Genomic DNA, 57,671 nt, shown 5'->3' on the forward strand with positions numbered 1-57,671 from the left:
TCCCGTGCGGTGCGCGGCGCGCGACGGCGAGCAGCACGAGGCCGGCCGGCAGCGCGCGCAGCACGGAGCCCCACAGCGGGTGCGAGGCGGGCAGGGTCTGCGCCGTGACGAAGTAGGCGGCGCCCCAGGTGACGGGAGCGACGGCGGCGAGCAGGGACCAGCGCCAGGTAGTTTCCACGGAAGACAAAATACCTGACGAGGAAGATATATTCCTCCGCGTGCCACGACCTCAGCCCCGGCCCGACAGGATCGACCTCGTCGTCCAGGCGTGGCGGCGTGAACGCCCCGACCTCGACGTCTCGCCGCAGCAGGTCATCGGCCGGCTGCACCGGGTGGCGAACCACCTCACCGACGAGCTCGTCCCCGTCTTCGCGCGGCACGGCCTGACGGAGGGGGAGTTCGACGTGCTCGCCACGCTGCGACGCACCGGCCCCCCGTACGCCCGCTCGCCCGGCGACCTCGCCGCCCACACCCTCGTCACCAGCGGCGGCATGACCAAGCGCATCGACCGGCTCGAACGTGGGGGCCTGGTGACGCGACGCGTGAGCGACACCGACGCCCGGGCGCGCGTCGTCGCGCTGACCGACCGCGGGCGGCAGGTCGTCGACGCCGCGTTCACCGACCACATGGCCAACGAGCGTCGGCTGCTCGACGCGCTCGACCCGGCGGACCAGGCGGCGCTCGAGCGGGTGCTGCGCGCCTGGCTCCCCGCGCTGGAGGAGCCGCCGACGACCGACTGACCGCCCCGCGCGACCAGGGACCGAAAGACCGCACGGTCCGGGCGGTCACGGTTGCTAGGCTGTGCTGGTCGCGACTGGCGCAGCAGGGTGGGTCACCACCGGGGAGCGACGCAGCAGCTGGACCAACGGGTCGGACGCCTGGGCCCTCGGTCGCCCCACACCCGACGTGTGCGGTGCGCCGGACGCCGCCCGCACAGTTGACTGCGACAGGAGTCCCCGCATGACCGAGAACGTGCTCGACCAGAACATCTCCGACCTCGATCCCGAGATCGCCGCCGTGCTCGACGGCGAGCTGGCCCGCCAGCAGAACACCCTCGAGATGATCGCCTCCGAGAACTTCGTGCCGCGCGCGGTCCTGCAAGCGCAGGGCTCCGTGCTCACCAACAAGTACGCCGAGGGCTACCCGGGCCGCCGCTACTACGGCGGCTGCGAGCAGGTCGACATCGCCGAGACCATCGCGATCGACCGCGCCAAGGCCCTGTTCGGCGCCGAGCACGCCAACGTCCAGCCGCACTCCGGTGCCACGGCCAACGCCGCGGTGCTGCACGCGCTGATCAACGCGGGCGACAAGATCCTCGGCCTCGACCTCGCGCACGGCGGCCACCTCACGCACGGCATGAAGATCAACTTCTCGGGCAAGCTCTACGACGTCGCCGCGTACGGCGTGGACCCGCACACGTTCCGCGTCGACTACGACGCCGTCCGCAAGGCCGCGCTCGAGCACCGTCCCGACGTCATCATCGGCGGCTGGTCGGCGTACCCGCGCCACCTCGACTTCGCGGCGTTCCGCGAGATCGCCGACGAGGTGGGCGCGAAGCTGTGGGTCGACATGGCGCACTTCGCGGGCCTCGTCGCCGCGGGCCTGCACCCGAACCCGGTGCCCGACTCCGACGTCGTGTCGTCCACCGTGCACAAGACGATCGGCGGCCCGCGCTCGGGCTTCATCCTGAGCAAGGAGCAGTACGCCAAGAAGATCGACTCGGCGGTGTTCCCGGGCCAGCAGGGCGGCCCGCTCATGCACGTCATCGCCGCCAAGGCCGTCGCGTTCAAGGTCGCCGCGAGCGAGGAGTTCGTCGCCCGTCAGCAGCGCACGATCGACGGCGCACGCATCATCGCCGACCGCCTCACCGCGCCCGACGTGGCCGCGGCCGGCGTCTCCGTGCTGACGGGCGGCACCGACGTGCACCTCGTGCTGGTCGACCTGCGGCACTCGACGCTCGACGGCCAGCAGGCCGAGGACCTCCTGCACTCCGCCGGCGTCACGGTGAACCGCAACGCCGTGCCGTTCGACCCGCGCCCCCCGCGCGTCACGTCCGGCCTGCGCATCGGCACGCCCGCCCTGGCGACGCGAGGCTTCGGCGACGCGGAGTTCACCGAGGTGGCCGACATCATCGCCACCGCGCTGGTCGAGGGCACGTCGGCGGACGTCGAGGCGCTGGGTGCGCGCGTGCGCAAGCTCACCGAGGCGTTCCCGCTGTACCCCGGCCTGCAGCAGTACTGAGCGGAGAGGAACCGATGACCGCCCAGAAGCTGGACGGCACCGCCACGGCGGCTGCCATCAAGGCCGAGCTCACGACCCGCGTCGCCGCGCTCGCCGCGCGCGGCGTCGTGCCGGGGCTCGGCACGCTGCTCGTCGGCGACAGCCCTGCCTCACGCTCGTACGTCAACGGCAAGCACAAGGACTGCGCCGAGGTCGGCATCGCCTCGATCCGTGAGGAGCTGCCCGCCGACGCCTCGCAGGCCGACATCGAGGCTGCGGTGCAGCGGCTGAACGACGACCCGGCGTGCACCGGGTACATCGTCCAGCTGCCGCTGCCGAAGGGCATCGACCCGCACCGCATCCTCGAGCTGATCGACCCGGACAAGGACGCGGACGGTCTGCACCCGACCAACCTCGGGCGCCTCGTGCTGCGGGTCAACGACCCCGTCACGTCGCCGCTGCCGTGCACCCCGGCGGGCATCATCGAGCTGCTCGAGCGGCACGGTGTCCCGCTCCAGGGCGCCGACGTGGTCGTCGTCGGGCGCGGTGTCACCGTGGGCCGCTCGATCGGCCTGCTGCTCACGCGGCGCGAGGTCAACGCCACGGTCACGCTCACGCACACGGGCACGGTCGACCTGGCGGAGCACACCCGCAACGCCGACGTCATCATCGCCGCAGCCGGTGTGCCCGGTGTCGTGACGGCCGAGATCGTCAAGCCCGGTGCTGTCGTCGTCGACGTCGGCGTCTCCCGGGAGCTGGACGCCGTGACGGGCAAGAGCCGCGTCGTCGGCGACGTCCACCCCAACGTCTGGGACGTCGCGTCCTGGGTGTCACCCAACCCCGGTGGCGTGGGACCGATGACGCGCGCGATGCTGCTGAGCAACGTGGTCCGCACGGCGGAGCTCCAGGCCGGCTGACGCCGGGCACCACGAGGGCCCCGGGTCGCGCGACCCGGGGCCCTCGCGCGTCCGCCCGGTGAGTTCGCGGTGGGTCGGCGGTCCGTACGGGGGACCACCGAGGAGAGGAGCCCACCATGGGCATGGTCCGTACGCACCTGTGGTTCGCCAGGGACGGCCACGAGGCCGCGCAGTTCTACGTGTCCGTCGTGCCGAACTCGCGCATCACGAAGGTCGTGGACGCGGGTCCCGGGGTGCCCGACGTCCCCGAGGGGACGCCGTTCATCATCGAGCTCGAGCTCGACGGGCACGCCGTGACGATCCTCACGGCCGGCCCGGCGTTCACGCTGGACGAGGCGTTCTCGTTCTACCTGAGCGTCGACGGCCAGGAGGAGGTCGACCACTACTGGCAGACGCTGATCGCCGACGGCGGCGAGCCCAGCCAGTGCGGCTGGCTGAAGGACCGGTACGGCGTGTCGTGGCAGGTCGTGCCGAAGGCGCTCGACGACATCATGTCGCGCCCGGACGCCGCCGGGGTCGCCCGCGCGACCCAGGCGATGCTGCAGATGCGCAAGCTCGAGATCGCCCCGCTCGAGGCCGCGTACGCGGGGGAGTGAGGCGGGCGCCGCCCGGCCGGCGGTGCGGACCGTGGCGCGGTGGTGTCGGCGGTGTGCGGCAAGATGGCTCGGTGCTTCGAGTCGCCACCGTCAACGTCAACGGGATCCGCGCCGCCTTCCGCCGCGGCATGGGGGAGTGGCTGGACGTCCGCAAGCCGGACGTCCTGCTGCTGCAGGAGGTGCGGGCGTCGGACGAGATCCTCGCCGACCACCTGCCGCCGGGCGGCTGGCACCTGGCGCACGAGGCCGGGCACGCGAAGGGCCGGGCGGGCGTGGCGATCGCGTCCCGCCTGCCGATGAGCGCGGTGCGGATCGGGCTCGGCACGGGCGTCACGGGGGATGCCGGGCGCTGGGTCGAGGGCGATCTGGAGGTGCCCTCGGACGGTGACGGCCCCGCGCGGACGCTGACGGTCGTGTCGGCGTACCTGCACTCCGGCACGGTGGGCACACCCTCGATGGACGAGAAGTACGCCTTCCTCGCCCACGTCACCGACCGGCTGGCCGCGCTCGTCGCGTCCGGCGGCCTGGTCGTCGTCGCCGGGGACCTGAACATCGCCCACCGCGAGGCCGACATCAAGAACTGGAAGGGCAACCTCACGAAGGCCGGCTTCCTGCCGCAGGAGCGCGCGTACCTGGACCGGTGGTTCGACGAGCTCGGGTGGCGCGACCTCGGGCGTGAGCTGGGCGGTCCCGGGCCGGGGCCGTTCACGTGGTGGTCGTGGCGCGGCAAGGCGTTCGACAACGACGCCGGCTGGCGCATCGACTACCAGCTCGCCAGCCCGCCCCTGGCGGAGCTGGCGGGCTCGGCGACCGTCGACCGCGCCGCCACCTACGACGCGCGGTTCAGCGACCACGCGCCGCTGGTCGTCGAGTACGACCTCTGACCGAGCGGTCGCCCGGCACGACCGGGCCGCGTGCCCGCACGGGCGTGCGCGGTCCGTCGACCGTGCTCAGACGCCGCCGCGCAGGGCAGAGATGGGCTCGATCGACGCCGCCTTCAGCGACGGGTAGAGGCCCGCGAGCAGTCCGATGAGTCCTCCCGACATGGCCGCGACGGCGACCATCCGCAGGTCGAGGATCGGCGTCCAGTCCGACGCCGCCGAGACGATCGTCACGACCGCGACGCCGAGAGCCGCACCGACGAGGCCGCCGAGCATGCCGACGACCACCGACTCGACCATGAACTGGGCGGCGATCTGCCGTCGTGTCGCGCCGAGGGCCCGCCGCAGGCCGATCTCCCCGACCCGCTCGAGCACCGACAGCAGCGTGACGTTGGCGATGCCGACGCCGCCGATGAGGAGCGCGACACCCCCGAGGGCCAGGAAGATCGCGTTGATGTCCGCCTGGACGTTCTCCCGCACCGACGAGCGTCCCGCCGGCACCTGGACGTCCACCGTCTCCGGGCTGTTCGGCGACAGCGCGGTGGGCAGCTGTGAGCCCACCACCGGCCCGGCGTTGACCTGGAGGTGCAGGTGGAGCTCCTGCGGCGTCGTCAGGCCGTGGTCGGCGCGCGCGGTCCCGTTCGGCATGAGCACCGAGGAGAGCAGGTCCGTGCGCCGCACCACGTCGTCGATCACACCGATGACCTGGTAGGCGCGGTCGCCGATGAAGATCGACGGCTGCCGGTCGACGCGGGTGACGCCGAGGCGACGGGCCGCGTCCGCGCCGAGGACCACGACGCGGTCGCCCCGCTCGTCGTGTCCCGCGTCGAAGTACCGACCCTGGGTGACGCGCCCGTCCAGCGCCTCCAGGGCGTGAGGGCTGGTCGCGACGACGTCAGGCCGGGCGAGGCGGGGCGCCGACGGGTCGTGGACGGGCACCGCCGTCACGTCGAGGTCGCCCACGTCGACCTCGGAGACCAGCGCGGCGGCCGCGACCCCGCTGAGTCGCTCGGCGCGCGCGGGGGCGTCCCACGGCAGCGTGCCCAGGACCCGGTCCGTGCCGCCGAAGCTGTTGCTCTTCGCGGGCTTCGCGACGCCCTGCGTCGCGGCGACCGCGTCGAACTGCTTGTTGATCTGCCCGGCAGCGGTCTGTGCGAGGCCGATGGTCACGACGACGGACGCGATGCCGAGGACGGTCCCGAGGATCGTGAGCACGAGCCTGCCAGGGCGAGCCCCGATGCCCGCCGCCGCCTCGGCGAGCAGGTCGGCCGGGCCGAACCTGTCAGCGCGCGGCACGTGCTGCGCGACGGCGGTCACGCGATCTCCCGCAGGTGGCCGTCGATGATCCGCACGCGCCGCTGGGCGCGTGCCGAGACGTCGTCCTCGTGCGTGATCACCAGGAGCGTGAGCCCGCCGGCATGCAGCTCGTCGAAGAGCTCCAGGACCGCGGCCGAGCTCTCCGAGTCGAGGTTGCCCGTCGGCTCGTCGGCCAGGAGCACGCGTGGCTGGGAGACGACGGCACGCGCGATGGCCGTGCGCTGGCGCTCGCCGCCGGACAGCACGGTGGGCCGGAAGTCGAGCCGGTGCGTCAGGCCCACGCGGTCGAGCGCCTCCACCGCGCGGTCGCGTCGCTCGGTGCGTGGCACGCCGCTGTAGATGGTCGCGAGCAGCACGTTCTCCAGCACGGTACGGTGCGGCAGCAGGTGGAACGCCTGGAACACGAACCCGATGTGACGGGCCCGCAGCGCGGCACGCTCCCGTTCGCCCGCACGCGCGGTGGGGATCCCGTCGAGGAGGTACTCGCCGTCCGACGGCCGGTCGAGCAGGCCGAGCAGGTTCAGCAGCGTCGACTTGCCGGAGCCGGAGGGCCCGACGACGGACAGGTACTCGCCGGCACGCACCTGCAGGTCCGCCGGGTACAGGGCGTGCACGGGCGGCTCACCGGGGAACTGTCGTTCGGCAGCCCGGAGCTCGACGACCGGAGGGACCTGCTCGGGGTCCGTCGGTGCGCCCCCCTGCGGCGCATCGAGCAGGTCGAGCACGGTCACTCGCCTGCCTCCGTCGACTCGTCCGTCGCGGGTTCCTCCGCGTCGTCGGTCGCCGCGTCCTCGGCGCCCTCCTCCTCCGTCGACGCGATGCCGACGACGACCAGGTCGCCTGCCTTCAGCGGCTGCTTGGAGCCGGTGATCTCGACGAAGCCCGACGCGGCCAGGCCCGTCGTGACCTCCACGAGGTGGCTCTGCCCGTCGGCCACCAGCTCGACCCGGCTCTCACCACCCGGCCCCGCGGTCAACGCTGCCAGCGGCACGGCGAGCACCTCGCCGTCGGTGGAGCTGACCGGGACGCGCACCCGCACGTTGCTGCCCTGGAGCGCCGCGATCTGCTCGGGCGTGAGCTCCCCGACGGTGAAGACGACCTTGCGTCGCTCGCCCGTGGGCTTCTTCGCGTCCTCGGAGTCACCGGCCGCGTCGGCTGCCGCGGCGTCCGGCTCGGTGACCTCCGCCACCGTGACCGGCACGTCCGTGCCGTCCACGCTGATCTGGCCGACCGTGCCGGGCGCCATGAGCTCCGCGTCGGCGCGTGACGCCGACGCCGTGATCTGGACCGTCGCACCGGAGACGCTCATGAACTTGCTCTGCACGGTCCCGCCGCGCTCGACCGACACGGCGTCGACGCGCCGCGGCAAGGACGGCAGGTACACGATCTCGGTGGCGGGCAGGGGAGTCATCGCCGCGGCCTGGGCCTCGCTGAGCGCCTGCCGGGCGGCGGTCAGCCGGTCCTTGGCCGCCCGGATGCTCGCGCGCTCCGCGCTCGTGTCAGGTGCGACGTCCGCCGCGGCCCGTGCGGCACGGGCGGTGGCGAGCTGCGTCTCGGCCTGCACCCGTGCGGGCGGCGTGCAGTCGACCGTCGGCCCCGCGTCCGGGTCGACGGGCTTCGCGCACTGCTCCGCGAGGAAGGCGAGCTGGGCCTCGGCGACCCGGACCTGGCCGTCCAGCTCCGTCACTGACGCTCCGCCGGACGCCCGTCCGGCGCTGCCGAGCGCAGCCTCGGCCGTGCCGACCTCCGTCTGGGCTGCGGCCACGGACTCCTGGGCGATCTTCACCGCCTCCTTGACCTCCTCGCCACCGGTGGGCGGCTCGTACCCGACCTTCTGGTACAGGGCGCGGACACCGGCGGCCGTCGCGGCGTCGTACGTCGCGCCGGCGGGGTCGCCGCCGTCCAGGCCGACGGCACGCAGCGCGGCCTTCAGCTGCTGCACGTCGGGTCCGGACACGCCGGCGCGCAGGGTCCGGTAGGTCGGCAGGTCGCCCGGCAGCGCGATGACCGGCCGCCCCACGACCTCGAGGACCACCGACGCCGCGTCGACCGTCGCACCGACCTCCTTGACCTGGCCGGTGACGACCGCAGGGCCGCCGAGGTCGCCGGTCTCGATCGAGAGCGCGACGGCGTCGTCGTAGCCGACGTCACCGCGCAGCACGACCTCGTTGCCGATGACCCGGCTCTCGACGGGCACCGTGATCGGGCCTGCGGTCGGCGGAGCCGCGTTCGCCGCCGCCTGCCCGGGGGAGACGATGAGCCGCGACAGCAGCAGTCCCACCGCCAGGCAGACGACCGCGACGACGGCCATGACGCCGATGGTGCGGCGCCCGCCGCTGACGTGGGTGGAGATCCTGCTCACGGTGTCGTCCTCGTCCCCGGCCCCTGCGTCACTTGGCCGGCGTCTGCTTCGCGGCAGCCGCCTCGAGCTGGTCGCCGTACTTCTCCCACAGGCGCTCCTCGACGGCGAGGTAGGCAGCCTTCTCCGCCTTCACGTAGCCCGACGACTCCTTGCACGTGTAGTCCGCGGCCGCCACGGCGAGCTCCTCCTTCTTCAGCTCGGCCATCGCCGTCTCGTCGAGCTCGAACGCCTCGGGGTCCACCTCCGCCTCCGGGTCCTCCGGGACCGAGGCCTCCCAGATGACGTTCATCTGGTCGTAGATGCTGTCCTGCGCCTCCTGCGGGCTCGCGAAGTCGAAGCCGGCCTCGGTCATGCAGGCGGACCACTTGGCCTGCGCCTCCTGCAGGACCGGCTCGTCCGCCAAGGAGTCCCACGAGTTCGTCATCTCGTCGCGGAAGTCCTGGAGGGCGGGGTCGTCCCAGATCTGGCCCTGCTCGTACACCTCGTGCGAGGCCTTGCCCTCGCAGCCGCCCTCTTCCCAGTTGTACTCGTACTCCTCGGGGTCGGCCTCGGGGTCGACCTCGGGCTGGACGCCGTAGAGGGCCTCGTAGAACGCCGTCTGCTCGCCCTCGGACATGGTGGCGAGGTAGTCGGCGTTGGGGTCGACCCACTCCTCGCCGCCGTTCATGTCCTGACTCGTGGTGGCGCCGTAGCCGAACTGCTCGGCGTACTCCTTCGAGTTCCACTCGGGCATGTCCTCGGACTCCGTCATGCCCATCGGCTCGGGCGCGGTGTACTCGAAGCCCTGCTCGGCCATGCAGGCGGCGACGAGCTCACCGTGCTCGCGCTGCTGCTTCTCGGCGTCCCCCTCGTCGAACGAGCCGCCGACCTTCTCGAAGAACGCGGACATCGGGCCGGTCTCCTCGTCCGAGGTCGACGACGTGCCGTCACCGGAGCACCCCGCCAGGACGAGCGCCACGACGGTGGCGGCGAGCAAGGGCAGCGCGGGGGAACGGCGCATCAGCGTGCCTTTCTGGGATGTCGATGACAGAAGTCAGCACGCCTTCGACCGGCGCAGACGTGACGATAGCGAAAGGCGGTCACGCCCCGGGTCCGACTTCAGGATGACCCCACGGCGATGGTTGGGGTACCCAGGGAGGGAATCGCGCGAGATCCGCGGACCGCCTGGGGCACCCCTCAGTAGCGGATGGCGTCGATGACCTTCACCCGGACGGCGACGGTCGCGGGGATGGCCCCGGCGAGTGCTCCGACGGCGGTCGCGCACGCCATCCCCACCACTGCGGCGGACACCGGGAACGGTGGCCGGTCCTGCAGGCCGCTGCCGAACAGGAGGTCGATCGGGATGTTCTTGATGACCGCCACCGCGAGCACCACCCCGACGAGGCCGGCGACCGCGGTCGCGACCACGGACTCCATGAGCACGCCGAAGAAGATCCGGCTCGACGTGGCGCCGAAGGACCGTCGGATGCCGATCTCCCGGATGCGGTGGCGCACGGTCACGAGCGCGATGTTCACGAGCCCCAGGCCGCCCAGCAGCAGCGCGAAGCCGCCCACGCCGAACGCCACCCAGCGCGCGGCGCCGTCCATCGCGCCGAGACCGTTGTTGCGGTTGTCGTAGGAGTGGACCTCCCATCCCGGGAGCGCGGCTGCCACGTCGCGCTCGAGGCGGACCGCCAGGTCGGACGCGGCGTCGGGGGGGACCCACACCTTGAGGGTCGGCACGGGCGCCCCCCAGCCGACCCCCTCGGGCGTGTACCAGCGGGCGAGCTGGTCGTAGAGCACCATCGCCGTGGGCCCCTCGTCGGGCCAGGTCTTCTGGGTGACCCCGACGATCGTGGCCCGCACCGGGGCCTGGTCCCCCAGCAGGACGGTGGGGTGCGAGTCCAGCCCGGTGGACCCCAGCTGCTCCAGGAACACCTCGTTCACGATGACGAGCGGCGCGAACGCGTCGGTGTCGGCGTCCGTGAACCACCGGCCCTCGACGACGTCCACGCGTTGCATGGTCCCCAGGTCGGGGTCGACAGCGCGGACCTCGGTGAGACGGGTGCCGTCGGTGAAGCGGAACGGCACCTGCGTGTACCAGTCGCGGGTGGCCCAGGTGATGCCGTACCGCTGGAGGGCCCGTTCGAAGGTGGCGTCGAGCTCGGTGGTGGCTGGACCGGCCTGCTCGCTCATCGGGTACGCGTCGATGGCCAACGTGATCTGTCGGCCCATCTGGCGCTCGGTCATCTCGGTGTACGCCTGTGTCAGCATCTGCACGGCCGCCGTGACGGCGGTGATGGCCATCACCGCCGCGGCGACGCCGATCAGCGCGAGCAGGACGCGCATCTTGTGCAGCCGCAGCTCGTCCCACGCCTCGACGAGGGCGCCGACCACGCCGGTCACGGCTCGGCCCGCGCGGGGACGGGCCGGCTGAGCTCCGGCACCCCGGCGACCCCGCCCGCGACGGCGGGGAGCTGTCGGGCACCGGGCAGGGTCGGCACGTCGCCCACCCACTCGTGCCCGGCACCGCCGAGGTCGACGGGGACGAGCACACCGTCGGCGAGCCGGTAGTGCCGTTGCGCGCGCGCGGCCACGGCCAGGTCGTGGGTGATGGTCACGAGAGCGGCCCCGGTGATCGACGCGATCTCGTCGAGCAGCCCCATGACCTCCTGCCCCGTCTCGACGTCCAGGGCGCCCGTCGGCTCGTCCGCGAGGATCACCCGCGGCCCGCGGACGAGCGCACGTGCGATCGCGACCCGCTGCTGCTCGCCGCCCGACAGCTTCTCGGGCATCGTGTCGAGCCGGTCGCCGAGCCCGACCCGGGCGAGCATGTCCGTCGCGAGCGCGCGGCGGCGCCAGAACTGCCGGCCCGACGCGTACATCAGGGGAGCCGCCACGTTCTCGAGCGCGGTCCGGCCGGGCAGCAGGTTGAACTGCTGGAACACGAACCCGAAGTCGCGACCACGGCGCCGGGTCCGCTCACGCGCCGACAGGCGCCCGATCGGCACGCCCTCCAGCAGGTACTCGCCGTCGGTGGGGGCGTCCAGCAGGCCGAGGATGTTCAGCAGGGTGGACTTTCCGGTGCCGGAACGACCCACCACCGCGACGTGCTCCCCGGTGTCGACGCTCAGCGTCACCCCCCGCAGGATCTCCAGCAGCCGGTCGTCCGGGAGGCGTACCGACCGCGTGACGCCGGTCAGCTCGAGCAGGTTCATCCGCCGCACACCGCCGGGTCGTACGTCGCCGGGTCCTCGCAGTCGACCTTGCCGTCGTCGTCGGGCACGGGGATGAACTCGAGCACCTGGTCCCCGAGCGCGAGCCCCTCCGTGATCTGCACGACCTCGCCGTCCGTCAGGCCGAGCCCGACCTCGCGCTGCTCGGGCTCGGCGCCCTCGGACGCCACGACCCAGACGTTGCCGCGCTGCACCGTCCCCTGGACCGCCGTCACGGGGACGACGACCGCGTCGGCGGCCGTGCCGTTGACGATCTCGAGGTCCGCGCCCAGCCCGGGGAACGCCGTGACGTCGCCGGGCAGGGCGCACACGACGGTGCCGGACGGGGCGGTGGCGCCCTCCTGCTCCGGCTCGGCCGGCGCGGCCGGCTGTGCCGCGGCACCGATCCGCAGCCCGGTGCAGGTGAACGGTGCCGGCCCGCCCTTGAGCGTCACCTGCGCCTCGGTGGGCGCGCCGACGAGCCGGTACTGCTGGTCGGGCGTCAGGTTCCCCGAGACCGACAGCGTGCCGGGGGAGACCTGTCCGACCGTGTCACCCACGGAGAGGATCTGGTCCTTGAGGGTCGGCAGGCTCAGCGTCCCGCCGACGGGGGCCTTCACGGTCTCGACCACGACCTTTGGCTTGCGTTCGGTCACCGTGACCTCACCGGTCTCCGGGTCGGTCTTCGTCAGCGGGTCCTGCGGCGTCTCCTGGCGGATCTCCAGGACGGGCGTGCCCACCTCGACACGGGCCCCGTTCTCCACCAGCAGCTTCGACACGGTGCCGGCCAGCGTCGCGCGCACCGGGACCGCGGGGTCCGCGACGACCGATGCGCGGACCGTGACGGCGTTCGTGATCGTCGTCGCCGTGGCCTCGACGGTCGGCTCGACGACCTCGCCGGTCGGGACTGCGCCGGTCGCCTCGGCGCTCACGTCCGCACCCGCGAACGCGATGCGGACGAGCGCGACCGCGATGACGGCCCAGATGAGGATGCGCAGTGCCGGAAAGACGTAACGACGTACCACTGCGCCTGCTCCTCGTGTCGATGGGACGACAGCGGCCGCGGGTCGCGGATCGGCTGACGAGGGGGACGTTAGCGCTGCCCGTCACCGAACCGCGTCAGACCGCAGTCGTACCCGGTGTCTCCGGCCCGGTACCGGGGTACCGGTCACGCGTCGTCCCTCGGCGTCAGCCTGCGGGTGGTCCCGCGACGGCCACGGCGAACGCGGGTGCGGCGAGACCCTGGGCGGCGAAGGCGCCGGCGACGGCGGTGGCGACGTGCTGGACGGCGGGTGCCTCGACCAGGGCGATCGCCGACCCGCCGAACCCGCCGCCGGTCATGCGTGCACCCAGCGCGCCGGCGGCGCGCGCCGCCTCCACGGCCAGGTCCAGCTCCGGGCAGGAGACCTCGTAGTCGTCGCGCAACGACGTGTGGGACGCGTCCATGAGCGGGCCCACGGCTGCCACGTCGCCGGTGCCGAGCACGTCGACGAACGCCCGCACGCGTGCGATCTCGGAGGTCACGTGCCGCACGCGTCGGACGAGCACCTCACCGTCCGGGTCGCCGGCGAGCGACGCGAGCGCAGGGCGGTCACCGCGCGGGTCGTCGGCGACGTCCCGCAGCGACGCGACCCCCAGACGTCGTGCCGCCTGCTCGCACGCCGCCCGACGCTGTGCGTACTCGCCGTCGACGTGCGAGTGCGCGGCACGCGTGTCGACGACCAGCAGCGCGAGGCCGTGCGTCGCGAGGTCGAAGGGGACGTGGCGCACGGACCCGTCGCGGCAGTCCAGCAGCAGCGCGTGACCTGCCCGGGCACGCAGCGACGCCGCCTGGTCCATGCCGCCCGTCGGTGCGCCCGCGATCGCGTTCTCGGCCCGCACGCACACGCCGGCCAGGACCGCACGGTTCGCGTCGTCGCTCGGTGCGCCGGCCGGGTCCACGTCACCGGCCAGCCCCAGGCCGTGCGTCGCGTCGAGGGCGACGGCGACGGACGCCTCGAGCGCCGCCGACGACGACAGGCCCGCGCCGGACGGCACGCACGAGTCGATCGCGACGTCGAAGCCGCCCACGTCGTGCCCCGCCTCGCGCAGCGCCCACGCGACCCCCGCGACGTACGCCGGCCAGCCGCCCACCGTCCCGGGCGCGACGTCGGCCAGCCGCACCTCGCGCACCTCGGACCGCTCCTGCGCCGACACGAGACGCACGACGTCGTCGTCGCGGGGTGAGACCGCGGCGTAGGTGCGGTGCGGCAGCGCGATCGGCAGGGCGAGGCCACCGTTGTAGTCCGTGTGCTCACCGATGAGGTTGACGCGGCCGGGGGCCGACCGGACGAGCTGGGACGCTGACCCGTACGTCGTCGCGAACAGGTCGCGGACCCGCTGGGTGCCGTCCGCGCGCCCCCACGCCTCGGTCCACACGGCGGTCATGCGAGCTCCTGCAGTCGGTGGGCGATGCGCTCGGGCGTGGTGTCCGAGATCCAGGACGCCATCGCGGACTCCACGCCGGCGAGGTACTTGAGCCTGCCCGGTGCGCGCAGGACGGAGAACAGCTGCAGGTGCAGCCGTGACACGTCACGTCCTTCGCGCACGGGTGCCTGGTGCCAGCCGCTGATGTACGGCAGGGGGATCGCGCCGCCGTCCCCGTCGACGAAGAACTGGTCGAGGCGTCGCAGCAGGGTGAGGTAGGTGGTCGACAGGTCGGCCTTCTCGGCGTCCGTCAGCGCCGGGAGGTCCGGCACGTCGCGGCGTGGCGCGAGGTGCACCTCGACCGGCCAGCGCGCCGCGTACGGCACGTAGGCGACCCAGTGCTCCGACTCCAGGACCACGCGCTCGCGGTGCCGGAGCTCGGCGTCGAGCAGGTCCCGCAGCAGCACGCGCCCCGTCCTGCGCTGGTGGGCGCGCGCCTGCTCCAGCATCGTCCGGGTCCGGGGGGTCACGTAGGGGAACGCGTAGATCTGCCCGTGCGGGTGGTGGAGCGTCACCCCGATCTCCTTGCCCCGGTTCTCGAAGCAGAACACCTGCTCGACCCCGGGGAGCAGCGACAGCTCGCGCGTGCGGTCGGTCCAGGCCTCGACGACGGTGCGCATGCGCCGCGGGCTCACCGTGGCCAGCGACGCCGTGGGGTCGGACGAGAAGCAGATGACCTCGCAGCGTCCGACCGCGGGGCGCTGCTGCCACAGCGGCTCGCCCGCGACGAGCCGGGTCGTGCGGTCGGCGCCCGGGACGTCGAGCAACGAGGGGAACCGGTTCTCGAACACCACGACGTCGTAGTCGGTGTCCGGGATCTCGCCGTCCTGGTACGTCGCACCGGGCTTGGCGGGCGCCAGCGGGTTGGAGTCGGCGGGCGGCAGGAACGTGCGGTTCATGCGGTGCGCGGCCATCGGGATCCACTCGCCCGTCAGCGCGTCGAACCGCAGCTCGGGGCCGGTGACGGCGTGCGCGACCCCGTGCGCGTCGACCACGGGGGCGAAGCGGTCGGGGAGGGGGCGCGGGTCGTCGAGCCGGCGCGTGGCCGCACCCGAGACGTAGGGCTCGGAGTCGTCGAAGTAGATCAGCTCGCGGCCGTCGGCCAGGCGGGTGGACGTGCGGCGCACGCGTGCGGCGACGTCCCGTTCGGAGCGGCTCACCGGTGGCCTCCGGTGGCGGTGTCGAGGTCGGCCACGCGCGCTGGGCCGTCCGTGCGCACCTCGGTGGGGGTTCGCTGCTGCCTCCGGGACGCGAGCACGGCGACAGTATCCACCACCGGTCGGCGCGACCCGCGCCGTCGCCGACCGGCACGGCGGGCCCCCGACGAGCACAGCGGGCGTGGTGCCGTGAGGCACCACGCCCGCTGTGTCACTGCGACCGGCCCGTCGGGGCGCCGATCAGCCGTGGACGATCAGGTCGTCACGACGCTGCGCAGCTCACGGACGGCCACGTCCAGTTGCCGCCGTGCTGGACCGTGAAGCCGAACGACACGGTCTGCCCGTTCGACAGCGCGCCGCCGTCGTTCGGACGCATCACCATGACGTTGGCCGAGGGCCACGTCGGCGACCCGCTCCAGGCCGCGATGACGCGCTGCGGGTTCTGCAGCGTGACCGTGGAGGTCCAGCTGCTGATGTTGCCGTTGGCGCGGATCGTCACGACCCCGTTGAAGCGGTCGTTCCACTTCTCGCCCTCGGAGTACGTCGCCGTGCAGCTGCCGGTGCCGCCGTTGCCCGGGTCCTGCGTCGGGTTCGACGTCGGCTGCTGACCCGGGTCGGTGGTGGTGCCGCCGGCGTTGAGGGCGTCGAGGGAGTAGTTGTACGCCGCCTTCTTGTTGCCGTTGCCGTCGAACAGCAGCGGGGTGCCCGAGGAGCGCCAGGACTCGCTGTCGCGCACGCCCCACACGGTGATGCCGGTGCAGCGGGCGACCGAGAGGCAGGCCTGGTGCACGCCGCGGAACTGCTCGGCCTGGCTGGTGCCGGAGCCCTCGATGTCGAGCTCGGTGATCTGCACGTCGACACCGAGCGCGGCGAAGTTGCCGAGCGTGGTGTGGTAGTTCGAGGGGACCGGGTTGCCGGAGTTGAAGTGCGCCTGGAAGCCGACGCAGTCGATCGGCACGCCGCGGGCCTTGAAGTCCTTGACCATGTTGTAGACGCCCTGCGTCTTGGCGTGGGACCAGTTGTCGGTGTTGTAGTCGTTGTAGCAGAGCTTGGCGCCCGGGTCGGCGGCGCGGGCGGCGCGGAAGGCCGCCTCGATCCAGTCGTTGCCCGTGCGCTGCAGGTTGGAGTCGCGCCGTCCGCCGGAGTTCCCGTCGGCGTAGGCCTCGTTGACGACGTCCCAGCTGTGGATCTTGCCCTTGTAGTGCGTGGCGACCTGCGTGACGTGGTTGAGCATCGCGTTGCGCAGCTGGGTGCCGGACATGTTCTGCATCCAGCCGGGCTGCTGGGAGTGCCACGCCAGGGCGTGCCCACGGACCTGCTTGCCGTTCTGCAGCGCCCAGTTCACGATCCGGTCACCGTTGGTGTAGTTGAACTGGTTCTGGTTCGGCTCGGTGGCGTCCATCTTCATCTCGTTCTCAGCCGTGATCATGTTGAACTCACGCTGCAAGATGCCGGTGATCTGGGAGTTGTTCAGGTAGCTGCCGGCCATCGCCGCGCCGTAGTACCGGCCCGTGCGGGCAGCTGCGGCCTGCAGCGTGCTGCCGGCCGGGGCGTTCGTCGGGTTCGACGTCGGCTGCTGGGTGGGCTGCTGGGTGGGCTGCTGAGTCGGCTGCTGGGTGGGCTGCTGAGTCGGCTGCTGGCCGCCGTCCTGACCGCCCGGGGTGGCGCGCACGGTGCCGCTCGTCTGGTTGAGGGCGTCGAGGGAGTAGTTGTACGCGGCCTTCTTGTTGCCGTTGCCGTCGAACAGCAGCGGGGTGCCCGAGGAGCGCCAGGACTCGCTGTCGCGCACGCCCCACACGGTGATGCCGGTGCAGCGGGCGACCGAGAGGCAGGCCTGGTGCACGCCGCGGAACTGCTCGGCCTGGCTGGTGCCGGAGCCCTCGATGTCGAGCTCGGTGATCTGCACGTCGACACCGAGCGCGGCGAAGTTGCCGAGCGTGGTGTGGTAGTTCGAGGGGACCGGGTTGCCGGAGTTGAAGTGCGCCTGGAAGCCGACGCAGTCGATCGGCACGCCGCGGGCCTTGAAGTCCTTGACCATGTTGTAGACGCCCTGCGTCTTGGCGTGGGACCAGTTGTCGGTGTTGTAGTCGTTGTAGCAGAGCTTGGCGCCCGGGTCGGCGGCGCGGGCGGCGCGGAAGGCCGCCTCGATCCAGTCGTTGCCCGTGCGCTGCAGGTTGGAGTCGCGCCGTCCGCCGGAGTTCCCGTCGGCGTAGGCCTCGTTGACGACGTCCCAGCTGTGGATCTTGCCCTTGTAGTGCGTGGCGACCTGCGTGACGTGGTTGAGCATCGCGTTGCGCAGCTGGGTGCCGGACATGTTCTGCATCCAGCCGGGCTGCTGGGAGTGCCACGCCAGGGCGTGCCCACGGACCTTCTTGCCGTTCTGCAGGGCCCAGTTGACGATGCGGTCGCCGTTGCCGTAGCTGAACTGGTTCTGGTTCGGCTCGGTGGCGTCCATCTTCATCTCGTTCTCGGCCGTGATCATGTTGAACTCACGGTTCAAGATGCCGGTGACCTGCGAGTTGTTCAGGTAGCTGCCGGCCATCGCGGCGCCGTAGTACCGGTTGGACTCGGCGGCTGCTGCCTGCAGCGTGCTGCCGGCAGCGGCGGCCGGCAGTGCCAGCGGAACGGCCATCCCGGCGGCCAGTGTGGCCACGGCGACGGCGCTGACGACGCTGGCGCGGCGCCGGTGACGTGTGATCGTCATCGATCCCTCCTCAAGGGTGGTTCGCCGGAGAAAGCCGGCAGGCACACCGTCTCGTCAGGACAGGTTTAACGTCAATGCGAGATGCCCCGTTCCGCGGTGTTTCGGACGACTCGTAATCGTTTAAGTAGGTCTATCCGCTCCGAGGGGGCGCACTTGTATCGTTAAAGCGGGTCCGAGGATGGCACAGCAGCGCCCCACCGCCCGTAGGGCTGTGGGGCGCTCTCCGATAATTTCGGGCGTCGTCAGCGCGTCAGCGCGTCACCGGCGAGAGGTCGAGGGCGCGACCCGCGAGGTTGCGGGGTCGCGCGGCCAGCGACCGGGCGATGCCCCGCAGCGCGACCGCGCCCGGCGACGTCGGGGCGCTCAGCACCACGGGGGTGCCCCCGTCGCTCGCCTCGCGCAGCTCCACGTCGAGCGGGACCTGCCCCAGCAGCGGCACCTCCGCGCCCGTCAGGCGCGTCAGGTTCTCCGCCACGCGCCGGCCACCGCCGGACCCGAACAGCTCGAGGCGCGACCCGTCCGCCTGCTCGAGCCACGCCATGTTCTCGACGACACCCACGACGCGCTGGCGCGTCTGCGCCGCCACCGCACCCGCGCGCTCGGCGACCTCCGCCGCGGCCACCTGCGGCGTCGTGACGACCACGATCTCCGAGCCCGGCAGCAGCTGGGCCACCGAGATCGCGATGTCCCCGGTCCCCGGGGGCAGGTCCAGCAGGAGGACGTCGAGGTCACCCCAGAACACGTCGGCCAGGAACTGCTGCAGCGCCCGGTGCAGCATCGGACCGCGCCACACCACCGGCTGACCCGCCGGCACGAACATGCCGATGGACACGACCTTCACGTCGTGCGCCACGGGCGGCAGCAGCATGTCGTCGACCTTGGTCGGCGCCCGGTCGACCCCCAGCATGCGGGGGATCGAGAAGCCGTAGATGTCCGCGTCCACGACGCCGACGCGCAGCCCGTCGGCCGCCATCGCCACCGCGAGGTTCGCCGTCACGGTCGACTTGCCCACGCCGCCCTTGCCGGACGCCACGGCGATCACCTTGGTCAACGACCCAGGGAGCGCGAACGGGATCTGCGGCTCGGCGTCCGTGCCGCGCAGCATCGTGCGCAGGCCGGCACGCTGCTCCGCCGACATGACACCGAGGTCGACGCGGACGCCGGCGACACCGTCGAGCGGGGCGACCGCCGCCGTGATGTCCCGCGTCAGGGTCTCCTTCATCGGGCAGCCCGGCGTGGTCAGATCCAGACCGACGACCACGAACGACCCGCCGTCCCGCGGTTCGACCGCCACCGAGCGCACCATCCCGAGCTCCGTGATCGGGCGGCGGATCTCCGGGTCCTGCACGGCTGCCAGCGCGGTGCGGACGGCCTCGAGGAGCGGGTCGGGGGCGGGGGCGTCGACAGAGGGCACGCGACCATCGTAGGCGGGCGCCGGAGCACCTCCGCGGGACGTCAGCGTGCCCCGCCCTCCCGCCGTCCGACGTCGGCGCGACGACCGGTCCCGTCCTCGTCGTCCGTCGGCTCGGCCTGCAGGTCCTCGAGGAGGCTGCGCAGCTCGGAGCGGACGAAGTCGCGGGTCGCGACCTCGGACAGCGCGATGCGCAGCGACGCCATCTCCCGGGCGAGGAACTCCGTGTCGGCCAGGTTCCGCTCGGCGCGCTGACGGTCCTGCTCGGCGGCGACCCGGTCCCGGTCCGCCTGGCGGCTCTGGGCGAGCAGGATCAGCGGGGCGGCGTACGAGGCCTGCAGGGACAGCATGAGGGTGAGTGCGGTGAACCCGTTCGCCGCCTTGTCGAACCGCAGCTCGACGGGCCCCCACGCGTTCCACCCGAGCCAGACGACGCAGAAGATCGTGAGCCACACGATGAACCGCGGAGTCCCCAGGAAGCGGGCGATGGACTCCGACGCCCGGCCCGACGCGTCCGCCTCCACCTGCATGCGGGGCAGCAGCGAGCGCCCGCGGGCACGGGGCTGGTCCAGGCGGTCAGCCACGGTCCACCCCGTGGGGGGCGCGGACGAGCGGCGTGGGTCGCGTCGGCGGGCCGGCGTGCACGTCGTCCGTCTCGCGCCAGTCGTCGGGCAGCAGGTGGTCCAGGACGTCGTCGACCGACACCGCGCCGAGCAGGCGGCGCTGCTCGTCGACCACGGGCAGCGCCAGCAGGTTGTACGTCGCGAGCTGGCGGGTCACCGTCAGCAGCGGGGCGTCGACGGCGACGGGCTCGAGGTCGGTGTCGACGATCTGCCCGATCGACTCGTGCGGCGGCTCCCGCAGCATCCGCTGCAGGTGGACGATGCCGATGTACCGGCCCGTCGGCGTCTCCAGCGGGGGTCGCGCGACGAACACCACCGACGCGAGCGCCGGGTTGAGGTCCTGACGGCGGACGTGCGCGAGCGCGGCCGCGATCGACGTCTCGGGCCCCAGGATCACCGGCTCCGTCGTCATCAGGCCGCCGGCCGTGTTGTCCGCGTACGCCAGCAGGCGGCGCACGTCCTTGGCCTCCTCGGGCTCCATGAGGGCGAGGAGCTCCGCCGCCTGCTCGGCGGTCAGCTCACCCAGCAGGTCGGCGGCGTCGTCCGGCTGCATGGCCTCCAGGACGTCGGCCGCGCGCGCACGCTCCAGGCCGCCGAGGATCTCGACCTGGTCGTCCTCGGGCAGCTCCTCGAGCACGTCCGCGAGGCGCTCGTCGTCGAGTGCGGTGGCGACCTGGAGACGGCGTGTGACCCCCATGTCGTGCAGGACGTCGGCCAGGTCCGCGGGCTTGAGGTCCTCGTACTGGGCGAGCAGCAGCCGGGCGCCCTGCGCCGCGGTCGGCAGGCTCAGGCCCCGGACGTCCTCGACCGACACCAGCAGCGTCTCCCCACGGCGCCGCAGCAGCCCGCCGCGCTGGTCGGTGCGCCGCACGAACACCTTGGTGACGAGCCAGTCGCCGTTGCGCTGCAGCTCGATCGCGACGTCCTCGACGCGCGCGGTGCCGGAGCCGTCCGCGAGCTCGACCGTCCGGTCCAGCAGCTCGCCCATCACGAGCGTCTCGGAGACCCGCTGCTCGAAGCGCCGCATGTTGACCAGGCCGGTCGAGATGACCTGGCCGGCGTCGACCGCCGTCACCCTCGTCAGCGGCAGGAACACCCGTCGTCGGCCGGGGACCTCGACCACGAGGCCCACCGCGCGCGGCGCACCTTTGAGGCGCACGAGCACGACGACGTCCCGCACCCTGCCGACCTCGTCGCCGATGGGGTCGAAGACGGCGGTGCCGGCGAGGCGCGCGACGAACACCCTGGCCCCGACGCTGCTCACGCCGGTCAGCCTAGACGGCGGTCGGCGGCGGGGCCCGGTGCGAATCGCGGGGACCGGTCGTGCGGGTGGGCCGGAACCCAGCCTGGCGGTGGTCGGTGGTGTGCGGGAGGATCAGGTCATGTCGTTCAAGCAGTCCGAGCGGATCCCCACCACCCCCACGCTGCCGACGGGGGAGACGGTGGCGACCTACGGCACCTACCTGCAGGCGCAGAAGGCCGTCGAGCTCCTGGCCGAGCAGCAGTTCCCCGTGCGGGCGGTGACGATCGTGGGCACCGACCTGCGGATGGTGGAGCGGGTGCTGCGGCGGCTCTCGTACCCGAGCGCCGCGCTCGGGGGGTTCCTGTCCGGCGCCTGGTTCGGGCTCTTCGTGGGACTGATCCTCACCATGTTCTCGTCCGGTGGCGCGGGCATCATGCTGCCCACCGTGCTGTTCGGCGGAGCGTTCGGGCTGCTCTTCTCCGTCATCGGGTACTCCCTGACCCGCGGACGGCGTGACTTCGCGTCGTCGAGCCAGATCGTCGCGACGTCCTACTCGGTGCTGTGCCTGGCGGAGCACGCCAACAAGGCGCGCCACCTCCTCGCGGAGACCGGCGGCGTCGTGTCGGGCTGGCCCGAGCCGGTCCGGCCCGCGGCCACCGAGCCGCCGGCGCCCCCTGCGCCGCCGGCGCCCCCTGCGCCGCCGGCACTCTGAGGTCGAGAGCGCGGGTCAGCCCTCGCGCAGCGCCGCCATCCAGGACTCGACCGCGTCGGGGTCCCGCGGTAGCGCGGCCGACAGGTTCTCGTTCCCGTCGGCGGTCACCAGGACGTCGTCCTCGATACGCACGCCGATGCCGCGGTACTCGGCCGGGACCAGCAGGTCGTCCGACTTGAAGTACAGCCCCGGCTCGATGGTGAACACCATGCCGGGCTGCAGCACACCGTCCAGGTACAGCTCGGCGCGCGCCTGCGCGCAGTCGTGCACGTCCAGGCCCAGGTGGTGCGACGTGCCGTGGACCATCCAGCGCCGGTGGTGCTGGTTGTCCGGTGCGAGGGACTCCTCGGCAGTGACCGGCAGCAGGCCCCACTCCTCGAGCCGCGCCGCCAGGACGCGCATCGCGGCGTCGTGCACGTCGCGGAACCGTGCGCCGGGGACGGCCGCGGCGAAGCCCGCGTCGGCGGCGTCGAGCACCGCCTGGTAGACGCGGCGCTGGACGTCGGTGAACGTGCCGTCGACCGGCAGCGTGCGCGTCACGTCCGCGGTGTACAGGGAGTCGACCTCCACGCCCGCGTCGACGAGCACGAGCTCGCCCGGGCGCACCGGACCGTCGTTGTCGGTCCAGTGCAGGGTCGTGGCGTGCTCGCCGGCCGCGGCGATCGTCGTGTACCCGACGTCGTTGCCCTCCTCACGCGCGTGCCCGATGAACGTGCCCTCGACGACCCGCTCGCCGCGCCGGTGCGCGACGGCACGCGGCAACGCGCGCACGACCTTCTCGAACCCGGCGATCGTCGCGTCCACCGCGAGCCGCATCTGCTCGACCTCGTACGCGTCCTTCAGCAGCCGCAGCTCGGAGAGCGCCTCCGCGAGACGCGCGTCGGCCTCGCCCGAATCCTCCTCGCCGCGGATCTGCTCGACGACCTCCTCGACCGCGAGGTCCGCACCCGGGACCACGAGGACCTGGACCCCGCCCTCGCCGACGTCCTTCGCGAGCGCGTCACGCAGGTCCGCCACGTGCGCCGTGGTGATCCCGGTCGTCGTCGCGACCTCGTCGAGCGTGGGGCGCGCGCCGACCCAGAACTCGCCGTACCGCGCGTCGGAGAAGAACTCGGGGGTGTCGCGGCCCGCGAGCGGGTTCATGTACAGCACCGCCCGGTGCGCGCTGCCGTCGTCGCCCGTGCCGTCCGCCACCGGGTGCAGCACCAGGACCGCGTCGGGCTCCTGCTCGGTGCCGAGCCCGGTGAGGTGGGCGAACGCCGCGTGCGGTCGGAACCGGAAGTCGGTGTCGTTGGAGCGGACCTTGAACGAGCCGGCCGGGACGACGAGCCGCACACCCGGGAACTGGGCCGACAGCGCGCTGCGGCGCTCCGCGGTCCGGTCCGCCACGGGCGCGCGCGCCGCCGTCGACGCGGGACGCTCGCCCCACCCCGACGTCACGAACTCCACGAACCGGCGCGACTGCGGCCGGTGCGACCGGTTCGATCCGCGCTCGTCGAGGGGCTGCTCGTCGCCCTCGGCCACGGCCGGGGTCACGGTCTCGGAGGTGAGGTTCTGGAGGTCGTCGTCGGTGCTCACCGCTCCAGTCTGGCACCGACTGCACATCGCGTGGCGGGCCCGGGTGTGCGGAACGGCTAGCGTGGTCGGGTGCGCATCGACCTCCACACGCACTCCCGAGCGTCGGACGGCACGCAGACCCCCGCGGAGCTCGTCACCGCCGCGCGTGCCGCAGGCCTCGACGTGGTGGCCCTGACCGACCACGACACCACGGCCGGCTGGGACGAGGCGGCGAACGCCGCGCGTGAGGTCGGGACGGCGCTCGTGCGCGGCACCGAGGTCTCCGCGCGTGCCGGGGGCGTCAGCGTCCACCTGCTCAGCTACCTGCAGGACCCCGAGCACCCCGCGCTCGCCGACGAGCTCGCGCGCGCCCGTGAGTCCCGGGTCCACCGCGCACGGCGCATCGTCGAGCGGCTCGCGCGCGACGTGCCGATCACCTGGCAGGACGTGCTCGACCAGGCGCGCGACGCGGTCGTCGTCGGGCGCCCCCACATCGCGGACGCCCTGGTGGCGCGCGGCGTCGTCCCGGACCGGGACGCGGCCTTCGCGCACCTGCTGGCGTCGGACGGGCCGTACCACGTGGACCACTACGCACCCGAGGCCCCGGTCGCGGTCGCCGCGATCCGCGCGTCCGGTGGCGTCCCGGTGTTCGCGCACCCGGCCGCCGACGCGCGCGGCCGGATCGTCCCGGACCGGGTGTTCGACGAGCTCGCGGAGGCCGGCCTGGCCGGTCTCGAGGTGCACCACCGCGACCACTCGCCGGCGCAGCGCGAGCGGCTGCTGGAGATCGCGGACCGGCTCGACCTGCTGGTCACGGGCTCGAGCGACTACCACGGGGCCGGCAAGGTCAACCTTCTGGGCGAGAACCTGACTGCCCCGGACGTGCTCGACGAGATCGTCCGTCAGGGGACGACGGAGGTGGTGACGGCGTGAGCAACGCCCTTGACGTCCAGCTGTTCCTCTCGGTCTTCGTGACCCTGTTCGTCATCATGGACCCGCCCGGGACGGTTCCGCTGTTCCTCGCCCTGACCGGGTCCATGACCCGCCAGCAGCGGGCGCGCGCCGCCCGGCAGGCGATCCTCGTCGCGTTCGGCGTCATCGTCGGCTTCGCGCTCTTCGGCCAGTCGCTCCTCAACTACCTGCACGTGTCCGTCCAGGCGCTGCAGGGCGCGGGTGGTCTGCTGCTGCTGCTCGTCGCGATGGAGCTGCTGACCGGCAAGATGGACAGCAACGAGGGCTACGAGGGCACGCAGGGCAACGTCGCGCTCGTCCCGCTGGGGACCCCGTTGCTCGCCGGACCGGGCGCGATCGTCGCCACGATGGTCTACGTCCAGCAGTCCACCGAGCCGTCCGACTGGGTGGCCCTCGCGCTCGGCATCGTGCTGGTGCACGTGTGCCTGTGGTTGTCGATGCGGTTCGCCGGCGCGATCCACCGCGTGCTCAAGGACTCCGGGACGATGCTCGTCAGCCGCATCGCCGGTCTGCTGCTCGCCGCGATCGCGGTGCAGCTGCTCGCCGACGCCGTGCTGGCCTTCGCACGCGAGATCTGACCCAGCGACCCCCGGGCGGTCCGGCCCTGCCTCGCTCCGATGCCGGCTCGTCGGGTGGTGGGGGCGCGCTTGGATCGCCTTCTCACCGAGGGGTGAGGGTGACTGGATTGCCCTCTCACCGGGTGGGGGGGTGACTGGATTGCCTTCTCGCCGGGTGGGGGGTGACTGGATTGCCCTCTCGCCGGGTGGGGGTGGAACTGGATTGCCCTCTCACCAGGTGGTGAGAGGGCAATCCAGTTCGTACGACGTGGCTGTCAGGCGTCCGTGGTGGCGGGTGCGGCGTCGGACGGAGCGCCCGCCGCGCCACCGCGGGAGCGGCGACGGCGACGGCGACGCGCGGTGCCGTCGGACTCCCCGCCCGCGGGTGCGTCCGCACCGGGTGCTGCGGCTGCCGCCGACGGCTGCTCCGCGCGCGGCGCGGCCGGCTGCTCGGTGCGCGGCGCCTGCTCGGTGCGCGCGGCGCTGTCCCCACCGGAGCGGCCCCGTCCACCGCGACGCCGGCGACGGCCCTCGCTGTCGGCGTCGGAGGTCGCGTCGTCCGCGGGCGCGCTGCGGGCGCCGCCGGCACGCGCGCCGGTGTCCCGCACAGCCCCGCGGCCGGCGTCGCGCGATCCCTCGCGGCGTCCCGCGGGCCGCTCGTCGGAGCGCGCGGGACGTGCTCCGCCGCCGCGCTTGCCGGTCTCGCCCAGGTCCTCGAGGACCTCGGCACCGAGGCCGGCACGGGTCTGCTGCGACTTCGGCAGCCGGCCCTTGGTGCCCTCGGGGATGTCGAGGTCCGCGTAGACGTGCGGGGACGACGAGTACGTCTCGACGGGGGCCGGGATGCCCAGGCCGAGGGCCTTGTCGATCAGGCCCCAGCGCGGCAGGTCGTCCCAGTCGACGAACGTGACGGCCGTGCCCTTGTTGCCCGCGCGGCCGGTGCGGCCGGTGCGGTGCAGGTACGTCTTCTCGTCCTCGGGGCACTGGTAGTTGATGACATGCGTGACGTCCTCGACGTCGATGCCGCGGGCCGCGACGTCGGTGGCGACGAGCACGTCGACCTTGCCGTGCCGGAAGGCACGCAGCGCCTGCTCGCGCGCGCCCTGGCCGAGGTCGCCGTGGATCGCGCCGGCGGCGAACCCGCGCTCGACCAGGTCGTCCGCGACCTTGGCGGCGGTGCGCTTGGTGCGTGCGAAGACGATGGTCAGCCCGCGGCCCCGCGCCTGCAGGATGCGCGCGAGCAGCTCGACCTTGTCCAGGGCGTGCGCCCGGTAGGCGACCTGCTTGATGTTCTTGACCGTCTGGCCCTCGTCGTCCGGGGCGGACGCCCGGATGTGCGTGGGCTGCGACATGTAGCGGCGCGCCATCGCGACGACGGCGCCGGGCATCGTCGCCGAGAACAGCATCGTGTGGCGGTTCGCGGGGGTCGCGGCGAGCAGCTTCTCGACGTCGGGCAGGAAGCCGAGGTCGAGCATCTCGTCGGCCTCGTCGAGCACGACCTCGGTGGCGTGGTTCAGGCGCAGGTGGCGCTGGTTCAGCAGGTCGATCATGCGGCCCGGCGTACCGACGACGACGTCGGCGCCCCGCTTGAGCGCCTCCACCTGCGGCTCGTACGCGCGTCCGCCGTACACCTGGACGATGCGGACCTTGCGGCCGGTCGAGGCCATCGCGAGGTCGCCCGCGACCTGCACGGCGAGCTCGCGCGTGGGCACCACGACGAGCGCCTGGGGCTCACCGGGCGCTGCGAGCCGCTCGTAGCCCTCCTCGCCCGGCGCGATGACGCGGTGCAGCAGCGGGACGCCGAAGCCGAGCGTCTTGCCCGTGCCCGTCTTGGCCTGGCCGATGATGTCGTGGCCCGCCAGCGCGACCGGCAGGGTCATCGCCTGGATGGGGAACGGCTGCGAGATCCCTGCCGCGGCGAGCGCGGCCACGATCTCGGGCCGGACGTCGAAGTCCGCGAACGAGGCGTCGACGGCCTGCACCGAGGCGGCGCGACGTGAGCCGGTCGGCGACTCGGTCGGCACGGCGTCGGCGGCGGTACGGATGTCCGAGGTGTCGAGGGCGGGGGTGTCGACGGCGGCGTCGGTGCGCTGCTCCTGGTCGACGGTCTGGTCGGTGGTCACGGGCGGCTCTTCACTGCCAGGGTGGCGGCTCACGGTGCGGCCGGGGGCCGGCGGCGCGGCGTGCGCTCGTCCGCCCCGGGCGACAGCGGGCTGCGCCACGCGGGTTGGCCGGCAGCCGATCGTAGAAGTCACCCCGCGCGGCGCACCCTGCCGGCGCGTCTGCGGGCGTCGAGCCCTGCGGACGGCGGCCGGTGCGCGTCGTGCGGGGAGGGTCTGGCATGGTGCCGGACCGGGAAACCGAGACGAACGGGCAACCGATGTACGGGATGTACGCGCCCAGTCTATCGGACGCACGTCCCGGACCCCTGGTCGTCCGGAGGTCGGCGCGCCTGCCGGCGCTACCATCGCCGGATGACCTCCAGCGCCGGCAGCGCCCGCCCCCTGCGTCCCGAGCACCTCGCCGTCGACGAGCCGTCGACCGAGCGCGTCGGCCAGGACGTCGGGGCCGTGGCGGAGCTCGCGGTCGGCGACGCGGTCGAGGTCCTCGGTCTCGTCGCGAGCCTGGAGCACCAGGCGTTCGCGCGGCTCGCGGACGACAGCCGCCAGGCACCGCGCCTCGAGCAGTCGCTCGCGCTGAGCCGTCTGGCCGCGCGGTGCACGGAGCGCCGTGACCGCGTGCTCGCCCGCATCGACGAGCTGGGCGCGGACGGCCCCGCGGCGCTCGCGCGGTTCGACGGCGTGCTGGCCGACTTCGACGCGCGCACACCCTCGAGCACGTGGGCGGAGCGGCAGCTCAAGGCGTACGTGGGTTACGGCGTGGCCGACGACTTCTGCCGGCTGGCCGCGCGCGGTCTCGACGAGCAGTCGGCGCGGCTGGTGGCCGACGTCCTCGACGACGTGTCGCGCAGCGAGCTGGCCCTGCGCGAGCTCGACCGGGCGTGCGCGGGCGACGACGTCCTGTCCTCGCGGCTGGCGCTGTGGGGGCGACGGCTGGTCGGGGAGGCGCTGGGCGTCGTGCAGCGCGTGGCGCAGCGTCCCGAGGTCGCACGTGTGCTCGACCGGGCGGGGCTCGCGTCGGCGACGCCTGACGGTGCGCCTGCCGGGGGCCGTGGGACGCAGGCTCCCCCCGGCGTCTTCACCGAGCTGACCGCCGCGCACACGCGCCGCATGTCGCGTCTGCACCTGACGGCCTGACCGCCTCGCAGCCGGAGCGCCGCCACCGGGCCGCGGTCAGCGGAGACGCGCCCCGGCGTCCGGCACGGGCCGGACGCCGGGACGGGTTCACAGCTGGCCGAAGCCCACGCGCCCCTTGGTCTCGGCGCCGATCTCCACGAAGCCGAGGACCGCGGCGGGCACGACGACCCGACGTCCGCGGACGTCGGTCAGGTCCAGCGTCGTCGTCCTGCCGTCGATCGCTGCCTGCACGGCCGCGACGATCTCGTCCGCGGACTGGTCGGACTCGAGCGTCAGCTCGCGCGAGTGGTGCTGCACGCCGATCGTGATCTCCACGGGCACTCCTCATCGGACGGGACCCGGCGCACGGCGCCGGGCTGGTCGCCACCGATCCTAGGCGTCCCCGTACGGGAAGTCGGGCCGCACCAGGTCGGCGAGGCCCCGCCACTGCAGGTCCGTCACCAGCTCGACGACGCGCTCGACGCCCTGGCCGTCGCCGCGGCGCAGCCAGTAGGTCGCGGCACCCTGGGCGGTGGCGACGAGCGCGGCGGCGAGCACGTCGGCGTCGGCGCGGTCCCGGCCGGTGACGGCCGCGAGCACGTCGGCGATGCGACGGGTCGCCTCGGCGGCCGCGTGCTCGACGCGGACGCGGACCTGCGCGTCGTGCGTGACGTCGGACTCGAACAGGAGCGTGGACGACTCGCCTGCCACCTGGACGAACGCGAGGTACGCGTGCACCACGGCGGCCACGACCGCGCGGCCCTCGCCGCGGGCGACCGGACCCGCCTCGATCGGCGCGACGGCGCGCTCCACGGCGGAGAGGAGCGCGGCACCCTGCTCGTCGACGACGGCGAGGTAGAGGTCGAGCTTCGACGGGAAGTGCCGGTACAGGACGGGCTTGCTGACCTCCGCCCGGTCGGCGATGTCGTCCATCGAGACGTGGTGGAAGCCCTCGGTGGAGAACAGGTCGAGCGCGACCGCGAGGAGCTGCGACCTGCGCTCGGCGCGCGCCATCCGTGGCCCGCGGGCACGGGGGCCGGAGGTGTCCTGGGCGTCGGTCACCCGCAGATCGTAGCCAGGGTGTGTTGCCGGCAGGGGTCGGGTCCGCGGCGTGACGGGGCACTCACGCCCGACGGTGCGTTCTCGACCGGGGATGTCGGTGGCACGTGATCTGATCTGACTCGTGACGACGGCACCGACCACCCGGCTCGTGGCGGCGCCCCTCGTCGAGCGTGCGGCGCTCGGCGCAGCGGCCCGTCCCGTGCTCGACGACCGGCAGCGCGAGGTGGTCGAACGGGTGGCCTCCGGGGCCGACCGCGCGCTGCTCGTCACGGGAGCGCCCGGGACGGGTCGCACGACCGTGGCGCTGGAGGCGGCGGCCGCCGCGGTGGCGGCGGGTCTCGCACCGGACGACGTGCTCGTGCTGGCGGCGAGCCGCCGGGCCGCAGCCGACCTGCGCGACCGGCTGGCGGTGCGCCTGGGACGCACGGCGGGTCGGCCGCTGGTCCAGACGGCGGCCGCGGTCGCGTTCGCGGTGCTCCGGGCGCGCGCGGGTGCGCTCGGTGAGCCGTCACCGGTGCTCGTGTCCGGACCCGAGCAGGACCTGGCCTTGGCCGAGCTGTTGGCCGGGCACGCCTCGGGGGAGGTTCCGGGGCCCCGGTGGCCGCCCGGCGTCCCCGAGGCGGCCCTGGGGACGCGTGCGTTCCGTGACGAGCTGCGCGACCTGCTGATGCGAGCGGCCGAGCGCGGGCTGGCCCCGACGGACCTCGCGGCCCTCGGCCGGCGCGAGCACCGCCCCGCCTGGGTCGCCGCGGCCCGGGTCTACGAGGAGTACCTGGACGTCATGGCGCTCGCCGCGGGCACACCGGACGCGGGTGAGCGGCTGGACCCGGCGGTCGTGGTGGACGCCGCCGTCGCGGCGCTGCGCGGCTGGGACGACGAGGTCCCGGGGGTGCCGTGCCCGCGCCGGCGGCTCGTGGTGGTCGACGACCACCAGGAGAGCACGGCCGCCACCGCCCGGCTGCTGCGCGCCTTCGCCGACGGCGGTGCCCGCCTGCTGCTGCTGGGCGACCCGGACGTCGCGGTGCAGACCTTCCGCGGCGCCCAGCCGTCGCACGTCGCACGGGCGACCGCGGCTGGTCCGGGGGAGCTGGCGGCCGAGCACGTCGTGCTGCGCACGGTGTGGCGGCAGAGCGGGGCCCTGCGCGAGGTGACGGCGAGGATCACCGAGCGGGTGGCCGCGTCCGGCACGGTCGCGCACCGCCGGGCCGCGGTCCCGCAGGACCGGGCGGAGGGGCCGGCGCCCCGTGTCGCGGTGCTGCCCAGCGCCGCGCAGGAGGCCGCCTGGGTGGCGCACCGGCTGCGGCGCGCCCACCTGCAGGGCGGCGTCCCCTGGGACGAGATGGCCGTGCTCGCGCGCGCCGGTGGCCGCGTGACGGCGGTGCGCCGGGCGCTCGCGCAGGCCGGCGTGCCCGTCAGGGTCGTCGGGAGCGACGTGCCGTTGCGCGACGAGCCCGCGGTCCGGCCGCTGCTCGACGCGGTGCGCGTCGCGCTGCAGCCCGACGAGCTGGACGCCGACGTCGCGGGCCGGCTCGCCTGCTCACCGCTCGGCGGCCTCGACGCGGTGGGTCTGCGTCGGGTGCGGCGGGCGCTGCGCGCCGAGGAGCTCGCGGGCGGCGGTGGCCGGTCCAGCGACGTGCTCCTGGTCGAGGCGCTGGCCGCGCCGGACCGGGCCGGGACGCTCGAGCCGCACGTGGGGCGTCCGGTGCAGCGCCTCGCCCGGCTGCTGCAGGCGGGTCGGGACGCCGCGGCGACCCCGGGTGCCGACGTGCAGGCCGTGCTGTGGGCGGTGTGGGACCGCGCCGGGCTCGCCGAGCCGTGGCGACAGGCCGCTCTCGCCGGCGGGTCGGGTGGCGAGCGCGCCGACCGCGACCTCGATGCGGTGCTGGCACTCTTCAAGGCCGCCGAGACCTTCGTCGAGCGCGTGCCCCAGGCGACACCGCGCGCGTTCGTCGACTGGGTGATGGCGCAGGACCTCCCGGCAGACTCCCTGGCACCGGCGTCGCGGGCCGCCGGCGTCAGCGTGCTCACCCCGGCCGGTGCCGCCGGCGGGTCGTGGGAGGTCGTGGCGGTCGTCGGCGTGCAGGAGGGCGTCTGGCCCGACCTGCGGCTGCGGGACTCCCTGCTGGGCGCGCAGTCGCTCGTCGACCTCCTGGCCGGGCGCGAGACCACCGGGGGGCCGGGGGAGGAGCACGCGCGGGCGGCGCGGGCGGCCGTGCTGGCCGACGAGCTGCGTGCGTTCGCCCTCGCGTGCTCGCGTGCCCGCACGCTCCTGCTGGTCACGGCCGTGGACGACCAGGACACGACACCGTCGCCGTTCCTCGACCTCGTGCAGCCGGGCTCCGACGACGACGGGCCCGACCCGCGCCGGACGAGCGCCCCCGCACCGCTGGACCTGCGCGGGCTCGTCGCCCGCCTGCGGTCCGCGCTCGAACGCGCGGCGGCGCAGGGCGGGACGGACGCCGCGGCCGCCCGCACGCTGGCGCGACTGGCCGCCGCCGGCGTCCCGGGTGCGGACCCGGCGTCCTGGTTCGGACTCCCGGAGCCGTCGAGCGACGCGCCGTTGTGGCCGGCTGACGCGAAGGTCCCGGTCTCGCCCTCGCGGCTGGAGACCGCCCAGCGGTGCGCCCTGCGCTGGGCGCTCGAGTCGGCCGGCGGCACGCCCGCGTCCTCCGCCCAGCAGTCCCTCGGCACGCTCGTGCACGCCATCGCCCAGGAGCACCCGACGGCCGACCTGCCGACGTTGCGTGCGGAGCTCGACCGTCGTTGGCACGAGCTGGGGCTCGGCGAGGGCTGGCCCTCGGTCTCCGCTCGCCGCAAGGCCGACGCGATGGTCGAGCGGCTCGCGGCGTACCTGCGCGACGCGGGAGAGCCGCTGCTCGTCGAGGCGCCGTTCTCGCTCGAGACGGACCGCGCGGTCGTGCGGGGCTCGATCGACCGCGTCGAGCGCGCGGTCGTCGAGGGTGAGGGCGCCGGCGGAGCCGTCGAGGTCGTGGACCTCAAGACCGGCTCTCGCGTGCCGACCCTCGCACAGGCCGCGGAGCACGCCCAGCTCGGTGCGTACCAGCTCGCGGTCGACGCCGGCGCGGTGCCGGGGCTCGAGCCGGGGACGCACAGCGTCGCGGCCCGGCTCGTGCACCTGGCCCAGGGTTCGGGAGGCGCGACGCAACGTCGCCAGGAGGCGCTGGGGCCGGAGGACGGCGCCCCGAGCTGGGCGCGTGCCCTCGTCGACGACGTCGCGGACCGCATGGCGGCGTCGAGCTTCGAGGCGCGCGCGAACGACTTGTGCAGCCGCTGCCCGGTGCGCCGCTCGTGCCCGCTGCGCGGCGAGGGCGGGCAGGTGGTCGCGTGACCGCCGCCCCGGTCGTGGCGGCCCTGTCGGCCGTGCGGATCGCCCAGCTCGTCGGGCAGCACCCACCGACGGACGAGCAGCGCGCGGTGATCGAGGCCCCGCTGCGGCCGTCACTCGTCGTCGCCGGTGCCGGCTCGGGCAAGACCGAGACGATGGCGGCGCGCGTGGTCTGGCTCGTGGCCAACGGGCTGGTCGCGCCCGACCAGGTGCTCGGCCTGACCTTCACGCGCAAGGCCGCCGGCGAGCTCTCCGAGCGGGTGAGGCGCCGGCTGCGGGGGCTGGTGCGCGCCGCCGCGGCCGAGGGCGTCGCGCTGCCGACCGGCGCGGACGTCGTCGACGAGCTCGCGCGACCGCACGTGTCGACCTACCACGCGTACGCGGCGTCCCTCGTGACCGACCACGCGCTGCGCCTCGGTGTCGAGCCCGGTGCGCGGCTGCTCGGTGAGGCGGCGCAGTGGCAGCTGGCGTCGGAGGTCGTGGAGTCGTGGGCCGGGGACCTGGACACGTCGGCGGCGACGTCGACCGTCGTCGACGCGGTGCTGGCGCTGTCGGGGGCTCTGGACGAGCACCTGCTCGACCCGGCGGCCGCGCGCCACGGCATCGAGGCGCTCGTCGAGAGCCTCGTGTCCACACCGGCCGGCGAGCCGCCGCGCGCCCCGTACGCCAAGGTCCGCGAGCTGGTCGCGTCCCTCGGCGAGCGTTCGCGCGTCCTCGACCTCGTCGCGGACTACCGCGCGCGCAAGAGGGCGGCCGACAGCCTCGACTTCGGTGACCAGGTGGCGCTCGCGGCGCGCATCGCACGGGACGTCCCGGAGGTGGGCGCCGGCGAGCGGGACCGGTTCCGCGTCGTGCTGCTCGACGAGTACCAGGACACGTCGTACGCCCAGCTGGTCCTGCTGCAGGCGCTCTTCACGGCGGGTCACCCGGTGACCGCGGTGGGTGACCCGCACCAGTCGATCTACGGCTGGCGCGGCGCGAGCCCGGGCGGTCTCGCGCGCTTCCCCGCGGCGTTCCCGGTCGTCGAGCGGGACGGTGACGGCCGCGAGCGGCGCCGACGGCCCGCCGACGTCGTCCCGCTGTCGACGTCCTGGCGCAACGACGTGGCGGTCCTCGACGCCGCCAACGCGGTCGCCTCGCCCCTGCGCACCGGTGCCGCGCGGGTCGACGTCCCGCGGCTCGCGCCACGTCCCGGTGCCGGTGCCGGTGCCGTCCAGGCGCTCGTGGCCGCGACCGTCGAGGACGAGGCCGAGCACGTCGCCGCGTGGGTCGCGCAGCGGTGGCGTCCGGGGCTGCATCCCGCCGGGCGGCGCACGGCCGCCGTCCTGTGCCGCAAGCGCTCGCAGTTCGAGCCGCTGCGTCGTGCCCTGCGCGCGGCCGGTCTGCCGGTCGAGGTCGTCGGTCTGGGTGGTCTGCTCGCGACCCCGGAGGTCGTCGACCTCGTCGCCGTGCTGCAGGCCGCGCACGACCCGACCCGGGGCGACGCCGTCGTCCGGCTGCTGACGGGTGCCCGCACGCGGCTCGGCGCGTCCGACCTGCACGCGCTGGGCGAGTGGGCGCGTCAGGGGGCGCGCCCGGCGGCGGGACGGGTGGCGGGGCGCGACGGCGTCGAGGCGGACGTCGTGGACGAGCGCAGCCTGGTCGACGCGCTGGACGACCCGCCGCCGCCCGGGTGGCGCAGCCCGGCCGGGCGCGTCGTGACGCCCGAGGGTCGACGTCGCCTCGTGGACCTGGCCGCCGTCCTGCGGGCCGTGCGTGCGCACCAGGGACTGTCGCTGCCCGAGCTCGTCGGGGAGGCGGAGCGGCTCTTCGGTCTCGACATCGAGGTGCAGGCCCGCGCCGACGTCCCACCGGGGCGGGCGCGCGCCCACCTGGATGCGTTCGCGGACGTGGCCGCGGAGTTCGCCCGCGGCGCGGACCGCCCCACGCTGGGCGCGTTCCTCGCGTGGCTCGAGGCCGCGGACGCCCGCGAGGACGGGCTCGAGCTCCCCGTGACCGAGCCCGACCCCGACGCCGTGCAGGTCACGACCGTGCACGCCGCGAAGGGGCTGGAGTGGGACGCGGTCGCGGTCGCGGGCATGGTCGACGGCGGACTACCCGCGACCGCGATGCTCGGCAAGGACGGCCCCAAGGACTCCGCGTGGCTCACGGGACTCGGCGTCCTGCCGTACCCGTTGCGCGGCGACGCCGACGACCTGCCGCGTCTCGAGTGCGCGGGCGCGGAGTCGCCGAAGGAGCTCGCGGACCGCCTCGAGCGGTTCCGTCTGGACGCCGGTGACCACGAGGTCGCCGAGGAGCGTCGGCTGGCCTACGTCGCGCTGACCCGGGCACGCGAGGCGCTCCTGCTGTCGGCGGCGTACTGGGGGGAGCCGAAGGCGCCGCGCAAGCTCTCGCCGTTCCTCACCGAGCTCGTCGACGCCGGGCTCGTGGACGTGATCGGACGTGCCGACGAGCCCGAGCCGGGCAGCCCGAACCCCCGGGCGGCGTTGACGCCGACCGCGGTCTGGCCGGTCGACCCGTTCACCCGGGACGGTTCCGCACCCCGACGCGCGGCGGTCGTCGCGGCCGCCGAGGCCGTGCACGCCGCTCTGGCGGACCTTCCGGCAGCCACACCGGCCGTTGCCGTCGACGGTCAGGGGGCGCGCCCGCAGGTCGGGGGGTCCACCGGAGAGGCACCTGACGGCATGGCCGCCCCGCGCGACGGCGAGGACTGGGACGTGCTCGCGGACAGGCTGCTCGCGGAGCAGGCCGCGCGCCGGCGGGGCGACGCGCGGGTCGCGTTGCCGGCCCACCTGTCGGCGTCGTCCCTCGTGCGTCTGGATGCCCAGCCGGACCAGTTCGCTCTCGGCCTGCGGCGGCCCGTCCCGCGCGAACCGTCACCCCAGGCGCGTCGCGGCACGGCCTTCCACGCCTGGGTCGAGGCCTGGTACGGGCAGGCGACGCTCGTCGACGTCGACGACCTGCCCGGGGCGGACGACGACGTGCTGCCCGGCGACCCGGACCAGGCCGAGCTGCGCGCCGCCTTCCTGCGCACCCCCTGGGCGCACCGGTCACCCGTGGCCGTGGAGGTCGACGTCGAGACCACGATCGGCGGGTACGTCCTGCGGTCGCGCATCGACGCGGTGTTCGCGGACCCTGACCGGCCCGACGTTCCCGGCGCCGTCGTCGTCGTCGACTGGAAGACGGGCTCGCCGCCGCGGGACACGGCGCAGCGCGCCTCGCGCGACCTCCAGCTCGCGGTCTACCGCATCGCGTGGGCGCGGCTGACGGGGACCGACCCCGACCTGGTCCGGGCGGCGTTCTGCTACGTCGGGTCCGGCGTCACGGTCCTGCCCGAGCGCCTGCCGGGGGAGGAGGAGGTGGCGCGGCTGCTGGCGGACGCGGCGCCGGGAGCCTCGAGCGCGGCGGACGGTGCGACGGGCAGGTCACCCGCACGCGCCGCACCGCCGACGGTCCGCCGGTCACGCGGACGACGGACGGGCAGGTCGACGCCGCGACCCGGCAGCTAGGCGCGGACCTCGTCGTCGACGTCGGCCGGCTCGGCGGGTACCGGCACGGGCGCCGGCGCCGTCGCCTCCAGCGCGAGGAGCAGCGACCGCGCGTCGTGCGGTCCGGTGTGTCGGCGGCCGTTGACGAACAGAGTGGGCACGGCGGTGATCTCCATCGCCTCGGCGTCGAGCATGTCGTCGCGCACGCGCTGGGTCACGGCGGCCGAGGTGAGGTCCTTCTCGAACCGTTCGAGGTCGAGCCCCAGCTCCTCGGCGCGGCGCAGGATGTCCGCGGGCGCCTGGTGCTCCTGGTCGGTGAACAGCGCCCGCTCGAACTCGAAGAACTTGCCCTGCAGCGCCGCCGCCTCCGACGCCTCGGCCGCAGCCACGGCGTTGGGGTGGTAGCGCACGAGCGGGGCGTGCCGCCACACGTACCGCAGCCGGCCGCCGAGCTCGCCGACCACGTCCTGGATCGTGCCGGCCGTCTTGAGGCAGAACCCGCACTGGAAGTCGCCGTACTCGACGAGCGTGAGCGGCGCGTCCACCGGGCCGTAGACGTGGTCGCGCGTGGGGTCCACGGGCCGCTGCAGGACCTGCCCGACCTCGGGGTCACGCGCCCGCCGCTCGGTGGTGCGGAAGATGACGGTCGCGAGCAGGAACGCCAGCACCGAGGCGGCGAGCACGCCGACGCGGGCCTCGTTCTGCACGACGGGGTCGTCGATGGCCAGGTCGACGATGAACAGCGAGAGGGTGAACCCGACGCCGCACAGCGCCGCACCGCCGGCCAGCCGCGCCTGCGTGAGACCGGGGCCGAGGTCGAGGCCCATGCGGCGCATCACGGTCGTCGGCACGAGCACGCCGATGAGCTTGCCGACGACGAGCCCGACGACGATGCCCCACGCCACCGGCGACCGCACGGCAGCGCCGAGCACGGCCGGCGAGATCTGCACCCCCGCGTTGGCGAGCGCGAACAGCGGCAGGATGACGTACGCCACGTACGGGCTGTAGGCGGACTGCAGGCGCTCGTTCACCGAGATGGACTCACGCAGGCTGTTGGCCGCCGCACGCGCGTACTCGCTCGTCGGGGACTGCCGGAACGTGCGCGCCAGCGTCAGCGCGTGCTCGACCTCGGTCCGGCTCGGCCGGTAGACCGGGACCATGAGGGCGACGGCCACGCCGGCGAGCGTGGGGTGCACGCCCGACGCCAGGAACGCGAACCACACGATGATGGCCAGCGTCGCGTAGATCGGACCGCGGCCGCTGGGCACGTAGCGTGTGAACCAGATCAGGACGAGGCCGACCACCGCGACCAGCAGGGGCAGCAGCGTGACGTCGTCGCTGTAGACGAGCGCGATGATCGTCAGCGCGCCGATGTCGTCGGCGACGGCGAGCGCGAGCAGGAACGTCCGCAGCCGACCGGAGGCGCGCGGTCCGACGAGTGCCAGACCGCCCACGAGGAACGCGGTGTCGGTCGAGATGACGACGCCCCACGCGCTCTCCCAGCCGGACCCACGGGCGACCAGCGCGTACAGCAGGCTCGGCACGAGCAGCCCGCACGCCGCGGCCACGACCGGGACGACCGCTCGCGACATGCTGGTGAGCTCCCCGATCGCGAACTCCCGACGCACCTCGAGCCCGACGGTGAAGAAGAAGATCGCCATGAGCGCGTCGTTGACCAGGGCGTGGAGCGTGAACTCCAGACTGAGGTCGGCGACACCGACGGTCAGCCGGGTGCTCCAGAACGACTCGTAGGTCTCGTGGGAGGCGTTCGCCCAGACGATGGCGAGCAGGGTGCCGAGGATGAGCAGCACGGCACCGGTCCGTGCCGGTCCCATGTCACGCACGCGAGCGGCGATCGACGGCTCGCCGGGGCCGGCGCCGTCCAGCACCTCGGGGTCGGGCGACCGGTCGATGACCACGGGCAAGGTCATGGCGGCTCCAGGGGTGGGGGCGTGGAACTGCACCGCGCGTCTGGTGCGAATTGTGCAAGATACACCTGCGCCACCGGGCCGCGGGCCCCGCGGCCCCCGCGTCCGCCGGAGGCGGGTCCGACGCAGTCCGGCGCGGCCTTCGCAGCCGGTGCGCGGACGGTCGCCCGTCGCGACGCCGGTGGCCTTGCGGTACGCCGGCGTCGGGGCCAGGCCCGTCAGTCGCTCTCGAGCTCGACGCCGTCTCGGGACAACCGCAGCTCCTCGAGGTCGAGACGGACCTGCACCGTGCGGAACACCGAGTCGGCGATGCGGCGCTCGTCGCGCAGCCGCACGGGGGTGGAGCGTTTGCGGGCGAGCATCGCGAGCCGCAGGTCGACGACCGGGTCCCCCGGCCCCGACCACTCCGAGCCACCCGGCCGGCCACCGTCGAGCCGGTCGAGGCGCTCGCGGTACCGCGCGCCCGGCACGCCTCGAGCGCGTCACCGTCGATGCCGAGCCCCGCCGCGATCCGGCCCGGGTGATGGTCGAGGGCATCGTGTGCCGGTACCGGTGCGGGATCGCCTGGCGTGATCTGCCGGCGGTGTTCGGCCCGTAGCAGACGGTGTGGACCTGGCACCGGCGCATGGCCGGTGACGGGACCTGCGACAAGGTCTTGGTGCGGCTGACGGCCGCGGCCGACGCCGCCGGGTTGGTCGACTGGTCGCTGGCGGTGGACTGCACGATCGCCCGCGCGCACCAGCACGCGACGAACACCACGCGCCTCACAGGGGGCTGGATCGAGTTGCATGAATCGGGCGACCGAGCCGCCTGATCACGCGCTCGGACGCTCCCGCGGTGGGCTGTCGACCAAGGTCCACCAGCTCGTCGACGGCAACGGCCTGCCCCTGGTCGTCCTGCTGACCGCCGGCCAGGCCGGGGTCTCACCGACGTTCCTGCCGCTGATGGGCCACCTGCGCGTGGCACGTCCGATCGGGCGACCACGCACCCGCCCCGACGCGGTGCGCGCACACAAGGCGTACTCCTCGCGGGCGATCCGCGCGCACCCACGCGCACGTGGCATCACGGCGGTCATCCCCGAGCCCGATGACCAAAAGGGCCACCGGGCGCGACGATTGTCAGACACGCCCTAGCTGTACTGGCCCGCGGCCTCGTCCACCAGGGTGTGCTCCTCGAGGTCGCGGAGCATCTGGACCGCGTCGTCGACGACGTCCTGGCGCTGCGCGCGCACGCCGTGCAGCAGCCACCGCGCGAGCGCCAGCTCACCCGCGAGCAGGGCGCGGTCGGCCAGGTGCGGGTCCGTGAGCTCGGTGCGGCGCAGCAGGTACGCCTCGAGGATGGCGTCGACGGCGTCCTGCGGTGCTGCTACCAGTAGCCACGACAGGTCGTCGGCCGGGTCCGCCACCATCGTCGACCCCCAGTCGAGAACGCCGCTCACCGCGCCGTCGGCGACGAGCAGGTGGTTGCTCGACAGGTCGCCGTGGACCACCGTCGGGCGGAACCGCCACATCGCGACGTCCTCCAGGAGCTCCTCCCAGCGGCGCAGCAGCGGCGGCGGGACCAGCCCTGTCCGGGCCGCCTCGTCGACCTCCGCCTGCCGACGCTCCCGGTACCCGGCGGCGTCGTACACGGGGAGACCCGCGTTCTCGACGACCGACGTCGGCAGCTCGTGGATGGCGGCGACGGCACGACCCACGGCGGCCGCGAGCCCGGGGCCCGGGCGCAGCGTCTCGAGCTGCAGCGGGCGGCCGGGGACCTCGCGGTGGACGCTCGCGCGTCCCCCCTCCGGGAGATGGGCGAACCCTGCGGGCCGCGGGATCGAGAACGGCAGCCTGCCGTCGTCGACGAACGGCCCGAGCGTCTCGAGGAGCGCGACCTCGGCCTCGAGCGCGGCACCCGCGGCGGGGTGCTGCGGTGCGCGGACGACCCAGCGCTGCCGCACGGAGTCGACGACCACGGCGACGTCGAAGTCCGAGCCCGGGTGCACAGGGCGCCGCACGTCGTACGCGTCGAGACCGGGGACGGCGACGGTCGCGAGGGCGGCGAGCGCGAGCGGCGAACGGTTCACGATCGCCAGCGTAGGTCCAAGGCCGCCCGTCGCCGACGCGTCGGGCGGCGTGTCGGCGTCCGGTTCGTCCTGCGATGCCGCCCGCACACCCGGCCGGGGCCGCTCCGCACGGTCGCCGCGTAGCGTGGCGCACGTGACCCCCCACGTCCTGGCCGACCTGCCGCTCGCCCGATCGACCGTGCCGCGCGCGGCGGAGCTGCGTGACGTGCCGCACGTGATCGCCGACGCGCTGGCAGACCCGGCGACGCGTGTGCTCGCGGTGCGCGACGGCGGGCTGCTGCTCACGGACGGCGGTGGCGTCCGATGGCTCGACCCCCGGTCGGCGGGCGCCCTGCTGGCGGCGGGCGGCGCCACGGACGGCGCCGCGACGGCCGATCCCACGTCCGACGTCTGGCTCCTGCTGGGTGCGCGTGACGACGGGACGCGGGTCCTGGCGGTACGCCTGCCGGACGAGCACCCGCTGACGACCGGCGGTGAGCCGGCGGACGTGCTGGTCCACCTCCCGGACGGCCCGGTCGGGCGCGGCGGGTGGGGGTCGCTGCGAGCGGTCGGTGCGGCGCTCGACGCGCACGACGCCGGGCTGGCGACGGCGGCGGTCGCGCTGGACGCGTGGCACGACCGCCACCCGCGTTGCCCGCGGTGCGGGGCGACGACGCGTGTCGCCCAGGCGGGGTGGTCGCGGGTGTGCGACGTCGACGGCTCGGAGCACTACCCGCGCACAGACCCCGCGGTGATCATGGCCGTGGTCGACGACGCGGACCGGCTGCTGCTGGGGCACGCGACGGCGTGGCCGGCGGGGCGCTGGTCGACGCTCGCGGGCTTCGTCGAGGCGGGTGAGTCGGCGGAGCAGGCGGTGCGGCGCGAGGTTCTCGAGGAGACCGGTGTCGTGGTGGACGACGTCGAGTACGTGGGCAGCCAGCCGTGGCCGTTCCCGGCCTCGCTGATGCTCGGGTTCCGGGCGCACGCGACGAGCACCCGCATCCGGGTCGACGGCGTCGAGATGGCCGATGCCCGGTGGTTCACGCGCGACGAGCTCACCGCGGCGACCGCGTCGGGGCAGGTGCTGCTGCCGGGCGGGGCGTCGATCGCGCTGGCACTCGTCGAGCAGTGGTGGCGGCGACCGCCGGCGTGAGGCGCCTCGCCCGCGTCGGTGTCAGACCCCGAGGCGTTCGCGCACCTGCGCGAGGGACGGGTTGGTCGCGGCGGACCCGTCGGGGAAGACGATCGTCGGAACGGTCTGGTTGCCGCCGTTGAGCGTCTCGACGAGCTGAGCGGCCTCCGGCTGCTGCTCGATGTCGACGACGTCGTAGGCGATGCCCGCGGAGTCCAGCTGCTTGCGCAGGCGGTGGCAGTACCCGCACCACGTCGTGGAGTACATCGTCACGCTGCCCGGTGCGGGCGTGGGGGTCGTCATCGTTCCTCGCAGGGTGCTCGCCGTGGTTCCTTCCACAGATCCTCGCACGCGCTGTCGGTGCGGGCTGGGAGACTGTTCCCGATGTCCGCCGACTCCCTCCTCGACGCGCTCGATCCCGAGCAGCGCGCCGTCGCGACCACTCTCACGGGTCCCGTCTGCGTGCTCGCGGGTGCGGGTACCGGCAAGACCCGGGCGATCACGCACCGCATCGCCTACGGCGTGCGCACCGGCGTCTACCGTCCGGCCTCCGTGCTGGCGGTGACGTTCACCGCCCGCGCCGCGGGGGAGATGCGGGTGCGGCTGCGCGACCTGGGCGCGACCGGCGTGCAGGCCAGGACGTTCCACGCCGCGGCGCTGCGCCAGCTCGGGCACTTCTGGCCCCGGGTCGTCGGCGGCGCGCCTCCCCGGCTGGTCGAGCAGAAGGCGACGCTCGTCGCCGAGGCGGGGCGCCGGGTCGGCGTCGGGGTGGACCGGATCACGGTGCGGGACCTCGCAGCGGAGATCGAGTGGTCCAAGGTGTCGCTCGTCACTGCGGAGGACTACGAGCGGGCCGCCGAGGCGGTGCGTCGCCCGGCTCCGGCGGGCCAGGACGCGCAGGCGGTCGCACGGCTGCTGACGGCGTACGAGGACGTCAAGACGGAGCGCGGCGTCATCGACTTCGAGGACGTGCTGCTGCTGCTCGCGGCCATGCTCGCGCAGCGCGGCGAGGTCGCGGACGAGGTCCGGGCGCAGTACCGGCACTTCGTGGTGGACGAGTACCAGGACGTCAGCCCGCTGCAGCAGTACCTGCTCGACCAGTGGCTGGGAGGCCGGCATGACGTGTGCGTCGTGGGCGACCCGAGCCAGACGATCTACTCGTTCGCGGGTGCCTCGCCCCACCACCTGCTGACGTTCGCGTCGAAGCACCCGGGCACGCGGGTCGTGCGTCTGGTGCGCGACTACCGCTCGACACCGCAGGTCGTGGCGCTGGCGAACCGCGTGCTCACGGCCACGCGCCGTCCCGGCGACCCCGTGCCGCTGCACCTGGTCGCCCAGCAGCCGGACGGCCCGGAGGTGCGGTTCACCGCGTACGACGACGACGAGGCGGAGGCCGCGGGGATCGCAGCGCGCGCGGCACGGCTCGTCGCCGCGGGCGTCCCCGCGAGCGAGATCGCCGTCCTCTACCGCACCAACGTGCAGTCGGAGGCGTTCGAGCAGGCGCTCGCCGCGGCCGGCGTCGGGTACCAGGTGCGAGGCGGTACCCGGTTCTTCGCCCGCCGCGACGTGCGCGACGCGCTCGTGCTGCTGCGCGGCGGCGCGCGGTCCGCAGACCCGGACGTGCCCCTGGGGCAGACCGTCCGCGACATCCTCACCTCCGTCGGCTGGTCGCCGCAGCCGCCCTCCGCGCGGGGCGCGGCGCGGGAGCGGTGGGACGCCATGCAGGCGCTCGTCGGGCTCGCCGACGACATGGTCGCGCTGCGCGCGGAGGCCACGCTCCCGGATCTGGTCGCCGAGCTCGACGACCGCGCGTCCGCGCAGCACGCCCCCACGGTCGACGGCGTGACCCTGGCGTCGCTGCACGCGGCGAAGGGCCTGGAGTGGGACGCGGTCTTCCTCGCGGGGCTCTCCGACGGCCTCCTGCCCATCTCCCTGGCGCAGACGGAGGCGGCCGTGTCCGAGGAGCGGCGCCTGTTGTACGTGGGTGTGACGCGCGCCCGCCGGAACCTGGAGATGTCGTTCGCGGCAGCCCGTACCCCCGGGTCGCGGGCCTCGCGCTCCCGCTCGCGGTTCCTCGCGGGCCTGTGGCCCGGTGAGGACGCCGGCCGCGGGGCGGGCCGCCGTGCGTCGGCGGCGGCCGACCCCGCCGTGCTCGAACGGTTGCGGCAGTGGCGCACGCAGGTCGCCGAGGACCGTGGCGTCCCGGCGTTCCGTGTCCTTCCCGACGTGGCGCTCGAGGCCGTCGCGGCGGCGATGCCCGCGCAGGCCGCGGACCTGCGGTACGTGCAGGGACTCGGCCAGACGCGCCTGCGGGAGTACGGCGACGACCTCCTGCGCGTCGTCGCAGGGGAGGGTCCGCGACCGCCCGGCAGAGCCACCCGGACGAAGTTCCATTAATTGCTTGTGACGTCGTGACGGGCCGCCCTAGGGTGGTCATGTCCTTGTTCGCGGGGTGCTGCCGAAGAGGCGGGACCCGTCCCTGGAGAGGAGGTGCTGAACCGTGGAGAGCAACTCGATCGTGAAGTCGTCGTGGCGTCATGAGTACATGTGCGCCCTCGCACCCGCCGGCGGCACCTTCCAGGGGACCGCTGTGCCCATGTCCGGGCTCAAGCGGCGCCCGCGTCCCGTGACGTTCGGCATCGATCTCGGTCACAGGACTCCGTAGCACCAGCCTCATCACGCAGGCAGGCCGCGGAGTCCGAACTCGGATCCGCGGCCTCTCTCATTTCTCCGGTGTCCACCGGGGGCGAGCGGCCCGATCCGGCATCACAGCTCACCCTCGCAAGGACACCAGGAGGACATCGTGCGGCTCACGACGCTGCTCGACAACGTGAACCAGGGCGGATCCGGCGCCTGGCCCACCAGCAGCACCGCCACGACGAACGACCAGTTCGACCGGATGGTCGCGGACCTCATCCCGTGCCGGTCCCACGACGCCGAGCTGTGGTTCGCCGAGCGCCAGGCCGACGTGGAGCGGGCCAAGGCCCTGTGCCGCGAGTGCCCGATCATCGACGGCTGCCTCGCCGGCGCCGTCGAGCGGGCCGAGCCGTGGGGTGTCTGGGGAGGTCAGGTCTTCGTCGGAGGTGCGGTCGTCGCGACCAAGCGTGGCCGTGGCCGGCCGCGGAAGGACGCGACCGCCGCCTGACGCGTCGGCCGGGTCGCGCGAGGTCACCCCTCGCGCGGCCCGGACCCCGTCGTCCTGGGCGGCACGCGGCAGCCGCACGCGGGGTGGGCGGACCAGCGCCGCTGCCGTGCGGCGAGACCTGGTAGTGCGATCTCGACGGTGGTCCCGCACAGCGACGGTGTCGTCTTGGCGAGGAACGCCAGCACCTGGGCCGCCGCGAGCGCGGCGCACGCGCCTGCGAGCACGCCCACCTCGCCGGGCGCGGTCGCGCCGCGTCCGGCGCGGCGCGTCAGCGCGCCCAGCACCGTCGGCCAGGCCGGGTCGGCGTCGGTGCGGTGCAGGTCCAGGCAGCGCAGGCACGGATCGGTGCCGGGACGCACGAAGGGACCGACGAGCGCGTCGGCCGCGCGCACGACGACCGACAGGTGCGGGACGTCGTCGCCCATCAGCCGCACGGCGCGCAGCGGGTCCGCAGCCTCGCGCTCCACGACGACGACCACGTGCGGGGTGTCGTCGGTGTCCGTCTGCACGCCCGGGGCCGCCTCGCGCAGCAACCGCCGCGCGGCCACCGCGCGTGCGGTCCCGACGTCCGCCCAGCGGTGCGTCCCGGCGGCGACGTCGGGGGAGCGCACGGGGGCGTCGTCGTCGAGCAGCAGGGTGCCGACGCCGGCGACCGCCAGCTGGCGGGCGACGCCCAGGCCGGTCGGCCCGACTCCGACGACCCCCACCACGGCGTCCGCCCGGTCGGCGACCACGGCGTCGCCCGTCGCGTCCGCCCGCAGCAGCGACCACGCGGCGGCGTCGGCCGCGGTCGGGCCGTGGACCGCCGTCGCACCCCCGGGGCGGGGCCGCGTCAGCCCTGCCCGGCGCAGGTCGTCGACCGTCGTGGCTACCGCCGTCGCGTCCAGGCCTGCAGCACGCGCCCGAGCCGGCAGCAGCGTGAGGTCCGTCGCGTCGTCGACCTGCGCCCACAGGGCCACCTCCGCCGGTGCGAGGCCGACGAGGCGCACCGCCCAGCGCGGGTCGGTGCCCACCTGCACCTCGTCGTCCGCACGCGGCAGGACGAGCAGACCGGGTCGCAGCAGCACGGGCTCGCGGGTCGGTGCGGTCATCGCGCCACGATGACATCGCGCCGCGGGTGGCGTCGGGCGTCGTCCACAGGCCCCCGCGCCTGCCATCGGGGCCACCGTGGGCGCCCCGGACGCGCCGAGGGCACCGTCGCGTGCGACGGTGCCCTCGTGGAACATCGTGGTCGGCCCGCGGAACGGGCCGGACCCGAGTCTCAGGCCTTGCCGAGGATCCGGTTGAGCTTGGTGCCGCAGACCGGGCAGACGGCCTTGGCCATCCGTCGACCGGACTCCGAGACGACGACCTCGCCCTCCGTCTCCCGCTTCTCCTTGCACTTGACGCAGTAGAACTCGCCTGCCCAGGTGTCGGCCATGTGGTCCCTCCTCGTGCTCCTCACCGGGCGGTGGCATCGCGCCCGGGGCAGGGACCATGACGGCCTCCGTGCGGTCACACAGTAGTGCGCGCTCCGCCTGCGCATCGGCTCCGCCGCCCCGCGTCGTGCTGCTCGAGCGGGTGAAGCGGGGTGTCCTGCGCGCAGCCGAACGGTCGGCGCGCTAGCGTGCGAAGGTGCCGACTTCGCACGAGGCGACGCCGCGCGGTCCTGCACGCCCGGACGAATCGGCCCTGCGGGCGCTGCCGCGCGACGACACGGGGGGCGCCGACGCCGTCGTGGAGGTGCGGCGCTCGCGGCGCCGTGCCCGCACCGTCAGCGCGTGGCGTGAGGGCCAACGGACGATCGTGGCGATCCCCGCGCGGTTCACCCGGGCGCAGGAGCGCGAGTGGGTGGGACGCATGGTCGAGCGGCTGGCCGCGCAGGAGCGTCGTCGCCGTCCGTCCGACACGCAGCTCGTCGCGCGCGCCACCGAGCTGTCCCGCAGGTACCTCGGCGGGAGGGCCGTGCCGACGAGTGTGCGGTGGTCGTCCAACCAGGGGCGGCGCTGGGGCTCGTGCACTCCCGCGGAGGGGACGATCCGCATCTCCGACCGTGTGCAGGGCATGCCGCGGTGGGTGCTCGACTACGTGCTGCTGCACGAGCTCACGCACCTGCTCCAACCCGGGCACGGCGAGGCCTTCTGGGCCGAGATGGCCACCTACCCGCACACGCAGCGCGCCCGGGGCTTCCTCGAGGGGTACGCGTTCGCGCGTGACGGCACCGAGGACGGCGACCTGCCCGACGAGCCCGCCGTGGACGACGTGGAGCCGGCCGACCCGGAGGACTGAGCCGTTGCCGTCGCCCCGGCCGGTCGGGTGGTCAGCCCGTCGGTGCCCCCGAGGTGCCCTCGTCGTCGGTCGTGTCGTCGGTCGTCCCCGTGGTGCCGGTCGCACCGTCGGCCGCCCCGGCACCGTCCAGGATCTGTGCCAGTGCGCGGTCCAGGTCTGCGGACTCGTCGACCTGCGCCTGGCGCCGCGCGTCGAAGCCGGCGGGGTCGTCCAGGTCCTCGGGCGTGGGTACGAGGTCCGGGTGCGCCCACACGGCGTCGCGCCCGGCGACGTCACGCGTGCTCGTCAGGTGCGCCCAGACGGTCGCGGCGTCGCGCAGCCGGCGGGGGCGCAGCTCGAGTCCGACGAGGCTGGCGAAGGTCTGCTCGGCGGGACCGCCCGCGGCGCGGCGCCGGCGCACCATCTCGCGCAGGGGCGCGGCGTGGGGGAGGTGAGGCGCCGCGGCCGTCGTCGCGACCTCGTCGACCCACCCCTCGACCAACGCGAGCGCGTGCTCCAGCCGCGCGAGCGCCGCCTGCTGCGCGGGCGTCGTCTGCGGGGCGAACACCCCGCCGGAGAGCGCCTCCTGCAGTGCGGCAGGATCCGTCGGGTCGATCGCCGAGACGGCCTCCTCGAGGTGCTCCACGTCGATCGCGATGCCGCGGGCGTACTCCGCGACCGCGTCGAGCAGGTGGGCGCGCAGCCACGGCACGTGGGCGAACAGCCGGCTGGCGGCCGCCTCCCGCAGCGCGAGGTAGAGCCGTACCTCCTCGAGGGGGGCGTCGAGCCCCTCGGCGAACGCGTCGACGTTGGCGGCGACGAGCGCCGGCACCGGCCGCTCGAGCAGCGGCAGACCGATGTCGGTGGTGCCGAAGACCTCGCGTGCGAGCGTGCCCGCGGCCTGCCCGACCTGCAGCCCGAACACCGCGGAGCCCAGGCCGCGCAGGAGCTGCGCCGGGTCGCCCCCGAGGCCGCCTGCGGGTGACCCGCCGGGGAACGCGCCACCGATCTCGCCCATCGCCGGCCCGAGCGCGTCGGCCAACGCCGTCGCGAGCGACGACGCGACCGGCTCCGTGAGCGTGCGCCACGTCGGCAGGGTCGCCTCCACCCACTCGGCGCGGCTCCAGGCGTGCGAGGTGCCGACCGCCGGCGGGAGATCGGTCGCCGCGTCGAGCCACAGCTCGGCCACGGACAACGCGTCGCGGACCTCCTTGACGCGCCCCGGTGACAGGGCGGGGTCGCCGCCCACGGCAGCCTGCTGGCGGGCCAGGTCGTGGGCCATCTGCCAGTTGACCGTCTCGTCCCCGGAGCTCGCGAGCATCTGCTGCACCTGGGCGAGTGCCTGCTGCAGCGCGACCGGGTCCGCGGGCAGGCCCGACGCGGCGGCCATCGCCGCGGGGTCGACGCCCATCTCGCGCATCTCGCGGATCGCGTCGTCGGCTGCGGGGCCGAGCATGGCGCGGAGCATCTGCTCCCACTGCGGGCTTCCGCCGGGACCGTCGGTGGGCGGGACGTCGGGAGTCATGCGGGCCTCCTGGGTGGCCGGGGGGCTCCACGGTAACCAGGTCCGGACGCGGTCCGACGGACGGGCGGCCCCGGTTCGCTCACGGCGCACAGGGGTGTGCGTGGTCGCCCGCGCCGGTGAGGGATGATCGTTCGCGTGCTCGACGAGATCCCGGCGGACGACAGCGCCGACGACCCGCGCCCGCGCGACCCCGAGGAGCACCACCCCGAGGAGCGCGACGACGAGGGCACGGCCGACGGCTCACCCGTGCCGCGCCCGACGCCGCGTGCGGTCGTCCAGTCGTTCGGCATGCTCGCCGCGTCCGTGCTCGTCGGCGTGCTGGCCGTCATGCCCGCGCCGTACGCCGTCAACGGTCCCGGTCCCACGGCGGACGTGCTGGGCGAGGTCGACGGCGACCCGCTCATCGAGGTCGAGGGCGCGCCCACGTACCCGTCGAGCGGCGAGCTGCGCCTGACCACGATCTCCGGGGTCGGCGGTCCCGGCTACCCGGCGTACCTGCTCAACGTGCTGCGTGGCTGGCTGTCCCCGTCGTCGGTCGTCCGTCCTGCGGAGGACGTCTACCCCCAGGGCGTCTCGCGCGAGGAGATCGACGAGTCGAACGCCGGGCTCATGGTCTCGTCGCAGGAGAACGCGACGGTCGCGGCGCTGACGGAGCTCGGTTACGACGTCCCGGCGACCCTGGTCGTGGCCGGGACGGTCGAGGGCACGGACGCCGAGGGCAAGCTGGAGGAGGGGGACGTGCTCACGGCGATCGACGGCGTCCCGCTGCCGGACTACCAGTCGCTGGTGTCGCGCCTGGCGGAGGTCGAGCCGGGTGACACGGTGACGTTGTCGGTCACGCGCCACTCGCGCAGCCTGGACGTGCCCGTCGTGACGGGCGAGCGCGAGGGGGGCGGTGCGCAGATCGGTGTCTTCGTCGACCCGTCCTTCGACATGCCCGTCGACGTGAGCATCAACATCGAGGGCATCGGCGGACCCAGCGCCGGGACGATGTTCGCGCTCGGTCTCGTCGACCTGCTGACGCCGCAGGACGAGGCGGCGGGGCAGGTCATCGCGGGCACGGGGACGATCGACGTGACGGGCGCCGTCGGGCCGATCGGCGGGATCCGCCAGAAGCTCGCGGGCGCCGCGCGCGACGGGGCGGCGTGGTTCCTCGCGCCTGAGGACAACTGCGACGAGGTCGTCGGGCACGTCCCGGACGGTCTGCGGGTCGTCAAGGTCGGGACGCTGAGCGAGGCGCGCGAGGCGATGGTCGCGATCGGCGCGGGTGAGGGCCAGAGCCTGCCCACCTGCACGGCCGACTGACGCGGCCGGTCACTCCAGGGTCGCGCGCACCGCGTCGACGAGCCCCGGCACGAGGTCCGGGCCCAGGCCGACGGCGTCGTCGCTGTCGTTCGCGCGGGTGCGGACTGCACACCACGACGGGCCGTCGCGCAGAACGGCCACGGCGAGCCGCACGTCCTGGCGCTGCGGGTGCGCCAGCAGCGCCGCGAGCGCTGCCTCGGGGTCGTCCGGCAGGTCGTCCTCCGCGCCCGGCGGCAGGACGACGCGCTCGACGGTGACCGCGGCGCCGTCCACCGTGGGCGGCCACGTCAGGGCTCCGAGCAGCGCCTCGAGGTCGTCGGCGGACGGCAGGCCCTCCTGCTCCACGGACGTCAGGTGCTGGTCGTCGGCGAGCGCGGCCGCCAGGACCTCGGGCGCGAGCTGGTCGGCGAGGCCCGGCTCGGCGGCCAGTGCCGCCTGCGTGCGCACCAGGGCGAACACCCGGACGGGTGCGTCCCAGCCGGCGGCGGCGACGTGGTGCTCGACCTCGCGGACGGCGTCGGCCAGGGCGCGGCGCGCGCGTGCCTCCGGCGTGCGGTCGTCGGGGAGCGGGGGCGGGGTGGGAGTCGTGCTCACGGGCCCCATCGTCCCACCCGTGTGGGAACCTGGGACCCGTCGCGCCCGTTCGTCAGCACGAGGGCGCACGTCGCGCCCGCCGCCAGCCGAAACTCGAGGACCGCAACGCCGTGACCTTCGCCTCCCCGCCCCGCCCTCGACCCGTCGCGCCGCGCCGCCGCGGCCCTCTGGTCCCGACGCTGATCACGTTGGCCGTGCTCGTGGTCCTGCTGCTCGTCCTCGCGCAGGTCTGGACCGAGGTGCTGTGGTTCTCCCAGCTCGGGTTCACCGAGGTCCTGCGCACCGAGTGGGTCACGCGCGGCCTGCTGTTCGTCCTCGGGTTCGCCGTCATGGCCGCGAGCGTCGGGTTCTCGCTCAGCTACGGCTACCGTGCCCGCCCGGTGTACGCGCCGTCGACGCCGGAGCAGGCCAACCTCGACCAGTACCGCGAGGCCATCGAGCCGCTGCGCCGCCTCGTGCTCGTGGTCGCGCCGGTCGTCCTCGGGCTGTTCGCGGGCGGCGCCGCGTCCCAGCAGTGGAGCACCGTGCAGCTGTGGCTGAACGGCGAGTCGGTCGGCGTGAAGGACCCCCAGTGGGGCGTCGACCTCGGCTTCTACCTCTTCACGCTGCCGGGCCTGCGCTTCGTGGTGTCCTTCCTGATGGCGGTGCTGGTGCTGTCGACCGTGGCCGCGGTGGCCACGCACTACCTCTACGGGGGGCTGCGGATCGGGGGCGGGGCCGGCGGGCCGCGCACCACGCGCGCGGCACGCGTGCACCTGTCCGTGCTGGGCGCGCTGGTGCTGCTGCTGGTCGCGGCCAGCTACTGGCTCGACCGGTACTCGATCCTCACCAAGCAGCAGACCGGTGAGCAGCGGTGGCAGGGCGCCGGCTTCACCGACGTGCACGCCGTGATCCCGTCGAAGGCGATCCTCGCCGTGGCGGCCGTCGTCGTGGCCGGCGCGTTCATCGCGACCGCGTTCAGCGGCAACTGGCGCCTGCCGGCGATCGGCGTGGGCCTCATGGTCGTCGCCGCCATCGTCGTCGGCGGCGTGTACCCCGCGATCGTGCAGCGCTTCCAGGTGCAGCCGAACCAGCAGGACGCGGAGTCGGAGTACATCCAGCGCAACATCGACGCGACACTCGCGGCGTACGGCCTGGACGACGTGGAGTTCAGCGACTACGACGCGAACGTCACCGCCGAGCCGGGCGCGTTGCGTGAGAACGCCGAGACGACCGCGTCGATCCGGCTCCTCGACCCGAACATCGTCTCGCCCTCGTTCAAGCAGCTGCAGCAGATCCGCGGCTTCTACGACTTCCCGGACTCGCTGTCCGTCGACCGGTACACGATCGACGGCGAGAGCCGCGACACGGTCATCGCGGTCCGCGAGCTCGACCTCAACGGTCTGAACGCCGGGCAGCGCAACTGGACCAACGACACCACGGTGTACACCCACGGCTTCGGCGTCGTCGCCGCGTACGGCAACACGCGCGGCGCACGCGGTGCGCCGGCCTTCTGGGAGGGCGGCATCCCCTCGACGGGGCAGCTGGGTGAGTACGAGCCGCGGATCTACTTCGGGCAGTCGTCCCCGGAGTACTCGATCGTGGGCGGGCCCGCGGGCACGGACGGCTGGGAGTTCGACTACCCGGACGACGAGACGGGCACCGGCTCCGTGCCGTTCCGCTTCCCGACCGAGGAGGACTCGGCCGGTCCGAGCGTCGGCGGGCTGTGGAACAAGGTCCTGTACGCCCTGAAGTTCGGCGACGAGCAGATCCTGTTCTCCGAGCGCGTGAACGACGACTCGCAGATCCTGTACGACCGCAACCCCCGCGACCGTGTCGCGAAGGTCGCGCCGTACCTCGACCTCGACGGGCGGGTGTACCCGGCGGTGGTCGACGGCCGTGTGAAGTGGATCATCGACGGCTACACGACGTCCGACCAGTACCCCTACGCCGCCGTCCGCTCCCTCGAGGACGCGACGACGGACTCGCTCACCGAGCGCAGCAGCACCGTGCAGGCGCTGCTGCCCAAGCAGGTCAACTACATCCGCAACTCCGTGAAGGCCACGGTGGACGCGTACGACGGGTCGGTCGACCTCTACGCGTGGGACACCGAGGACCCGATCCTGCAGGCGTGGACGAAGGTCTTCCCGACGTCCCTGCAGCCCATGTCCGACATCTCGGGTGACCTCATGAGCCACATCCGGTACCCGGAGGACCTGTTCAAGGTCCAGCGGGCCCTGCTGGGGCAGTACCACGTCACCAACGCCGCGGGCTTCTTCTCCGGGAACGACTTCTGGCAGAACCCGGCCGACCCGACGGCGACGAACTCCGACGTGCCGCAGCCGCCGTACTACCTGACGCTGCAGATGCCGGGGGAGGACCAGGCGACGTTCTCGCTGATGTCCACCTTCATCCCCGGCGGTGGCAACGCCCGCAACGTCCTGACCGGATACCTCGCGGTGGACGCCGAGGCGGGGAACACCCCGGGCAAGGTCTCCGAGTCGTACGGGAAGATGCGACTCCTCGAGCTGCCGCGTGACTCCACGGTGCCCGGACCGGGCCAGGCCAGCGCCAACTTCACGGCCGACCCGCGGGTGTCGAACGAGTTGAACATCCTGCAGCGCGGTGACTCGACCGTGCGGCGCGGCAACCTGCTCACGCTCCCCGTGGGCGGCGGGCTGCTCTACGTGCAGCCCGTGTACGTGCAGGCGGCCAGCGGCACCACGTTCCCGCTCCTGCAGCGCGTGCTCGTGTCGTTCGGTGACGAGATCGGGTTCGCCGAGACGCTGGACGGTGCGCTCGACCAGGTGTTCGGCGGTGACTCGGGTGCGGACGCCGGCGACGCCGGAGCGGAACCGGTGCCCAGCCCGGGCGCCGAGGAACCCGGTGACGAGCCGACCGACGCGCCGACCACTGCCCCGACGGACGAGGCGACGCCGGATCCGGCCGCATCGGCCGACCCCGACGCGCGGGCGGCGCTCGACGCGGCGCTGCAGCGTGCGCAGCAGGCCATCACCGAGGGTCAGGCGGCGCTCGCCGAGCGCGACTTCGCCGCGTACGGCGAGGCGCAGGACCGCCTCGACCAGGCGATCGCCGACGCGATCGCCGCGGAGGAGCGGCTCGCGGGCTGACCCACCCTCGTCGCCCGCCACCGGCCCCTCACGGGTGCTGGTGGCGGGCGTCGTCGTACCCGGCGTCGTCCCTGGCGACGACAACTCGTTTGTCGCGTGTCAGTGCCGTAGGGGACCCTCAGGGATGTGACCGCCGACAACCGCGTCGTCGCCCAGTACCTGGCCGCTGCCCTGGTGTGGGGCTCGAGCTTCCTGTTCATGAAGGTGGGTCTCGAGGGCCTCTCACCCGCGCAGGTCGCGCTGTCGCGCCTGCTGCTGGGGGCGGTGACCCTCGTCGTCGTCATGACCGTGGCACGCCGCGCGTGGCCGCGGGACGCCCGCACGTGGGGGCACCTCACGGTGCTCGGCGTGCTGCTCTGCATGGTCCCGTACCTGCTGTTCGCCTGGGCGGGCCAGCACCTCGCGTCGGGGCTGTCGAGCATCTTCAACGCGACGACGCCCCTCATGACGGCCGCGGCCGTCGCGGTGCTGCTGCCCGTCGAGCGGCTCACGGCCGTGCAGCGCGTCGGCCTGGCGGTGGGTGCGGTCGGCGTGGTGGTGGTCGTGGGGCCGTGGGCGTACCTGGCGGACGTCACCGCGGCCGCGCCCCTGCCCGCGGTGCTCGCGTGCCTGGGCGCGACCGCCTGCTACGGGCTGGGCACGACGTACCAGCGGCGCTTCGTCGTGCCGCTGCGGCTGCCGCCCGAGACGGTGGCGGCCGGCCAGGTCGGCGCCGGTGCGCTGCTGCTGACGCTCGCCGCTCCGCTGGTCGCGACCGGCCCCGTGCACCTGTCGTGGCCCGTGGTGCTCTCCATGCTCGGGCTCGGGGCGTTCGGGACGGGTCTGGCGTACGTGTGGATGGCGCGGATCATCGACGCCTGGGGTCCGCAGCGGGCCTCGACCGTCACGTACCTGACGCCGCTGGTCGGGGTGCTGCTCGGGATCCTCGTGCTGGGGGAGCAGCTGCACTGGTACGAGCCGGTCGGCGGCCTGGTCGTGGTCCTGGGGGTCGTCGTCGCGCAGCGCGGCGGACGCCGTCACGCGCCCTCCCCGGCCGACCCGCCGGCCCTTCCCGCAGCCGCCGTGACGACCGTCACGACACCTGACGAAGGATCCGATTTGGACGCTCGGCCGACCTGACGTACTGTTGAACCACCGACGCGGGGTGGAGCAGCTCGGTAGCTCGCTGGGCTCATAACCCAGAGGTCGCAGGTTCAAATCCTGCCCCCGCTACAAATGACGAAGGCCCGGACCTGATGGTCCGGGCCTTCGTCATTGATTCACGCCGTGGCGCCACGCCGGGGCGTCGGTGCTTCCCGGTACCGTTCGCCTCACGCCCACGCTCGAGCGGGGGAGGCAGGACGACGCAGGCCGGAGGAGCAGTCGTGGGCGCCGAGATCGAGCTCGTGAGTGACGGAGAAGGTCTGGCGATCGTCGGCGCTGCGACGGACGTCGATCGCTTCCTCCTGGCGTCCGGCCTCGACAAGGTGCCGTCGAAGGGCCTCGACCTTCATCGCATCTGGTCGCTCTCGAGCACTGCCGGTGCTGCGGCGGGAGTTGCCGCGGACATCGCGATGAACTCCGGGCGGTGGGTGAAGCTGACTGCCGAGTCCGCCGAGGCCGTCCGCAAGTTCGGCCTGATGCCGACGAAGACGGCGGGCGTGAGTCACGCGATGATCGGCAACCCCGGTGACGTCAAGCAGTGGCTCCAGGTCGCGCAGGCGCCGACGGCGCTGCTCAGCGGTCCGTTCGCGCTGACCGCGTTGTCCACGATGATGCAGCAGCGCGCCATGCAACAGCAGATGGACGAGATCGTCGACTACCTGCGGGAGATCACCGAGAAGGTCGACGACATCCTCCGGAACCAGCAGGACGCCGTGCTCGCGGACGTGATCGGCGTGGACCTGGTCATCGAGGACGCCCTCACCGTCCGCGACCAGGTGGGACACGTCTCGGAGGTGACGTGGTCCAAGGTGCAGGGCGCCGCGCTGCCGATCGCCCGGACCCAGGGCTACGCGATTCGCCAGCTCGACGGCATCGCCGAGAGGCTGGCGAGGAACGCGGACCCCGGCAAGATCGCCAGGGCGACGCAGGAGTCTGAACCGAGAGTCGCTGAGTGGCTCGCCGTCATCGCCCGCACCTTCCAGCTCCAGGAGGGTCTGGCCGTGCTCGAGCTCGACCGCGTGCGCGACGCCTCGCCCGAGCTCCTCGACGCCCACCGCGTGGGGCTGACCGCTGCGCGTCGTCACCGCCGCGACGTCATCGCTCGAAGCACGTCGGCGTTGCTCGCGCGGATGGACGCCACGGTCCGGGCGGCGAACTCGAAGGTGCTGTTCAACCCCATCGACTCTCCGGCAGCCGTACTCTCGAGCAATCGCGTCACCAGTGGGGTCCTCGACTTCCACCGACGTCTCGGGATCGAGTCCGGCCACGAGGTCGGCGACGCCAAGCGGTGGGGCCGGGCCGCCGGTGAGGTGGTCGACGAGATGAGGGCCACGGGTGGCAGAGGTGCTGCGGCCGTCCGGCGCGCCGGCGAAGACGCGTTGGGCCTCGTGACGGAGACGGTGCGTTCGGTCGACCTCGACGCCGCGCCGGACCTGGCCCGCGCCGCCGGCAGGCGAGCCCGGACAGGGGTGGCCGGCGCGACAGGCAGGCTGACGGGAGCGCTCGGCGGCCCGTTCCGGCAGAAGGGCGGCGCTGCGTCCGGCACAGGTGCCGGGTCCGCTCCGGATGAACGCGCGGGGGCGGGGTCTCCGGACGCGGATGACTCCCTCGAGGTGCCGGGCGTCTGACGTCCGGGTGCCGTCACGAGCGGTCCGGTACGGCGGGGCGCCCCGTCATGGGCTCAGCGCAGCGGCCGGATGTCCAGGCGTGCGATGCGGCCGTCCTGCGGCAGGAACTTCAGCTCGAACCGGATCGGTCCACGCACGCCGCCGGGGAACTCGCCGTCGCCGTCCGCGACCAGCACGGGGGCGGCGCCGCCCGTGAAGTCGACGGGCTGGAGGGTGATGCGTGAGCCCACGACGTCGTCGGCGATCCACGTGGCGATCGCGGCGGGGTCGGTGAACTCCACACCGTTGTCGGTCACGACGGCGCCGGGCAGGAAGAGGGCCACGAGGCCCGCGGCGTCCGCGGCGTTGGTGGCGGCGACGAAGGCCGCGACGGTCGGGTCGCTCACGGTGGTGGACATGCGGGGCCTCCAGCGGGGCGGTGGGGTGAGCGACCACCGTGCCGCACCGCGCGCCGCAGCACCAGGGCGCGCGGGCCCGCAGGCCGGGGGTCGGCCTCCGGGCCGTCGACATCGCGGGGTGGTCCGACCGTCGCGGCCAGGCGATCAGGAGGGCGCCGGGCGCCCCTCGCACCAGGCCTTCAGGCCGCCGGCCTCCTCGGCGAGGTAGCGATCGGTCAGCCCGCGGTAGAGGCGCGCCATCACCGGCCCCAGCGGGCCGGACTGCGTCACGGACAGCCGCACGCGTGCTCCGTCGCCGAGCGGCTCGACGTCGTGCCGGGCGGTCGTCCGCACGCCCGGCGCGCTCGCGACCCACGTGAACGAGCGTCCCGGCGTGACCTCGGTGACGACGTACCGCGACTCCGGGAGGCGCGGTTGGCGGACCGTCGCCCGGCTGCCGATCCGCAGCGGCCCGTCGTCGCTCCGGTGCACCGTCGTGACGCTGGGAGTCCACGCCGGCCAGCGCTCCACGTCGCTCACCACCTGCCACACCCGCTCCGGCGGTGCCGCGACGTCGACGGTGACGCTCTGCTCCATGCACTCATCGTGGGGCCCGCGCCCCACCGCGTCACCCGCGCAGGATCTTCTCCATCGGTCGCCCCTTGGCCAGCTCGTCGACGAGCTTGTCGAGGTAGCGGATCTGCCGCATGAGCGGGTCCTCGACGTCCTGCACGCGCACGCCGCACACCGACCCGGTGATGAGCGTGGCGTTCGGGTTCAGGTGTGCGGCGGCGAAGAAGTCCGCGAAGGTCGTGCCCGCCTCGACGTGCTCGCGCAGCGTCGGCTCGTCGAAGCCGGTGAGCCACGTGACGACCTCGTCGACCTCGGCGCGCGTGCGGCCCTTCCTCTCCGCCTTGGCGACGTAGAGGGGGTACACGGCGCCGAATGCGGTGGTGAAGATGCGGCTCACGCGTCGAGCGTAGCCACCGGGGGTGCCGTGGCCGCGCGGCGGCGGCTCGGGCTCAGCGACAGGGTGGCCATGGCGAGCCACTGACGGCGGGTGATGGGGGTCTGCTCGGCCTGCTTCGACGATAAGTTGTCGACATCACGTTGACAAAATACCCGCAGAGGGGATCTTCTCCCAGCTGCGTAACCGTGGTTACATCGACCTGTGTCGCAGGATCATCCGCCGCCGCCCGCCGACGAGTGGGTCGTGCTCAGCCACCGACTACCGCGCGAGCCGTCCACCCCGCGCATCGCGGTGTGGCGGCGGCTCAAGAAGCTCGGAGTCGCGCAGGTCGCCGACGGCCTGGTCGCACTGCCCGCCGACGCGCGCACGCGCGAGCAGCTGGAGTGGGTCGCCGAGGAGGTCGTCGAGCACGGCGGCGACGCGAGCGTCTGGATGGCCCGGCCGACGGCGCACGCGCACGGGCGCCGGCTGGCCGCCGCCATGGCCGCCGCGCGCGCGC

49 protein-coding genes, 1 tRNA gene, 1 pseudogene and 1 riboswitch (1 of these 52 running past the window's edge) are annotated in these 57,671 nt (G+C 74.0%); of the genes and pseudogenes, 23 read left to right on the forward strand and 28 right to left on the reverse strand.

Annotation, left to right across the window (positions count from 1 at the left end):
* Positions 1 to 218 precede the first annotated feature (218 nt).
* The 5 genes from IR158_RS04755 to IR158_RS04775 all read left to right on the forward strand — a co-directional run bounded on the left by IR158_RS04755 (position 219) and on the right by IR158_RS04775 (position 4,617).
* A complete protein-coding gene (locus IR158_RS04755; protein ID WP_291810213.1) occupies positions 219 to 740 on the forward strand; it encodes a MarR family transcriptional regulator in 522 nt (173 codons plus the stop codon).
* Between the two features lie 60 nt (positions 741 to 800).
* Positions 801 to 891: riboswitch (ZMP/ZTP riboswitch) on the forward strand.
* A 69-nt stretch (positions 892 to 960) separates the two neighbouring features.
* Positions 961 to 2,241, forward strand: coding sequence for a serine hydroxymethyltransferase (gene glyA, locus IR158_RS04760; RefSeq protein WP_291810214.1), 1,281 nt, complete (start codon positions 961 to 963; stop codon positions 2,239 to 2,241).
* A 14-nt stretch (positions 2,242 to 2,255) separates the two neighbouring features.
* Positions 2,256 to 3,137 carry a bifunctional methylenetetrahydrofolate dehydrogenase/methenyltetrahydrofolate cyclohydrolase gene (locus tag IR158_RS04765; RefSeq protein ID WP_291810216.1) on the forward strand — a complete coding sequence of 294 codons (882 nt, stop codon included), beginning with the start codon at positions 2,256 to 2,258 and terminating at the stop codon, positions 3,135 to 3,137.
* Positions 3,138 to 3,253: 116 nt separating this feature from the next.
* Entirely contained in the window at positions 3,254 to 3,733 is a 480-nt protein-coding gene (locus IR158_RS04770; RefSeq protein ID WP_291810219.1) for a VOC family protein, read from the forward strand.
* 71 nt (positions 3,734 to 3,804) lie between these two features.
* On the forward strand, positions 3,805 to 4,617 hold the full coding sequence (locus IR158_RS04775) for an exodeoxyribonuclease III (protein WP_291810222.1): 813 nt from the start codon (positions 3,805 to 3,807) through the stop codon (positions 4,615 to 4,617).
* 66 nt (positions 4,618 to 4,683) lie between these two features.
* On the opposite strand, the gene IR158_RS04780 is transcribed toward IR158_RS04775, so the two are convergent.
* The 13 genes from IR158_RS04780 to IR158_RS04840 all read right to left on the reverse strand — a co-directional run bounded on the left by IR158_RS04780 (position 4,684) and on the right by IR158_RS04840 (position 21,112).
* Entirely contained in the window at positions 4,684 to 5,931 is a 1,248-nt protein-coding gene (locus IR158_RS04780; protein ID WP_291810225.1) for an ABC transporter permease, read from the reverse strand.
* The gene (locus IR158_RS04785; protein ID WP_291810573.1) at positions 5,928 to 6,656 is read right to left on the reverse strand and encodes an ABC transporter ATP-binding protein; all 729 of its coding nucleotides are present in this window, start codon (positions 6,654 to 6,656) and stop codon (positions 5,928 to 5,930) included. Before IR158_RS04785 ends, IR158_RS04780 begins: the two co-directional genes overlap by 4 nt.
* 2 nt (positions 6,657 to 6,658) lie before the next feature.
* Positions 6,659 to 8,293, reverse strand: coding sequence for a hypothetical protein (locus IR158_RS04790; RefSeq protein WP_291810227.1), 1,635 nt, complete (start codon positions 8,291 to 8,293; stop codon positions 6,659 to 6,661).
* A gap of 28 nt (positions 8,294 to 8,321) precedes the next feature.
* On the reverse strand, positions 8,322 to 9,293 hold the full coding sequence (locus IR158_RS04795) for a hypothetical protein (RefSeq protein ID WP_291810230.1): 972 nt from the start codon (positions 9,291 to 9,293) through the stop codon (positions 8,322 to 8,324).
* 176 nt (positions 9,294 to 9,469) lie between these two features.
* The gene (locus IR158_RS04800) at positions 9,470 to 10,678 is read right to left on the reverse strand and encodes an ABC transporter permease (protein WP_291810232.1); all 1,209 of its coding nucleotides are present in this window, start codon (positions 10,676 to 10,678) and stop codon (positions 9,470 to 9,472) included.
* A complete protein-coding gene (locus IR158_RS04805; RefSeq protein ID WP_291810235.1) occupies positions 10,675 to 11,490 on the reverse strand; it encodes an ABC transporter ATP-binding protein in 816 nt (271 codons plus the stop codon). Before IR158_RS04805 ends, IR158_RS04800 begins: the two co-directional genes overlap by 4 nt.
* A complete protein-coding gene (locus tag IR158_RS04810; protein WP_291810238.1) occupies positions 11,487 to 12,512 on the reverse strand; it encodes an efflux RND transporter periplasmic adaptor subunit in 1,026 nt (341 codons plus the stop codon). Before IR158_RS04810 ends, IR158_RS04805 begins: the two co-directional genes overlap by 4 nt.
* 163 nt (positions 12,513 to 12,675) lie before the next feature.
* Positions 12,676 to 13,914 (reverse strand): galactokinase, encoded by a 1,239-nt coding sequence (gene galK, locus IR158_RS04815; protein ID WP_291810241.1) that lies wholly within the window; start codon positions 13,912 to 13,914, stop codon positions 12,676 to 12,678.
* Entirely contained in the window at positions 13,911 to 15,113 is a 1,203-nt protein-coding gene (gene galT, locus IR158_RS04820; protein WP_291810244.1) for a galactose-1-phosphate uridylyltransferase, read from the reverse strand. Before galT ends, galK begins: the two co-directional genes overlap by 4 nt.
* Positions 15,114 to 15,372: 259 nt before the next feature.
* The gene (locus IR158_RS04825; RefSeq protein ID WP_291810245.1) at positions 15,373 to 17,814 is read right to left on the reverse strand and encodes an endo-1,4-beta-xylanase; all 2,442 of its coding nucleotides are present in this window, start codon (positions 17,812 to 17,814) and stop codon (positions 15,373 to 15,375) included.
* Positions 17,815 to 18,064: 250 nt separating this feature from the next.
* The gene (locus IR158_RS04830) at positions 18,065 to 19,228 is read right to left on the reverse strand and encodes a P-loop NTPase (RefSeq protein ID WP_291810247.1); all 1,164 of its coding nucleotides are present in this window, start codon (positions 19,226 to 19,228) and stop codon (positions 18,065 to 18,067) included.
* A 41-nt stretch (positions 19,229 to 19,269) separates the two neighbouring features.
* Positions 19,270 to 19,809, reverse strand: coding sequence for a DUF1003 domain-containing protein (locus IR158_RS04835; RefSeq protein ID WP_291810250.1), 540 nt, complete (start codon positions 19,807 to 19,809; stop codon positions 19,270 to 19,272).
* On the reverse strand, positions 19,802 to 21,112 hold the full coding sequence (locus tag IR158_RS04840) for a CBS domain-containing protein (RefSeq protein WP_291810253.1): 1,311 nt from the start codon (positions 21,110 to 21,112) through the stop codon (positions 19,802 to 19,804). The genes IR158_RS04835 and IR158_RS04840 overlap by 8 nt, the downstream gene beginning before the upstream one ends.
* Before the next feature lie 118 nt (positions 21,113 to 21,230).
* Here IR158_RS04840 and IR158_RS04845 point away from each other — a divergent pair, with 118 nt between their 5' ends.
* Positions 21,231 to 21,803 carry a general stress protein gene (locus tag IR158_RS04845; protein ID WP_291810256.1) on the forward strand — a complete coding sequence of 191 codons (573 nt, stop codon included), beginning with the start codon at positions 21,231 to 21,233 and terminating at the stop codon, positions 21,801 to 21,803.
* Between the two features lie 15 nt (positions 21,804 to 21,818).
* Here IR158_RS04845 and IR158_RS04850 read toward each other — a convergent pair whose 3' ends face one another.
* Positions 21,819 to 23,327 carry an aminopeptidase P family protein gene (locus IR158_RS04850; protein WP_291810576.1) on the reverse strand — a complete coding sequence of 503 codons (1,509 nt, stop codon included), beginning with the start codon at positions 23,325 to 23,327 and terminating at the stop codon, positions 21,819 to 21,821.
* A 123-nt stretch (positions 23,328 to 23,450) separates the two neighbouring features.
* On the opposite strand from IR158_RS04850, the gene IR158_RS04855 reads away from it, so the two are divergent.
* Positions 23,451 to 24,293, forward strand: coding sequence for a PHP domain-containing protein (locus IR158_RS04855; RefSeq protein WP_291810259.1), 843 nt, complete (start codon positions 23,451 to 23,453; stop codon positions 24,291 to 24,293).
* Complete coding sequence (locus IR158_RS04860) at positions 24,290 to 24,910, forward strand: MarC family protein (RefSeq protein WP_291810261.1); 621 nt, start codon at positions 24,290 to 24,292, stop codon at positions 24,908 to 24,910. Before IR158_RS04855 ends, IR158_RS04860 begins: the two co-directional genes overlap by 4 nt.
* 254 nt (positions 24,911 to 25,164) lie before the next feature.
* Here IR158_RS04860 and IR158_RS04865 read toward each other — a convergent pair whose 3' ends face one another.
* On the reverse strand, positions 25,165 to 26,913 hold the full coding sequence (locus IR158_RS04865) for a DEAD/DEAH box helicase (protein WP_291810579.1): 1,749 nt from the start codon (positions 26,911 to 26,913) through the stop codon (positions 25,165 to 25,167).
* 450 nt (positions 26,914 to 27,363) lie between these two features.
* Between IR158_RS04865 and IR158_RS04870 the strand changes: the two genes are divergently transcribed.
* Positions 27,364 to 28,146 (forward strand): ferritin-like fold-containing protein, encoded by a 783-nt coding sequence (locus IR158_RS04870; RefSeq protein WP_291810263.1) that lies wholly within the window; start codon positions 27,364 to 27,366, stop codon positions 28,144 to 28,146.
* An 87-nt stretch (positions 28,147 to 28,233) separates the two neighbouring features.
* Here the strand turns inward: IR158_RS04870 and IR158_RS04875 are convergent, their stop codons facing one another.
* Together IR158_RS04875 and IR158_RS04880 are read right to left on the reverse strand one after the other, a co-directional pair.
* A complete protein-coding gene (locus IR158_RS04875; RefSeq protein ID WP_291810267.1) occupies positions 28,234 to 28,461 on the reverse strand; it encodes a DUF3107 domain-containing protein in 228 nt (75 codons plus the stop codon).
* Between the two features lie 57 nt (positions 28,462 to 28,518).
* The gene (locus IR158_RS04880) at positions 28,519 to 29,187 is read right to left on the reverse strand and encodes a TetR/AcrR family transcriptional regulator (protein WP_291810269.1); all 669 of its coding nucleotides are present in this window, start codon (positions 29,185 to 29,187) and stop codon (positions 28,519 to 28,521) included.
* 121 nt (positions 29,188 to 29,308) lie between these two features.
* On the opposite strand from IR158_RS04880, the gene IR158_RS04885 reads away from it, so the two are divergent.
* Together IR158_RS04885 and IR158_RS04890 are read left to right on the forward strand one after the other, a co-directional pair.
* Complete coding sequence (locus IR158_RS04885) at positions 29,309 to 32,536, forward strand: ATP-dependent DNA helicase (protein WP_291810271.1); 3,228 nt, start codon at positions 29,309 to 29,311, stop codon at positions 32,534 to 32,536.
* On the forward strand, positions 32,533 to 36,042 hold the full coding sequence (locus IR158_RS04890; protein ID WP_291810273.1) for an ATP-dependent DNA helicase: 3,510 nt from the start codon (positions 32,533 to 32,535) through the stop codon (positions 36,040 to 36,042). Before IR158_RS04885 ends, IR158_RS04890 begins: the two co-directional genes overlap by 4 nt.
* Here IR158_RS04890 and nhaA read toward each other — a convergent pair.
* Both nhaA and IR158_RS04900 read right to left on the reverse strand, forming a co-directional pair.
* On the reverse strand, positions 36,039 to 37,952 hold the full coding sequence (gene nhaA, locus IR158_RS04895; RefSeq protein WP_291810275.1) for a Na+/H+ antiporter NhaA: 1,914 nt from the start codon (positions 37,950 to 37,952) through the stop codon (positions 36,039 to 36,041). The genes IR158_RS04890 and nhaA overlap by 4 nt on opposite strands.
* Positions 37,953 to 38,167: 215 nt before the next feature.
* Positions 38,168 to 38,419 carry a hypothetical protein gene (locus IR158_RS04900; protein ID WP_291810589.1) on the reverse strand — a complete coding sequence of 84 codons (252 nt, stop codon included), beginning with the start codon at positions 38,417 to 38,419 and terminating at the stop codon, positions 38,168 to 38,170.
* Between the two features lie 38 nt (positions 38,420 to 38,457).
* On the opposite strand from IR158_RS04900, the pseudogene IR158_RS04905 reads away from it, so the two are divergent.
* A pseudogene (locus IR158_RS04905) lies at positions 38,458 to 39,064 on the forward strand (IS5 family transposase); the annotation flags it as partial.
* Between the two features lie 14 nt (positions 39,065 to 39,078).
* On the opposite strand, the gene IR158_RS04910 reads toward IR158_RS04905, so the two are convergent.
* On the reverse strand, positions 39,079 to 40,017 hold the full coding sequence (locus IR158_RS04910; protein WP_291810277.1) for a phosphotransferase: 939 nt from the start codon (positions 40,015 to 40,017) through the stop codon (positions 39,079 to 39,081).
* Positions 40,018 to 40,141: 124 nt separating this feature from the next.
* On the opposite strand from IR158_RS04910, the gene nudC reads away from it, so the two are divergent.
* Positions 40,142 to 41,149 carry an NAD(+) diphosphatase gene (nudC, locus tag IR158_RS04915; protein WP_291810279.1) on the forward strand — a complete coding sequence of 336 codons (1,008 nt, stop codon included), beginning with the start codon at positions 40,142 to 40,144 and terminating at the stop codon, positions 41,147 to 41,149.
* 21 nt (positions 41,150 to 41,170) lie between these two features.
* Here the strand turns inward: nudC and IR158_RS04920 are convergent, their stop codons facing one another.
* Positions 41,171 to 41,431, reverse strand: a complete 261-nt coding sequence (locus IR158_RS04920) for a mycoredoxin (protein ID WP_291810280.1) — start codon at positions 41,429 to 41,431, stop codon at positions 41,171 to 41,173.
* Between the two features lie 81 nt (positions 41,432 to 41,512).
* On the opposite strand from IR158_RS04920, the gene IR158_RS04925 reads away from it, so the two are divergent.
* The 3 genes from IR158_RS04925 to IR158_RS04935 all read left to right on the forward strand — a co-directional run bounded on the left by IR158_RS04925 (position 41,513) and on the right by IR158_RS04935 (position 44,273).
* Positions 41,513 to 43,525, forward strand: a complete 2,013-nt coding sequence (locus IR158_RS04925; RefSeq protein WP_291810281.1) for an ATP-dependent helicase — start codon at positions 41,513 to 41,515, stop codon at positions 43,523 to 43,525.
* Positions 43,526 to 43,628: 103 nt separating this feature from the next.
* Positions 43,629 to 43,793 (forward strand): hypothetical protein, encoded by a 165-nt coding sequence (locus tag IR158_RS04930; protein ID WP_291810284.1) that lies wholly within the window; start codon positions 43,629 to 43,631, stop codon positions 43,791 to 43,793.
* 138 nt (positions 43,794 to 43,931) lie between these two features.
* Entirely contained in the window at positions 43,932 to 44,273 is a 342-nt protein-coding gene (locus IR158_RS04935; protein WP_291810286.1) for a WhiB family transcriptional regulator, read from the forward strand.
* Between the two features lie 23 nt (positions 44,274 to 44,296).
* Here IR158_RS04935 and IR158_RS04940 read toward each other — a convergent pair whose 3' ends face one another.
* Together IR158_RS04940 and IR158_RS04945 are read right to left on the reverse strand one after the other, a co-directional pair.
* On the reverse strand, positions 44,297 to 45,364 hold the full coding sequence (locus tag IR158_RS04940; protein WP_291810289.1) for a ThiF family adenylyltransferase: 1,068 nt from the start codon (positions 45,362 to 45,364) through the stop codon (positions 44,297 to 44,299).
* A gap of 170 nt (positions 45,365 to 45,534) precedes the next feature.
* Positions 45,535 to 45,693, reverse strand: coding sequence for a DUF5679 domain-containing protein (locus IR158_RS04945; RefSeq protein ID WP_013117687.1), 159 nt, complete (start codon positions 45,691 to 45,693; stop codon positions 45,535 to 45,537).
* A 296-nt stretch (positions 45,694 to 45,989) separates the two neighbouring features.
* Here IR158_RS04945 and IR158_RS04950 point away from each other — a divergent pair, with 296 nt between their 5' ends.
* Positions 45,990 to 46,541, forward strand: coding sequence for a M48 family metallopeptidase (locus IR158_RS04950; protein ID WP_291810581.1), 552 nt, complete (start codon positions 45,990 to 45,992; stop codon positions 46,539 to 46,541).
* A gap of 31 nt (positions 46,542 to 46,572) precedes the next feature.
* On the opposite strand, the gene IR158_RS04955 is transcribed toward IR158_RS04950, so the two are convergent.
* Positions 46,573 to 48,045, reverse strand: a complete 1,473-nt coding sequence (locus tag IR158_RS04955) for a zinc-dependent metalloprotease (RefSeq protein ID WP_291810297.1) — start codon at positions 48,043 to 48,045, stop codon at positions 46,573 to 46,575.
* 123 nt (positions 48,046 to 48,168) lie between these two features.
* Between IR158_RS04955 and IR158_RS04960 the strand changes: the two genes are divergently transcribed.
* Positions 48,169 to 49,350, forward strand: coding sequence for a S16 family serine protease (locus IR158_RS04960; protein ID WP_291810301.1), 1,182 nt, complete (start codon positions 48,169 to 48,171; stop codon positions 49,348 to 49,350).
* A 9-nt stretch (positions 49,351 to 49,359) separates the two neighbouring features.
* On the opposite strand, the gene IR158_RS04965 is transcribed toward IR158_RS04960, so the two are convergent.
* Positions 49,360 to 49,944: a PPA1309 family protein gene (locus IR158_RS04965; protein ID WP_291810303.1), complete on the reverse strand. Its 585-nt coding sequence runs from the start codon at positions 49,942 to 49,944 to the stop codon at positions 49,360 to 49,362.
* Between the two features lie 110 nt (positions 49,945 to 50,054).
* Here IR158_RS04965 and IR158_RS04970 point away from each other — a divergent pair, with 110 nt between their 5' ends.
* The 4 genes from IR158_RS04970 to IR158_RS04985 all read left to right on the forward strand — a co-directional run bounded on the left by IR158_RS04970 (position 50,055) and on the right by IR158_RS04985 (position 55,825).
* The gene (locus IR158_RS04970) at positions 50,055 to 53,054 is read left to right on the forward strand and encodes a UPF0182 family protein (protein WP_291810306.1); all 3,000 of its coding nucleotides are present in this window, start codon (positions 50,055 to 50,057) and stop codon (positions 53,052 to 53,054) included.
* Positions 53,055 to 53,180: 126 nt separating this feature from the next.
* Positions 53,181 to 54,173 carry a DMT family transporter gene (locus tag IR158_RS04975; RefSeq protein WP_291810309.1) on the forward strand — a complete coding sequence of 331 codons (993 nt, stop codon included), beginning with the start codon at positions 53,181 to 53,183 and terminating at the stop codon, positions 54,171 to 54,173.
* A 19-nt stretch (positions 54,174 to 54,192) separates the two neighbouring features.
* Positions 54,193 to 54,266: transfer RNA gene (locus IR158_RS04980), tRNA-Met, on the forward strand.
* 152 nt (positions 54,267 to 54,418) lie between these two features.
* The gene (locus IR158_RS04985; protein WP_291810312.1) at positions 54,419 to 55,825 is read left to right on the forward strand and encodes a hypothetical protein; all 1,407 of its coding nucleotides are present in this window, start codon (positions 54,419 to 54,421) and stop codon (positions 55,823 to 55,825) included.
* A gap of 53 nt (positions 55,826 to 55,878) precedes the next feature.
* On the opposite strand, the gene IR158_RS04990 is transcribed toward IR158_RS04985, so the two are convergent.
* The 3 genes from IR158_RS04990 to IR158_RS05000 form a co-directional block, all read right to left on the reverse strand.
* On the reverse strand, positions 55,879 to 56,223 hold the full coding sequence (locus IR158_RS04990) for a hypothetical protein (protein WP_291810314.1): 345 nt from the start codon (positions 56,221 to 56,223) through the stop codon (positions 55,879 to 55,881).
* Between the two features lie 144 nt (positions 56,224 to 56,367).
* Positions 56,368 to 56,799, reverse strand: a complete 432-nt coding sequence (locus IR158_RS04995) for an SRPBCC family protein (protein WP_291810316.1) — start codon at positions 56,797 to 56,799, stop codon at positions 56,368 to 56,370.
* A 31-nt stretch (positions 56,800 to 56,830) separates the two neighbouring features.
* Positions 56,831 to 57,172: a DUF2200 domain-containing protein gene (locus IR158_RS05000; RefSeq protein ID WP_227575906.1), complete on the reverse strand. Its 342-nt coding sequence runs from the start codon at positions 57,170 to 57,172 to the stop codon at positions 56,831 to 56,833.
* A gap of 201 nt (positions 57,173 to 57,373) precedes the next feature.
* On the opposite strand from IR158_RS05000, the gene IR158_RS05005 reads away from it, so the two are divergent.
* Positions 57,374 to 57,671: the 5' portion of a Chromate resistance protein ChrB gene (locus IR158_RS05005; RefSeq protein WP_291810321.1), read on the forward strand. It continues 242 nt past the right edge of the window; the window shows 298 of its 540 coding nt (coding positions 1-298); the start codon lies at positions 57,374 to 57,376; its stop codon lies beyond the right edge, outside the window.

This window comes from Cellulomonas sp. (genome assembly GCF_015234515.1).
Lineage (GTDB): Bacteria > Actinomycetota > Actinomycetes > Actinomycetales > Cellulomonadaceae > Cellulomonas.

Coding starts and splice junctions, on each gene's coding strand:
- IR158_RS04770 (WP_291810219.1), top strand. CDS start 3,254: ATGGGCATGGTCCGTACGCACCTGTGGTTCGCCAGGGACGGCCACGAG.
- IR158_RS04795 (WP_291810230.1), bottom strand. CDS start 9,293: ATGCGCCGTTCCCCCGCGCTGCCCTTGCTCGCCGCCACCGTCGTGGCG.
- IR158_RS04925 (WP_291810281.1), top strand. CDS start 41,513: ATGTCCGCCGACTCCCTCCTCGACGCGCTCGATCCCGAGCAGCGCGCC.
- glyA (WP_291810214.1), top strand. CDS start 961: ATGACCGAGAACGTGCTCGACCAGAACATCTCCGACCTCGATCCCGAG.
- IR158_RS04955 (WP_291810297.1), bottom strand. CDS start 48,045: ATGACTCCCGACGTCCCGCCCACCGACGGTCCCGGCGGAAGCCCGCAG.
- galK (WP_291810241.1), bottom strand. CDS start 13,914: ATGACCGCCGTGTGGACCGAGGCGTGGGGGCGCGCGGACGGCACCCAG.
- IR158_RS04960 (WP_291810301.1), top strand. CDS start 48,169: ATGATCGTTCGCGTGCTCGACGAGATCCCGGCGGACGACAGCGCCGAC.
- IR158_RS04870 (WP_291810263.1), top strand. CDS start 27,364: ATGACCTCCAGCGCCGGCAGCGCCCGCCCCCTGCGTCCCGAGCACCTC.
- IR158_RS04845 (WP_291810256.1), top strand. CDS start 21,231: ATGTCGTTCAAGCAGTCCGAGCGGATCCCCACCACCCCCACGCTGCCG.
- IR158_RS04920 (WP_291810280.1), bottom strand. CDS start 41,431: ATGACGACCCCCACGCCCGCACCGGGCAGCGTGACGATGTACTCCACG.
- IR158_RS04805 (WP_291810235.1), bottom strand. CDS start 11,490: ATGAACCTGCTCGAGCTGACCGGCGTCACGCGGTCGGTACGCCTCCCG.
- IR158_RS04995 (WP_291810316.1), bottom strand. CDS start 56,799: ATGGAGCAGAGCGTCACCGTCGACGTCGCGGCACCGCCGGAGCGGGTG.
- IR158_RS04945 (WP_013117687.1), bottom strand. CDS start 45,693: ATGGCCGACACCTGGGCAGGCGAGTTCTACTGCGTCAAGTGCAAGGAG.
- nhaA (WP_291810275.1), bottom strand. CDS start 37,952: ATGACCTTGCCCGTGGTCATCGACCGGTCGCCCGACCCCGAGGTGCTG.
- IR158_RS04765 (WP_291810216.1), top strand. CDS start 2,256: ATGACCGCCCAGAAGCTGGACGGCACCGCCACGGCGGCTGCCATCAAG.
- IR158_RS04825 (WP_291810245.1), bottom strand. CDS start 17,814: ATGACGATCACACGTCACCGGCGCCGCGCCAGCGTCGTCAGCGCCGTC.
- IR158_RS04940 (WP_291810289.1), bottom strand. CDS start 45,364: ATGACCGCACCGACCCGCGAGCCCGTGCTGCTGCGACCCGGTCTGCTC.
- IR158_RS04990 (WP_291810314.1), bottom strand. CDS start 56,223: ATGTCCACCACCGTGAGCGACCCGACCGTCGCGGCCTTCGTCGCCGCC.